Annotated in this window: 57 protein-coding genes, 3 tRNA genes and 1 riboswitch (2 of these 61 cut by a window edge); of the genes, 22 read left to right on the top strand and 38 right to left on the bottom strand. The window is 73.8% G+C overall.

Features of this window, described 5'->3' with window-relative positions:
* The 4 genes from rpmG to OG218_RS18070 form a co-directional block, all read right to left on the bottom strand.
* Positions 1–108, bottom strand: partial view of a 50S ribosomal protein L33 gene (rpmG, locus tag OG218_RS18085; protein WP_012085006.1) — the 5' portion only. 60 nt of this gene lie to the left of the window's left edge; 108 of the gene's 168 nt are visible here — the first part of the coding sequence; its start codon is at positions 106–108; its stop codon lies beyond the left edge, outside the window.
* A gap of 175 nt (positions 109–283) precedes the next feature.
* Positions 284–356, bottom strand: a tRNA-Met gene (locus OG218_RS18080).
* Between the two features lie 29 nt (positions 357–385).
* Positions 386–457: transfer RNA gene (locus OG218_RS18075), tRNA-Thr, on the bottom strand.
* Positions 458–551: 94 nt separating this feature from the next.
* Positions 552–633: transfer RNA gene (locus OG218_RS18070), tRNA-Tyr, on the bottom strand.
* 94 nt (positions 634–727) lie between these two features.
* On the opposite strand from OG218_RS18070, the gene OG218_RS18065 reads away from it, so the two are divergent.
* Positions 728–1,219 carry a YajQ family cyclic di-GMP-binding protein gene (locus tag OG218_RS18065; protein WP_328294619.1) on the top strand — a complete coding sequence of 164 codons (492 nt, stop codon included), beginning with the start codon at positions 728–730 and terminating at the stop codon, positions 1,217–1,219.
* A 1-nt stretch (position 1,220) separates the two neighbouring features.
* A complete protein-coding gene (locus OG218_RS18060; protein ID WP_328294618.1) occupies positions 1,221–2,180 on the top strand; it encodes an alpha/beta hydrolase family protein in 960 nt (319 codons plus the stop codon).
* A 26-nt stretch (positions 2,181–2,206) separates the two neighbouring features.
* Here OG218_RS18060 and htpX read toward each other — a convergent pair whose 3' ends face one another.
* Both htpX and OG218_RS18050 read right to left on the bottom strand, forming a co-directional pair.
* The gene (htpX, locus tag OG218_RS18055) at positions 2,207–3,091 is read right to left on the bottom strand and encodes a zinc metalloprotease HtpX (RefSeq protein ID WP_328294617.1); all 885 of its coding nucleotides are present in this window, start codon (positions 3,089–3,091) and stop codon (positions 2,207–2,209) included.
* Between the two features lie 64 nt (positions 3,092–3,155).
* Complete coding sequence (locus tag OG218_RS18050; RefSeq protein ID WP_328294616.1) at positions 3,156–3,791, bottom strand: LysE family translocator; 636 nt, start codon at positions 3,789–3,791, stop codon at positions 3,156–3,158.
* Between the two features lie 145 nt (positions 3,792–3,936).
* Here OG218_RS18050 and OG218_RS18045 point away from each other — a divergent pair, with 145 nt between their 5' ends.
* On the top strand, positions 3,937–5,202 hold the full coding sequence (locus OG218_RS18045; protein WP_328294615.1) for a PP2C family protein-serine/threonine phosphatase: 1,266 nt from the start codon (positions 3,937–3,939) through the stop codon (positions 5,200–5,202).
* A 47-nt stretch (positions 5,203–5,249) separates the two neighbouring features.
* Here OG218_RS18045 and OG218_RS18040 read toward each other — a convergent pair whose 3' ends face one another.
* From OG218_RS18040 to OG218_RS18030, 3 genes are all read right to left on the bottom strand, one after another.
* Complete coding sequence (locus OG218_RS18040) at positions 5,250–6,815, bottom strand: methyl-accepting chemotaxis protein (RefSeq protein WP_328294614.1); 1,566 nt, start codon at positions 6,813–6,815, stop codon at positions 5,250–5,252.
* Positions 6,816–6,884: 69 nt separating this feature from the next.
* The gene (locus OG218_RS18035; RefSeq protein WP_328294613.1) at positions 6,885–8,246 is read right to left on the bottom strand and encodes an LLM class flavin-dependent oxidoreductase; all 1,362 of its coding nucleotides are present in this window, start codon (positions 8,244–8,246) and stop codon (positions 6,885–6,887) included.
* Positions 8,243–9,571, bottom strand: coding sequence for an MFS transporter (locus OG218_RS18030; RefSeq protein WP_328294612.1), 1,329 nt, complete (start codon positions 9,569–9,571; stop codon positions 8,243–8,245). Before OG218_RS18030 ends, OG218_RS18035 begins: the two co-directional genes overlap by 4 nt.
* A gap of 9 nt (positions 9,572–9,580) precedes the next feature.
* Positions 9,581–9,669, bottom strand: a riboswitch (SAM riboswitch).
* Between the two features lie 85 nt (positions 9,670–9,754).
* On the opposite strand from OG218_RS18030, the gene OG218_RS18025 reads away from it, so the two are divergent.
* Both OG218_RS18025 and OG218_RS18020 read left to right on the top strand, forming a co-directional pair.
* On the top strand, positions 9,755–10,546 hold the full coding sequence (locus OG218_RS18025; RefSeq protein ID WP_328294611.1) for an SGNH/GDSL hydrolase family protein: 792 nt from the start codon (positions 9,755–9,757) through the stop codon (positions 10,544–10,546).
* Positions 10,547–10,625: 79 nt separating this feature from the next.
* Positions 10,626–11,732 carry an alpha/beta hydrolase gene (locus tag OG218_RS18020; RefSeq protein WP_328294610.1) on the top strand — a complete coding sequence of 369 codons (1,107 nt, stop codon included), beginning with the start codon at positions 10,626–10,628 and terminating at the stop codon, positions 11,730–11,732.
* Positions 11,733–11,745: 13 nt separating this feature from the next.
* Here OG218_RS18020 and OG218_RS18015 read toward each other — a convergent pair whose 3' ends face one another.
* Genes OG218_RS18015 through OG218_RS18005 form a run of 3 tightly spaced genes read right to left on the bottom strand, consistent with a single transcriptional unit; the run spans position 11,746 to position 14,904 of the window.
* A complete protein-coding gene (locus OG218_RS18015) occupies positions 11,746–12,717 on the bottom strand; it encodes an electron transfer flavoprotein subunit alpha/FixB family protein (protein WP_328294609.1) in 972 nt (323 codons plus the stop codon).
* Entirely contained in the window at positions 12,714–13,517 is an 804-nt protein-coding gene (locus OG218_RS18010) for an electron transfer flavoprotein subunit beta/FixA family protein (RefSeq protein WP_328294608.1), read from the bottom strand. Before OG218_RS18010 ends, OG218_RS18015 begins: the two co-directional genes overlap by 4 nt.
* Position 13,518: 1 nt before the next feature.
* Positions 13,519–14,904 (bottom strand): FAD-dependent oxidoreductase, encoded by a 1,386-nt coding sequence (locus OG218_RS18005; protein WP_328294607.1) that lies wholly within the window; start codon positions 14,902–14,904, stop codon positions 13,519–13,521.
* 102 nt (positions 14,905–15,006) lie between these two features.
* On the opposite strand from OG218_RS18005, the gene rarD reads away from it, so the two are divergent.
* From rarD to OG218_RS17990, 3 genes are read left to right on the top strand one after another with little or no spacing between them, the layout of a single operon-like run.
* Complete coding sequence (rarD, locus tag OG218_RS18000) at positions 15,007–15,966, top strand: EamA family transporter RarD (protein WP_328294606.1); 960 nt, start codon at positions 15,007–15,009, stop codon at positions 15,964–15,966.
* A 57-nt stretch (positions 15,967–16,023) separates the two neighbouring features.
* Positions 16,024–17,745: a bifunctional lysylphosphatidylglycerol flippase/synthetase MprF gene (locus tag OG218_RS17995; protein WP_328294605.1), complete on the top strand. Its 1,722-nt coding sequence runs from the start codon at positions 16,024–16,026 to the stop codon at positions 17,743–17,745.
* Positions 17,742–18,539: a hypothetical protein gene (locus OG218_RS17990; protein ID WP_328294604.1), complete on the top strand. Its 798-nt coding sequence runs from the start codon at positions 17,742–17,744 to the stop codon at positions 18,537–18,539. Before OG218_RS17995 ends, OG218_RS17990 begins: the two co-directional genes overlap by 4 nt.
* An 87-nt stretch (positions 18,540–18,626) precedes the next feature.
* Here OG218_RS17990 and OG218_RS17985 read toward each other — a convergent pair whose 3' ends face one another.
* The 4 genes from OG218_RS17985 to OG218_RS17970 are packed head-to-tail and all read right to left on the bottom strand — an operon-like array spanning position 18,627 to position 21,800.
* On the bottom strand, positions 18,627–19,406 hold the full coding sequence (locus OG218_RS17985; RefSeq protein WP_328294603.1) for a hypothetical protein: 780 nt from the start codon (positions 19,404–19,406) through the stop codon (positions 18,627–18,629).
* On the bottom strand, positions 19,406–19,918 hold the full coding sequence (locus tag OG218_RS17980; protein WP_328294602.1) for a SigE family RNA polymerase sigma factor: 513 nt from the start codon (positions 19,916–19,918) through the stop codon (positions 19,406–19,408). The genes OG218_RS17985 and OG218_RS17980 overlap by 1 nt, the downstream gene beginning before the upstream one ends.
* Complete coding sequence (locus tag OG218_RS17975; RefSeq protein ID WP_328294601.1) at positions 19,915–20,553, bottom strand: DUF998 domain-containing protein; 639 nt, start codon at positions 20,551–20,553, stop codon at positions 19,915–19,917. The genes OG218_RS17980 and OG218_RS17975 overlap by 4 nt, the downstream gene beginning before the upstream one ends.
* Positions 20,550–21,800, bottom strand: a complete 1,251-nt coding sequence (locus OG218_RS17970) for a four-carbon acid sugar kinase family protein (RefSeq protein ID WP_328294600.1) — start codon at positions 21,798–21,800, stop codon at positions 20,550–20,552. The genes OG218_RS17975 and OG218_RS17970 overlap by 4 nt, the downstream gene beginning before the upstream one ends.
* Positions 21,801–21,867: 67 nt before the next feature.
* Between OG218_RS17970 and OG218_RS17965 the strand changes: the two genes are divergently transcribed.
* The 3 genes from OG218_RS17965 (at position 21,868) to OG218_RS17955 (ending at position 25,818) form a co-directional block, all read left to right on the top strand.
* Complete coding sequence (locus OG218_RS17965) at positions 21,868–22,917, top strand: ATP-dependent DNA ligase (protein ID WP_328296260.1); 1,050 nt, start codon at positions 21,868–21,870, stop codon at positions 22,915–22,917.
* Positions 22,914–23,957 carry a DNA polymerase domain-containing protein gene (locus OG218_RS17960; RefSeq protein WP_328294599.1) on the top strand — a complete coding sequence of 348 codons (1,044 nt, stop codon included), beginning with the start codon at positions 22,914–22,916 and terminating at the stop codon, positions 23,955–23,957. The genes OG218_RS17965 and OG218_RS17960 overlap by 4 nt, the downstream gene beginning before the upstream one ends.
* Before the next feature lie 250 nt (positions 23,958–24,207).
* Positions 24,208–25,818 carry a methyl-accepting chemotaxis protein gene (locus OG218_RS17955; protein WP_328294598.1) on the top strand — a complete coding sequence of 537 codons (1,611 nt, stop codon included), beginning with the start codon at positions 24,208–24,210 and terminating at the stop codon, positions 25,816–25,818.
* A 68-nt stretch (positions 25,819–25,886) separates the two neighbouring features.
* Here the strand turns inward: OG218_RS17955 and OG218_RS17950 are convergent, their stop codons facing one another.
* Positions 25,887–27,125, bottom strand: coding sequence for a prolyl oligopeptidase family serine peptidase (locus OG218_RS17950; RefSeq protein ID WP_328294597.1), 1,239 nt, complete (start codon positions 27,123–27,125; stop codon positions 25,887–25,889).
* Positions 27,126–27,218: 93 nt separating this feature from the next.
* Here OG218_RS17950 and OG218_RS17945 point away from each other — a divergent pair, with 93 nt between their 5' ends.
* Positions 27,219–27,389, top strand: coding sequence for a hypothetical protein (locus OG218_RS17945; RefSeq protein WP_328294596.1), 171 nt, complete (start codon positions 27,219–27,221; stop codon positions 27,387–27,389).
* Here OG218_RS17945 and OG218_RS17940 read toward each other — a convergent pair.
* Positions 27,358–27,666, bottom strand: a complete 309-nt coding sequence (locus OG218_RS17940; RefSeq protein ID WP_328294595.1) for a hypothetical protein — start codon at positions 27,664–27,666, stop codon at positions 27,358–27,360. The two genes, OG218_RS17945 and OG218_RS17940, sit on opposite strands and share 32 nt — an antisense overlap.
* A 190-nt stretch (positions 27,667–27,856) precedes the next feature.
* On the opposite strand from OG218_RS17940, the gene OG218_RS17935 reads away from it, so the two are divergent.
* Positions 27,857–28,657: an SDR family NAD(P)-dependent oxidoreductase gene (locus tag OG218_RS17935; RefSeq protein ID WP_328294594.1), complete on the top strand. Its 801-nt coding sequence runs from the start codon at positions 27,857–27,859 to the stop codon at positions 28,655–28,657.
* A gap of 4 nt (positions 28,658–28,661) precedes the next feature.
* Here OG218_RS17935 and OG218_RS17930 read toward each other — a convergent pair whose 3' ends face one another.
* The 3 genes from OG218_RS17930 to OG218_RS17920 all read right to left on the bottom strand — a co-directional run bounded on the left by OG218_RS17930 (position 28,662) and on the right by OG218_RS17920 (position 31,840).
* A complete protein-coding gene (locus OG218_RS17930) occupies positions 28,662–29,729 on the bottom strand; it encodes a polyprenyl synthetase family protein (RefSeq protein ID WP_328294593.1) in 1,068 nt (355 codons plus the stop codon).
* Positions 29,726–31,012, bottom strand: a complete 1,287-nt coding sequence (locus tag OG218_RS17925) for a geranylgeranyl reductase family protein (RefSeq protein ID WP_442906403.1) — start codon at positions 31,010–31,012, stop codon at positions 29,726–29,728. The genes OG218_RS17930 and OG218_RS17925 overlap by 4 nt, the downstream gene beginning before the upstream one ends.
* A gap of 93 nt (positions 31,013–31,105) precedes the next feature.
* Positions 31,106–31,840 (bottom strand): demethylmenaquinone methyltransferase, encoded by a 735-nt coding sequence (locus OG218_RS17920; protein ID WP_328294591.1) that lies wholly within the window; start codon positions 31,838–31,840, stop codon positions 31,106–31,108.
* 66 nt (positions 31,841–31,906) lie between these two features.
* Between OG218_RS17920 and OG218_RS17915 the strand changes: the two genes are divergently transcribed.
* Together OG218_RS17915 and OG218_RS17910 are read left to right on the top strand one after the other, a co-directional pair.
* Positions 31,907–32,233 carry a putative quinol monooxygenase gene (locus OG218_RS17915; RefSeq protein ID WP_328294590.1) on the top strand — a complete coding sequence of 109 codons (327 nt, stop codon included), beginning with the start codon at positions 31,907–31,909 and terminating at the stop codon, positions 32,231–32,233.
* The gene (locus tag OG218_RS17910; RefSeq protein WP_328294589.1) at positions 32,230–32,538 is read left to right on the top strand and encodes a hypothetical protein; all 309 of its coding nucleotides are present in this window, start codon (positions 32,230–32,232) and stop codon (positions 32,536–32,538) included. The genes OG218_RS17915 and OG218_RS17910 overlap by 4 nt, the downstream gene beginning before the upstream one ends.
* Here the strand turns inward: OG218_RS17910 and menD are convergent.
* Positions 32,535–34,202, bottom strand: a complete 1,668-nt coding sequence (menD, locus tag OG218_RS17905) for a 2-succinyl-5-enolpyruvyl-6-hydroxy-3-cyclohexene-1-carboxylic-acid synthase (protein WP_328294588.1) — start codon at positions 34,200–34,202, stop codon at positions 32,535–32,537. The genes OG218_RS17910 and menD overlap by 4 nt on opposite strands.
* Positions 34,203–34,265: 63 nt before the next feature.
* Here menD and OG218_RS17900 point away from each other — a divergent pair, with 63 nt between their 5' ends.
* On the top strand, positions 34,266–34,664 hold the full coding sequence (locus OG218_RS17900) for a hotdog fold thioesterase (RefSeq protein WP_380162242.1): 399 nt from the start codon (positions 34,266–34,268) through the stop codon (positions 34,662–34,664).
* Here the strand turns inward: OG218_RS17900 and OG218_RS17895 are convergent.
* The 7 genes from OG218_RS17895 to OG218_RS17865 all read right to left on the bottom strand — a co-directional run bounded on the left by OG218_RS17895 (position 34,661) and on the right by OG218_RS17865 (position 41,180).
* Positions 34,661–35,740, bottom strand: a complete 1,080-nt coding sequence (locus OG218_RS17895; RefSeq protein WP_328294586.1) for a DUF1648 domain-containing protein — start codon at positions 35,738–35,740, stop codon at positions 34,661–34,663. The two genes, OG218_RS17900 and OG218_RS17895, sit on opposite strands and share 4 nt — an antisense overlap.
* Complete coding sequence (locus tag OG218_RS17890) at positions 35,737–36,135, bottom strand: GntR family transcriptional regulator (RefSeq protein WP_328294585.1); 399 nt, start codon at positions 36,133–36,135, stop codon at positions 35,737–35,739. Before OG218_RS17890 ends, OG218_RS17895 begins: the two co-directional genes overlap by 4 nt.
* Positions 36,136–36,184: 49 nt before the next feature.
* Positions 36,185–37,189: an o-succinylbenzoate synthase gene (locus tag OG218_RS17885; RefSeq protein ID WP_328294584.1), complete on the bottom strand. Its 1,005-nt coding sequence runs from the start codon at positions 37,187–37,189 to the stop codon at positions 36,185–36,187.
* Complete coding sequence (locus OG218_RS17880) at positions 37,186–37,413, bottom strand: hypothetical protein (protein WP_328294583.1); 228 nt, start codon at positions 37,411–37,413, stop codon at positions 37,186–37,188. The genes OG218_RS17885 and OG218_RS17880 overlap by 4 nt, the downstream gene beginning before the upstream one ends.
* 1 nt (position 37,414) lies before the next feature.
* A complete protein-coding gene (locus OG218_RS17875; protein ID WP_328294582.1) occupies positions 37,415–39,181 on the bottom strand; it encodes a phosphatidylglycerol lysyltransferase domain-containing protein in 1,767 nt (588 codons plus the stop codon).
* Between the two features lie 206 nt (positions 39,182–39,387).
* Complete coding sequence (locus tag OG218_RS17870) at positions 39,388–40,533, bottom strand: sensor histidine kinase (RefSeq protein ID WP_328294581.1); 1,146 nt, start codon at positions 40,531–40,533, stop codon at positions 39,388–39,390.
* A complete protein-coding gene (locus OG218_RS17865; RefSeq protein ID WP_442906524.1) occupies positions 40,530–41,180 on the bottom strand; it encodes a response regulator in 651 nt (216 codons plus the stop codon). Before OG218_RS17865 ends, OG218_RS17870 begins: the two co-directional genes overlap by 4 nt.
* A 151-nt stretch (positions 41,181–41,331) precedes the next feature.
* Between OG218_RS17865 and OG218_RS17860 the strand changes: the two genes are divergently transcribed.
* Positions 41,332–42,273, top strand: a complete 942-nt coding sequence (locus OG218_RS17860) for a 1,4-dihydroxy-2-naphthoyl-CoA synthase (RefSeq protein WP_328294579.1) — start codon at positions 41,332–41,334, stop codon at positions 42,271–42,273.
* Positions 42,274–42,295: 22 nt separating this feature from the next.
* Here OG218_RS17860 and OG218_RS17855 read toward each other — a convergent pair whose 3' ends face one another.
* Positions 42,296–43,807: a putative bifunctional diguanylate cyclase/phosphodiesterase gene (locus OG218_RS17855; protein WP_328294578.1), complete on the bottom strand. Its 1,512-nt coding sequence runs from the start codon at positions 43,805–43,807 to the stop codon at positions 42,296–42,298.
* Positions 43,808–43,922: 115 nt separating this feature from the next.
* Positions 43,923–46,328 carry a putative bifunctional diguanylate cyclase/phosphodiesterase gene (locus OG218_RS17850; RefSeq protein WP_328294577.1) on the bottom strand — a complete coding sequence of 802 codons (2,406 nt, stop codon included), beginning with the start codon at positions 46,326–46,328 and terminating at the stop codon, positions 43,923–43,925.
* Positions 46,329–46,534: 206 nt separating this feature from the next.
* Between OG218_RS17850 and menE the strand changes: the two genes are divergently transcribed.
* The 5 genes from menE to OG218_RS17825 are packed head-to-tail and all read left to right on the top strand — an operon-like array spanning position 46,535 to position 50,419.
* On the top strand, positions 46,535–47,698 hold the full coding sequence (gene menE / locus OG218_RS17845; protein ID WP_328294576.1) for an o-succinylbenzoate--CoA ligase: 1,164 nt from the start codon (positions 46,535–46,537) through the stop codon (positions 47,696–47,698).
* Between the two features lie 48 nt (positions 47,699–47,746).
* On the top strand, positions 47,747–47,998 hold the full coding sequence (locus tag OG218_RS17840; RefSeq protein WP_328294575.1) for a PLD nuclease N-terminal domain-containing protein: 252 nt from the start codon (positions 47,747–47,749) through the stop codon (positions 47,996–47,998).
* Positions 47,999–48,056: 58 nt separating this feature from the next.
* Positions 48,057–48,977 carry a 1,4-dihydroxy-2-naphthoate polyprenyltransferase gene (locus OG218_RS17835; protein ID WP_328294574.1) on the top strand — a complete coding sequence of 307 codons (921 nt, stop codon included), beginning with the start codon at positions 48,057–48,059 and terminating at the stop codon, positions 48,975–48,977.
* A gap of 24 nt (positions 48,978–49,001) precedes the next feature.
* The gene (locus tag OG218_RS17830) at positions 49,002–49,307 is read left to right on the top strand and encodes a hypothetical protein (protein ID WP_328294573.1); all 306 of its coding nucleotides are present in this window, start codon (positions 49,002–49,004) and stop codon (positions 49,305–49,307) included.
* Between the two features lie 5 nt (positions 49,308–49,312).
* Complete coding sequence (locus tag OG218_RS17825; RefSeq protein ID WP_328294572.1) at positions 49,313–50,419, top strand: alcohol dehydrogenase catalytic domain-containing protein; 1,107 nt, start codon at positions 49,313–49,315, stop codon at positions 50,417–50,419.
* Between the two features lie 66 nt (positions 50,420–50,485).
* On the opposite strand, the gene OG218_RS17820 is transcribed toward OG218_RS17825, so the two are convergent.
* The 7 genes in view from OG218_RS17820 to hemL are tightly spaced (at most 3 nt apart) and all read right to left on the bottom strand, a layout consistent with a single transcriptional unit that may run on beyond the window.
* Positions 50,486–50,767 (bottom strand): DUF4229 domain-containing protein, encoded by a 282-nt coding sequence (locus OG218_RS17820; protein ID WP_328294571.1) that lies wholly within the window; start codon positions 50,765–50,767, stop codon positions 50,486–50,488.
* 3 nt (positions 50,768–50,770) lie between these two features.
* Positions 50,771–51,772 carry a c-type cytochrome biogenesis protein CcsB gene (gene ccsB / locus OG218_RS17815; protein ID WP_328294570.1) on the bottom strand — a complete coding sequence of 334 codons (1,002 nt, stop codon included), beginning with the start codon at positions 51,770–51,772 and terminating at the stop codon, positions 50,771–50,773.
* A complete protein-coding gene (gene resB, locus OG218_RS17810; protein WP_328294569.1) occupies positions 51,769–53,508 on the bottom strand; it encodes a cytochrome c biogenesis protein ResB in 1,740 nt (579 codons plus the stop codon). Before resB ends, ccsB begins: the two co-directional genes overlap by 4 nt.
* Positions 53,508–54,251, bottom strand: a complete 744-nt coding sequence (locus OG218_RS17805) for a cytochrome c biogenesis CcdA family protein (RefSeq protein ID WP_328294568.1) — start codon at positions 54,249–54,251, stop codon at positions 53,508–53,510. The genes resB and OG218_RS17805 overlap by 1 nt, the downstream gene beginning before the upstream one ends.
* Positions 54,248–54,868 carry a TlpA family protein disulfide reductase gene (locus OG218_RS17800; protein ID WP_328296259.1) on the bottom strand — a complete coding sequence of 207 codons (621 nt, stop codon included), beginning with the start codon at positions 54,866–54,868 and terminating at the stop codon, positions 54,248–54,250. The genes OG218_RS17805 and OG218_RS17800 overlap by 4 nt, the downstream gene beginning before the upstream one ends.
* A complete protein-coding gene (locus OG218_RS17795) occupies positions 54,868–55,518 on the bottom strand; it encodes a histidine phosphatase family protein (RefSeq protein ID WP_328294567.1) in 651 nt (216 codons plus the stop codon). The genes OG218_RS17800 and OG218_RS17795 overlap by 1 nt, the downstream gene beginning before the upstream one ends.
* Positions 55,515–56,582, bottom strand: the 3' portion of a protein-coding gene (gene hemL, locus OG218_RS17790; RefSeq protein WP_328294566.1) for a glutamate-1-semialdehyde 2,1-aminomutase. It continues 279 nt past the right edge of the window; the window shows 1,068 of its 1,347 coding nt (coding positions 280–1,347); its start codon lies beyond the right edge, outside the window — the gene reads right to left on this strand; its stop codon occupies positions 55,515–55,517. Before hemL ends, OG218_RS17795 begins: the two co-directional genes overlap by 4 nt.

The raw sequence follows: 56,582 nt of genomic DNA, 5'->3' as shown, positions 1-56,582 counted from the left end.
CAGGCGGTCCGGGTCGTTGCGGCGGTTCTTCTTGGTGATGTAGTTCCGCTCCTTGCACTCGGTGCAAGCCATGGTGATCTTCGGGCGGACGTCGGTGGTCTTGGCCACGGCGGGTGCCTCTTCCTCAGGATTCGTCGTACGACAAGGTTCGTCGCACTGCGGACGTACGGGCGGGCGCGCGCTCCGCCGATCCCCACCAGGGTACGCGACGTGCGGCAAGCGCCCGAACGCGCGACGAGCGGCCGCCCACGGAGGGCGGCCGCTCGGTACGTGTCGTGCGCTGTAGCGAGGGCCGGACTTGAACCGGCGACACAGCGATTATGAGCCGCTTGCTCTACCAACTGAGCTACCCCGCCGCGTCCGGCGGGCCCAGCCGCCGGTTGCGAGCCCCGATCGAGGATTGAACTCGAGACCTCTTCCTTACCAAGGAAGTGCTCTACCACTGAGCTACCGGGGCCAAACTGGTTGTGCTGCCGCGTGTACGGCCGGTGACGACCCTACATGACGCGACCCGGTGCCGGAGACCGGCACCGGGTCGCGGACTCGCGACGTGGCGGGTGATGGATTCGAACCAACGTAGGCTACGCCGGCGGATTTACAATCCGCTCCCTTTGGCCACTCGGGCAACCCGCCAGTGCCACCAGCGAGCTGGCGACGGTGAGACGATAGCAAGACATGAGCGGTGCTCGGAAACCGAGCCCCCCACGAACCCCAGGAGGAACCCCGCGTGGCCAGCGAGTCGTCGTTCGACGTCGTCAGCAAGATCGACCGCCAGGAGGTCGACAACGCCCTCAACCAGGCCGCCAAGGAGATCGCCCAGCGCTACGACTTCAAGGGTGTCGGCGCCGACGTCCGGTGGAGCGGGGAGTCGATCCTCATGGTCGCCAACTCCGAGGACCGCGTGAACGCCGTCCTGGACGTGCTGCAGACCAAGCTCATCAAGCGCGGCGTGTCGCTGAAGGCGCTGGACACCTCCGACCCGGTCCCGTCGGGCAAGGAGTACCGGATCACCGCCGAGCTCAAGGAGGGCCTCGCCCAGGACGTCGCCAAGAAGATCGGCAAGATCATCCGCGACGAGGGCCCCAAGGGCGTGAAGTCGCAGATCACCGGCGACGAGATGCGGGTCAGCTCCAAGGACCGCGACGACCTGCAGGCGGTCATCGCGCTGCTCAAGGGTTCCGACCTCGACGTCGCCCTCCAGTTCGTCAACTACCGCTGAGGTGGGTCCGCTGCGCCGCCGGGCAGTGATCGGCCTCGCGCTGAGCGGGGGCGCGCTGGGCGCGTGCAGCGACGACTCCCCCACCACCCCGGCGAGCGCCACCACGGCCACCCCCACGGAGACCGCCACGCCCACGGACACGGGTACGCCGGACGCGGAGACGGACGCCGGTTTCGTCCCGCCCGGGCTCGACGTCTCCCAGCGCAGCGAGTACCGCTACGGCGACCACCCCCGCCAGGTCAGCGACCTGTGGCTGCCGCCGGGCGAGCACCGCGACGCGATCGTCGTCGTCGTGCACGGGGGTGGCTGGGACGCCACCACCGACCGCCGCGACCTGAACGACCTGGTGGCGGACCTCGTCGGCGGCGGCTGGCCGGTGCTCAACACCGACTACCGCGGCAACGGCGACGGCGGCGGCTGGACGGGCACGTTCAGCGACGTCGCCACGGCCGTCGACATGGCCGCCGAGGCCGCCGCCCAGCACTCGCTGCCGACCGGGCGAGTGTGCTTCGTCGGGCACTCCGCGGGCGGTCACCTGGCGATGTGGGCGGCCGCCCGGGCCGGTCTGCCCGCCGACGCCCCGGGTGCCTCACCGCGGGTCGTGCCCGCGTTCGCGGCGTCGATGTCCGGGGTGCTGCACCCCACCGCGCTCGGTGGCGACGGTGGCGACGTCAACGTGCGGACGCTGTTCGGGGGAACCCCGGACGAGGTCGACGACCGCTACGCGATCGGCGACCCGACGCGGCGGGTGCCCTTCGGCTTCCCGCTGTTCGTCGCGCACGGGACGGGCGACCAGACGGTCCCGTACTCCCAGGCCCAGGAGTTCGACGCCGCCGCGAGCGCCGCCGGGGACGCGGTGGAGCTGCACCTGCTCGACGGCGTCTCGCACACCGACCCGCAGGACCCGGACGGGCAGGTCTTCCCGCTGTTCCGGACCTGGCTGGAGGCCCGCCTCGGCTGATCCCGGCCGGCTCGGTGACGGGCAGGTCAGCGGCGGTAGCCGGCGAGGGCCTCGAGGCGGGCGATCCGCTCGGCCATCGGCGGGTGCGTCGAGAACAGCTTCGCGACGCCCTGCGCGCGGAAGGGGTTCGCGATCATCATGTGGCTGGCGTTGACGAGCTCCCGCTCGGGCGGCAGCGGCAACTGACGCGTACCCAGCTCCAGCTTGCGCAGGGCCGAGGCGAGCGCCAGCGGGTCGCCGGTGAGCTTGGCCCCGTCCTCGTCGGCGTCGTACTCGCGGGTCCGTGAGATGGCGAGCTGGACGACGGTGGCCGCGAGCGGCGCCATCAGCGACAGCAGCAGCAGCGCCAACGGGTTCGCGCGGCTCTCGTCGTCGCGTCCGCCCCCGAACACCGACCCGAAGAACACCCCGAACTGCGCGATCGAGGTGATGACGCCCGCGAGCGCCCCCGCCACGGAGGAGGTGAGGATGTCGCGGTTGTAGACGTGCATGAGCTCGTGGCCGAGGACGCCGCGGAGTTCGCGCTCGTCCAGGAGCTGCAGGATGCCCTCGGTGCAGCAGACGGCGGCGTTCTGGGGGTTGCGGCCGGTCGCGAAGGCGTTGGGCGCCATGGTGGGCGAGACGTACAGCTGCGGCATCGGCTGGCGCGCGGCGGTGGAGAGCTCGCGCACGATCCGGTACATCCCGGGTTGTTCGGCCTCGGAGACGGGGCGGGCGCGCATCGAGCGCAGGGCCAGGTTCGCGGAGTTCCAGTAGCCGTAGGCCGAGGTCCCCAGCCCGATGAGGACGAAGACGACGAGGATGCCGGAGCTGCGGAACGAGGTCGCGAGGAACCCGCCGATGAGCAGCAGGACCGCCCAGATCACCCCGAACAGGACGGCGGTCTTCAGCCCGTTGTGGTGCCGGTGCATCCTGTCCTCTCCCCGCGCTCTCCTACCTGCCCCGCACAACGCGCACCGGTCGCGCGACGTTCCGTCAGCGGTGCCAGCCGGTGACGGCGGTGAGGACGCCCAGTCCGATCATCGAGGCTCCTCCGACGCGGGTCACCGTCCGCAGCCGCTGCGGGCGTCCGACGAAGGCCGTCCGCACGCGGGACGCGACCAGACCCCAGGTGCTGTCGCAGACCAGGCCGATGCCGATGGGGACCAGACTGAGCAGGACCATCTGACCGGTGAGCGACCCGGCGGAGCGGTCCACGAACTGGGGCAGGATCGCCGCGAACACCACGAACACCTTGGGGTTGCTGAGGCCGACGACCAGCCCGGCCCGGACCTCGCGCCCGCGGGTCCGCGCTGAACCGACGACCGTGTCCTGTCCGACGTGACCGGCTCCGCGCAGCGCCTGGACCCCCAGCCACACCAGGTACGCGGCCCCGGCGAGCTTCACGACCTCCAGCGCGGTGTCCCAGCGCTGCAGCACCGGACCCAGTCCGACGGCGATCACGAGGGCCGCGACGAGACTGCCCAGGGAGTTGCCCAGGACGCCGGCCAGGGCCGTCACCCGCCCGTGCGCGAGGGCGCGGCCGACGATGAAGAGGACGCTCGGGCCGGGGACGGCGATGACGACGAGGCTCGTCGCGGCGAGGGCGAGCACCTGCTCGGTGGTGACCACGCGCGCAGCGTAGGGCTCGGGCTCACGCGCTGGGCGCCGGCTGGACGACCGGTGGTTGCGTGACGGGGGTCGACTGTGAGTGACTGCCAGGGACGGTGGGGTCGCGGAGGCCACCACGGGCGCACGGCGGACGGCGGAGGTGCGTGTGGGCCTGACCACGTCCGAGACCCCCGTCCGCGAGGACCGGGGATCCGGCACGTTGCTGAGCCTGGCGAGCGCCCTGGCCCGCACCGACAGCGTCGAGGACGTCGCCCTCGCGGTGCGCGACGTCATGCACGCGGACCTCGGGGCGAGCTTCGTGTCCGTGTCGTTGGTCGACGGGCCCTGGCTGCTGACGCCGGCCCTCGGCCAGCTCGACGACGACACCGAGCAGCGCTGGCTGCGGCTCCCCCTCGACCTGGACACCCCCGCGCACCGCGTCGCCCGCGCCGGTCGCCGACTGGTCTTCGACTCCCTGGCGAGCCTCGTCGCCATGTTCCCGCACGGGCGCGACGCGTTCGAGCGCGCCCGGCTGCGCTCCGGGGCCGTGCTGCCCATGACCATCTCCGACGGGTACCGCATCGGCTCGGTGACCTTCGCGTGGGACGTCGACCGCACCCTCACCGAGGACGAGGTGGTCCTGGTGACGGCCGTGACCGACGCGACCGCGCAGGCGGCCCGGCGGGCCCAGCTGTACCGGGAGCGCCGCGACGTCGCGCACACCCTGCAGGCGGCGATGCTGCCGGAACTGCCCGCGCTGCCGGGCCTCGCGGTGGCGAGCCGCTACCTGCCCTGGTCCACGACCGACGAGCAGGTCGGGGGTGACTGGTACGACGCGATCGCCCCGCCGGACGACGGGGTCCTGCTGGTCATCGGCGACGTCGCGGGCCACGACACCGAGGCGGCGGCCCGGATGGGACGGGTGCGGTCGATGTTCCGGGCCCTGGCGGTGGACCGGCCGGAGGAACCGCCGGCCGCGCTGGTCAGCCGCCTCGACCACGTCCTGTCCGCGCTCGGGGACGAGACCCTGGCGACGTTGATCGTCGCCCGCCTCGACCCACCCGGCCCGACGCGGCGGCTGTGGTGGACGACGGCCGGTCACCCGCCGCCCGTCCTGGTCGACGCGGCCGGGCGCAGCACGGTCCTGGTCGCGGAACCCGACCTCCCGCTGGGGGTGGCCCCCGGCCGGCCCCGTCACGACCACGACATCCCCTGGCCGCCCGGGGCGACGCTGGTCCTCTACACCGACGGCCTCGTGGAACGCCGCGGTCGGGACGTCGGCGACGGCATCGTCGTGCTGCGCGCCGCTCTGGAGCGGACCCACACCGAGGACGTCGAGACGCTGCTCGGGGAACTGGTCACCGAGCACGTCGCCAACAGCGAGGACGACTGCGCGGTCCTCGCCGTGCGCGACGTCTCCGCCACCCGCTGACCCGCGGTCCCGCGGCGATCCCCGACAGGACCACGGGCGGGTCGGCGTCAGAAGCGGAAGGCGCCCACCAGGTCGTTCAGCTCGGCGGCGGCACGGGAGAGCTCGCCGGCGGTGTCGGCGGTCTGGGTCGCCCCGGCCGTCGTCTCGTCGGCGGAGGCGGCGATGCCGGAGATGTTCGAGGCGATCTCCTGCGAGCCGGACGAGACCTCGGTGACGTTGCGGACCATCTCCGAGGTCGTCGCGGACTGCTCCTCGACGGCGGCGGCGATGGTCGACTGCAACCCGTCGATGCGGGCGATGACGTCGGTGATCTGGCTGATCGCGGCGGCCGCGGCCGAGGCGTCGGCCTGCGTGGAGCCGACCTTGGCCACGATCTCCTCGGTGGCCCGCGCGGTCTGCTGGGCCAGTTCCTTCACCTCACCGGCGACGACGGCGAAGCCCTTGCCCATCTCCCCGGCACGGGCGGCCTCGATGGTGGCGTTCAGCGCCAGCAGGTTCGTCTGCTCCGCGATGGAGGTGATGAGCTTGACGACCTCGCCGATCTCCCGGCTGGAGACCGAGAGGCGTTCGAGGGTCTCCCCCGCGACGCCCGCGGCCGAGACGGCGTCCGCGGCGGTGGAGCTGGCCTCGGCGGTGCTGGTGGCGATCTCGCGGATGGCCGCGGTCATCTCCTCGCCGGCGGCGGCGACCGTGCCGATGTTGGCCGAGATCTCCTCGGTCGCGGCCGAGACGACCTGCGTCTGCACGGCGGCCTCCTCGGCCCCGGCGGAGAGACGGGTCGCGACGGCGTCGAGCTGCTCGGAGGAGCTCGCGAGGACGGAGGCGTTCGCGCTGATCCGGCGCATGGAGTCGGCGAGGCGGTCCATGGTGGTGTCGAGCGCACCGGCGACGCGGCCGACCTCGTCGCGGCTGACGATGCCGACGCGCTGGTCGAGGCGGCCCTCGGCCATGCCCTGCACGACCACGAGGGTGCGGGCCAGGGGCCGGGCGACCGAGCGGGAGACCACGACGGCGACGACGACCGCGACGGCGATCGCGACGGCGCCGAGGGCCAGCAGCAGCGCGACGGCCGTGCGGTAGGCGGACGCGCCGGCGGCGGCCATGTCCACCGCGGCCTGCTGCTCGCTGGCGGTCATGGTCTTCAGCTCGTCGGTGATCTGCTTCGCGACCGGGCTGATGCTGGCGGTGCGGTAGGCGATGTACCCGGCCCGGTCGTCACCCTTGGCCAGGGCGACGAGCTGCACGCGGGCGTCGCGGTACTGCTTGAGGCTGGCGGCGAAGGCGTCCCGGTCGGCGGCCTTCGCAGCCGGGCCGGAGGCGAGGTAGGTGGCCCAGGCAGCGTCCAGCGCCGTGTCGTCGGCGGTCACGGCGTCCAGCGCGCTCTGCTTGGCCGCGGCGTCGGAGGTGAGGGCCACGTTGGTCACGTCCATGCGCGCCTGCAGGAACTCCACCTGCACGGTGAGGATCGACTGCACCGAGGCGAGACCCGACGACGACATCGTCGTGAGGTTCCCCTGCGAGGAGCTGAGCTTCGCCCAGCCCACCCCCACCACGGTGGCGAGCAGCAGGCAGACGACGCCGAAGCCGGCGAACAGCTTGGAAGCGACGTTCAAGTCACGTAGACGGGTCACGGTGGTCCATCGGCCACCGTTCGGGCACCCTGACCCGATTTCTAGTAGGACCTAGCGACGGAAACCGGCGCCCACGTGGGTGCCCGGCAGCCGGGCCCCGCCGCCGAGTCGTTCCCGCAGGGTCGTCCCGGGGGCCGGTTTCGGGGCGGTGCGACCGCGCCGGTCGAGTTCGGGGACGAGGTGGTCGACGACGTCGACGAAGGTCCCGGGCATCGTGGCGTACATCAGGTTGAACCCGTCGACGTCGGCCTCCGCCGCGAACTCCTCGAGGTGGTCGGCGACCGTCTGCGGGGAACCCGCGAGGACCGGACCCCGACCCCCCACGGAGACGAACTGCGCGAGGTCGTCGATCGTCCACTCCCGGTCGGGGTCGTTCGTGAAGCTCGCCAGGGCGGACCGGTTCGCGTCGGTGGTCACGTGCTGCAGGGTCTCGTCGGCGGCGCGACCGGCGAGGTCGACGCCCGTCCACCCCCCGAACAACGCGAGGGCGGCCTCGCGGCTGGCGTGTTCGCGGTAGTCGGCGAGCAGCGCGTGCGCCTCCTCGTCGCTGCTGCGGACGACCGTGGTGAGGCCGGCGAGGACCTGCACCGACCGCGGGTCGCGACCGGCGCGTTCGACCTGCTCGCGCAGGGAGTCGACGGACCTGCGGGCGATCTTCGCGGTCGGCGCGATGATGAACACGCACTCCGCGTGCCTGGCCGCGAACTCCTGCCCGCGGGGCGAAGAACCCGCCTGGAAGATCACCGGTGTCCGTTGCGGTGAGGGTTCGCAGAGGAACGCCCCGGGGACGTCGAAGTACTTCCCGTGGTGGTCGATGTCGTGGACCTTGGCCGGGTCGGCGTAGATCCCGCGCCCGGCGTCGCGGACGACGGCGTCGTCCTCCCAGGAACCCTCCCAGAGCTTGTAGCAGACCTCCAGGTACTCCTCGGCGACCTCGTAGCGCTCGTCGTGGGCGACCTGGGCGGTGAGACCGAGGTTCTTCGCGGCCGAGTCGAGGTAGCCCGTCACGACGTTCCACGCGACGCGGCCGCCGGTGAGGTGGTCCAGCGTCGTGAGCCGGCGGGCCAGGGAGTACGGCTGCTCGTACGTCGTCGTCACCGTGAGACCGAAACCCAGGTTCTCCGTGACCGCGGCCATCGCCGACACCGCGGCGAGCGGGTCGTTGACGGGGACCTGCACGGCGGCGCGGACCGCCGCGTCGCGCGATCCCCCGTGGACGTCGTAGGTGCCGAGGACGTCGGCGAGGAACAGCGCGTCGAAACCCCCGCGCTCGAGGAGTCGGGCGAGGTTCGTCCAGTGCGCGAGGGTCCGGTAGTCCGCGCTGCGGTCCTCCGGTCGCGACCACAGCCCCGCGGCCTGGTGGCCGACGCAGGCCATGGCGAAGGCGTTGAGGCGCAACGGTTCAGAACTCAACGGGACAGTCCCTCCAGAGGTCGGTGCGCGGTCTCGCGGGTGAGCGCCGCCGAGATGGTGGTGAGGACGGCGAGGAAGCTCAGGTACCCCGCGACGATCCAGGGCGAACCGTTCCCCGCGGCCAGCAGCGACGCGGCGATGAGCGGGGTCAGACCGCCGCCGAGGACCGCGCCGATGGAGTACCCGAGGGACGCACCGCTGTAGCGGGTGCGGCTGTCGAACTGCTCGGCGAAGAACGCGCCCTGCGCGCCGTACTGGCTGTCGTGACCGAGGTTGATCGCGATGACCATCGCGCCCACGATCAGGACGGTGGAGCCGGTGTCGAGCAGCAGGAACGCGGGCACCGTGAACACCGCGGTGAGGACCGACCCGAACAGGTAGACGGGTTTGCGACCCACCCGGTCCGAGAGCAGACCCCACAACGGGGTGGCGGCGAGGCTCACGACGGAGGCGACGAGGACGGCGAGCAGCCCGACGTCGGCCCCGTCCTCGCGGACGTGGTTGGTCAGGTAGTTCAGCGCGAACACCGTGTAGAGGACGTAGGCGCCGTTCTGGCCCAACCGCATGCCGGTCGTCAGGAGCACCCCGCGCTTGTTCGTCGCCAGCACCTCGGCGACCGGTCGGCGCGACGTCGCGTCGGCCTCGCGCAGCGCGGTGAACGCCGGGGAGTCGGTGACCTTGAGCCGGATGACCAACCCGATGACGACGAGCACGGCGCTGGCCAGGAACGGGATCCGCCACCCCCAGGCGAGGAAGTTCTCGCTCGAGGTCAGGGTGCGGGTGAGCCAGAAACCCCCGCTGGCCAGGACCATGCCGGCCGCGGAACCCATCTGCGGGATCGCGCCGAACAGACCGCGCCGGCCGGTGGGGGCGTGCTCGACGGCGAGCAGGACGGCCCCGCCCCACTCACCCCCGGCCGAGAAACCCTGCAGCAGTCGCGCCGCGACCAGCAGGACCGGGGCCCACACCCCGATCCGGTCGTGGGTGGGGAGCAGACCGATGGCCGCCGTGGAGATCCCCATGACCAGCAACGAGGCCACGAGGACCGCCTTGCGGCCCACCCGGTCGCCGATGTGACCGGCCACCGCACCGCCGAGGGGGCGGGCGGCGAAACCCACGGCGTAGGTGGCGAACGCGGCGATCACGCCGACCGCGCCACCGACGTTCGGGAAGAACAGCGGGCCGAGGACGATCGCCGCGGCCGTGCCGTAGAGGTAGTAGTCGTACCACTCGATGGTGGTGCCGACGAAGCTCCCCAGCGCCGCCCGGCGGCGGACGAGGGGTTCGCTGGGCGTCGCGAGGACGGTGTCGTGCAGGGTGCTCACAGAACGGTTCTCCCATCGGTCCTGGCGGTAGCACCTTCCCCGCGGGGTGGTTGCTGCGACGTCGACGAGCCAGGTCTCTCGGTCGCTCTGGATGGCTGGGGCGAACCTACGACGGGGGCGCGCACCAGGCAAACCGGGACCCGGTCCCGAGCGCGGGGCGCGAGCCGGTGCCACAGTGGGCGGGTGAGCTTCCCGCGGGCCCGCTCCCCGCGCACCTCCCGGACCGTCGCCCTCCTGCTGGCCGTCTGCGCGGCCGCCTGCGCCGGTCCCGACGACGCCGCCTCGTCCTCCGCCCCCCTGCGCCTGCTGTCCCTGGGCGACTCCGTGCCGGCGGGGGACGTCTGCGGCTGCACCGCGTTCCCGGACCTGGTCGCCGACGGCCTCGCGCCCGAGGGCGAGGCCGACGTGGTGCAGCGGGCCAGCGGCGGCGCGACCTCGACCGACGTCGACTCCGTCCTGCAGCAGCTCTCGGCGGACGAGGGACCCCGGCTCGGTGCGCCGGACGTCGTGCTCCTGCAGGCCGGGGCCAACGACCTCGTGCAACAGGTCGACCTCGCGACCTCCACCGCGGGAGCCGTCGACACCGACGCGACGATCGAGCGGGTGGTGGCGACGCTGGCGGGAACCGTCGACGAGCTCAGGGCCACCGGGGCCCGGGTCGTGGTCCTCGACTACTGGGCCGTCGGCCTGGACGGCGAGGTCGCCGAGCAGGAGTACACCCCGGCCGAGCTGCACGACCAGGTCGCCCTGACCGACGCCTTCGACGACCGCCTCGCTGCCGCGGTGGGGAGCAAGGCGCTCTTCGTGGACCTGCGTCCGGTGTTCCACGGCGTCGACGGGACCGGCGACCCCACGACGCTGCTCGCCGCGGACGGCGACCACCCCGACGCCGCCGGGCACCGGGCCATCGCGGACGCCGTGCTGGACGTGCTCGCCGGCTCGGAGGGTGCTGCCGGTTCGCCGGGAGATCGCTGAGAAAGGGCACTCCTCCGCCTGTGGTGACCGATGGTGGTCCCGGCGCACCACGCGCCGGTTCTGGCACGGGGGGTGTGGGGTGGGTCTCGACGATCCGCTGACGAGGTGGATCGCCATCGGCGTCGCAGTGGTGGCCACGGTGGCGCTGGTCGTCTGCTGGCGGGGGCTGGCCCGGCGGGGGTTCCTCGCCGTCCTGGGACGCTCGGTGGCCCTGCTCGGGGTCAACGTGAGCGTCCTCATGGCCGTCTTCCTCGTCGTCAACGCCCAGTTCGGCCTGTTCTCGGACTGGGCGGACCTCCTCGGGACCCAGCAGGTCGTCACGACCACGCAGGCCAGCGGGTCGGCCAGCGGGTCGGCCACCGCCCAGGCGTCCGAGGCCGCCCCCGTCCGTCTCGACGGCTACGACGGGAGGGTCTGGCGGGCCCAGGTCCCCGGTCCCCGCTCCGGCACCACGGCCGAAGCCCTGGTGGTCCTGCCCACCGGGTACGGCACCACCCCCGCCCCGGCCGGGGGGTACCCCGTCATCGAGGCCTTCCACGGCTACCCGGGGACCCCGGAGCAGTGGCTCGACGCGATGCACCTGCTGCCCTCGCTGGACGCCGCGGTCACCGCGCACCAGCTGGCCGCGTCCGTGGTGGTCATCCCGACGCTGGAGGTGCCCGCCGGGCGCGACACGGAGTGCGTCGACGGTGGGGACGGGCAGCCGAAGCTGGAGACCTGGCTGTCGCAGGACGTCCCGGACTACGTCGAACAGCACTACACGGTGAGCAGGCAGGCGAGGTCGTGGGCCACCATCGGACTGTCCATGGGTGGGTGGTGCGCCAACGAGATGGCCATGCTGCACCCCGACCGCTTCAGCGCAGCGATCGCCTTCGGCGGCTACTCACGCCTCGACCTGGGGTCCTGGAAGCCGTTCTCCGCGGACAGCCCCCCGGCGAAGCGCTACGACCTCGTCGCCCTCGCGAAGCAGAACCCGCCGGCCGTGCGGTTGTGGGCGCTGGCGTCGAAGGAGGACGGGCTGTCCTGGCCGAGCACCCAGGCGCTCGCGAGCGCGGTGCACGGGCCCACCACGATGACCCTCGTCACCCAGCAGCAGGGCGGTCACCGGACCAGCATCTGGGCGGGCATCGTCCCGCAGGCGCTGACCTGGCTGGGGTCGGCGCCGGGGTTCGCGCCGGCGACCTGACGCCGCCCCGCGGTCAGGGGCGGCGGGCCCGCAGCTCCGCCACGAGCGCGGGGACGACCTCGCCGAGGTCGCCGACGATCCCGTAGTCGGCGAACTCGAAGATCGGGGCGTCGGGGTCGTTGTTGACGGCGACGACCGTGCCGGCCGCGTCCATCCCCCCGCGGTGGTGGACGGCGCCGGAGACGCCGAGGCCGATGTAGAGGCGGGGCGAGATGGTCACGCCGGTCTGCCCGACCTGGGCCTCGTGCCCGATCCAGCCCTCGTCGGTGGCGACGCGGGTCGCGCCGACGGCCGCGCCGAGGACGTCGGCGAGCTCCTCGACCCCGGAGAAGTCCCCGTCGACACCGCGGCCGCCGACCACGACGACCTCGGCCTCGGCCAGCGCCGGCCGGTCGCCGGTGGGCCGCTTCGTGCGGGAGACGACGGTGACCGCCCGGGCCGCCGGGGAGGCCGCGACGGTGTGCTCGACGAGAGTCGTGTCGGCGGGGACGGCGAGCGGCGCGGCCGGCACGACGTTCGGGGCCAGCGCGACGACGGCGAGCCGGCCCGTCGCGGCGCAGGCGGTGTCCCAGGACCCGGCGAGGACGCTCTTGCGGGCGACCCACCGCCCGTCCTCGACGGCGACCGAGGCGGCCCCGGTGACGACCCCGGCGCCGGCGCGGACGGCGAGCCGGGCCGCGACCTCCTTGCCCTCGAACGTCGAGGCGACGAGCAGCAGCGACGGTTCGACGGCGGTGATCACCGTCTGCAGGGCGTCGACGACGGAGGCCGTCAGCTGGGCGTCGGCGCCGTCGACGTGGACCTGGTGGAGCGTCGCGGCGCCGTGCGCGGCGAGGAGCTCCGTCTGCGGCGACTCCCCCACCCAGACCGCGTGCACGACGACACCACCGGAAGCGCTCGTGAGGTCGCGCGCGAGCGTCAGCAGTTCCAGCGCGGTGGGGCGGACGGCGCCGTCGGCGTGGTCCACGAGAACCAGGACGTTCACTGGAAACCCTTCTGCGACAGGTAGTCCACCAGGGCGGGAACGGTCTCCGCGTCCCCGGTCACGACGATCCGGTCGGGTCGTTCGGGGCGCGGCTGCGCGTGCACGAGCGTCGTGGCGGAGCCGGCGGACCCGACCGTGGCCGGGTCGAGAGCGAGGTCGGCGAGCGTCCACGACGTCACCGGTGCCTTGCGGGCGGCCATGATCCCCTTGAAGTTCGGGAAGCGGGCGCGGAAGGCCTGGTCGGTGACCGAGAGCACCGCGGGCGCCGCGGCGGTGAGGACCTCGACGTCGGTGGACGTCTCGCGCTGCACCCGCACCACACCCTCGCTGAGGGTGATCTCGTCGGCCAGGGTCAGCTGCGGCCACCCGAGCAGTTCCGCGAGCGCCGCGGGGACCAGGGACGTGAGCCCGTCGAGCGCGGCCATCCCGGCGACCACCAGGTCGACGGGGTCCTCGGCGTGCAGCTTGGCGATCGCCGCGGCGAGGACCCGGGCGGTGGCGATGGCGTCGGAGCCGGCGACGGCCTCGTCGCTGACGTGCACGGCGGTGGACGCGCCCATCGCGAGCCCGCGGCGCAGCGCCTCGACCGCGGGCGCCGGGCCGAGAGTCAGGACGGTGACGTCGTGGCCCTCACCGGGGAAGCCGGCGGCCTCGGCCGTGCGCAGCCCGGCCTCGAGGGCGTCCTCGTCGAGCTCGTTGAGGGTGTCGTCGTCCCCGCCGCGGACGAGGCGCCCGTCGTCGCCGAGGGAGCGGGGCGACTGGATGTCGGGGACGTGCTTGACGCAGACGACGACGCGCACGTCAGACCGTCCCGCGGGAGTGCTTGATCATGTCCTCGCGGGACACGACCTTGACACGTTGGCGGCCGTGGGGTTCGCCGAGCGAGCGTTCGTGGGCGTCGAGGACCTCCCAGTCCGACCAGGTCAGGACGTCGACGCCCTTGCCCCGCAGGAAGTCCAGGATCGCCTGCGGGTCGGGCTCCTCGGCGCGCTGGAGCGCGGCCGCGTCGGCCAGGAGGTGCTTGACCGTCTCGGAGGCGTCGGACTTGGTGTGCCCGATGAGCCCGACGGGGCCGCGCTTGATCCAGCCGGTGCAGTAGACGCCCTCGACGGTCTCACCCCCGGGGGCCAGGACGCGGCCCTCGTGGTTGGAGATGACGCCCTTCAGCTCGTCGAAGGGGACGCCCTCCAGCGGGGAGCCGAAGTAGCCGACGGCGCGGTAGACGGCCTGGACGTCCCACTCGTGGAAGTCGCCGGTCCCCTCGACGGAGGTGTCGCCGGTGAGGCGGGTCCGTTCGGTCCGCAGCCCCCGGACGTGCCCGTCCTCGGTGGTGAGGACCTCGACCGGGGCGTGCAGGAAGTGCAGGTGCAGCCGGCGCGAGGCGCTCGACTCCCCCTCCTTCAGCGTCCAGTCGGTGAGCGTCTTCACGACCTGCTTGGTCTGGTTGGACTTCGCGATCGCCTCCATCGAGCCCTCGTCGAACTCGAAGTCCTCGGGGTCGACGATGACGTCGACGTCGGGCACGTGCCCGAGTTCGCGCAGCTCCAGCGGCGAGAACTTCGCCTGCGCGGGACCGCGGCGGGCGAAGACGTGCACGTCCTTGACCTTGGAGGACTTCAGCCCCTCGTAGACGTTGGCCGGGATCTCCGTCGGCAGCAGGTCGTCGGCGTGCTTGGCCAGCACGCGGGCCACGTCGAGGGCGACGTTGCCGGCGCCGAGGACGGCGACGGTCTCGGCCTCCAGCGGCCACTCGCGCGGGTAGTCGGGGTGCCCGTCGTACCAGGAGACGAAGTCGGCCGCGCCGTAGCTCTCCGGGGCCTCGACCCCGGGGATCGCGAGCGTCGCGTCCTTGATCGAGCCGGTGGAGAAGACGACGGCGTCGTAGTGGTGGCGCAGCTCCTCGAGGGTGACGTCGGTACCGAAGTCGACGTTGGTCAGCAACCGGACGTCACCGCGGCCGAGGACCTTCTCCAGCGCGACGATGATCTGCTTGATGCGCGGGTGGTCGGGGGCGACGCCGTAGCGGACCAGACCGAACGGCGCGGGGAGGCGCTCGAAGAGGTCGATGCCGACCCCGTCGAAACCGGTGGCCGTGAGGTCGGCCTTGGAGAGGATGTCCGAGGCGTAGATCCCGGCCGGTCCGGCTCCGACGACGGCGACGCGCAGCGGACGGTTCGAATCGGTCACAGCTCTCGGTGTCCCTCTCGTAGGTGGTGACGTGCTGGGTGGCGCGCTGGGATGACGTGGAAGGCAAGCCTAACGCGGCCCGCTGGAGCGGCCGACGCCACGATGACCCCCGTGGACCAGCGCGCAGCAGAGCACACCGAGTCTCCCTCGGCCGAGCACAGGACGCGCACCGGAGTCCTCGCCGGCCTCGCCTGCTACTGCGTCTGGGGCCTCTTCCCGTTCTTCTTCCACGCCCTCGCCCCGACCGGCGCGGTGGAGCTGCTGGCCTGGCGGGTGCTCTGGTCGCTGGCGCTGTCGGTGCTGGTGGTGACCGGGTTGCGCCGCTGGCCCGCGGTCCTGGCCGTGCTGCGCTCGCCGCGGCAACGGGGCCTGCTGGCGGTCGCGGCCGTCGCGATCGCGGTGAACTGGGGCGTCTACGGCCTCGCCGTGGTCACCGGTCACGTCCTCGAGGCCTCGCTGGGCTACTTCGTGAACCCGTTGCTGACCGTCCTGCTCGGGGTGGTGGTGCTGCGGGAACGGCTGCGCCGCACCCAGTGGATCGCCGTCGGGATCGGGCTGGCCGCGGTCGCCGTCATCACCGCGGACCTGGGGCGGCTGCCGTGGATGGCGCTGACGCTGGCCGTCTCCTTCGGCAGCTACGGCCTGCTGAAGAACCGCCTCGCCCGGCACGGCTCGGGGGTGGACCCGCTGACGGGGTTGAGCGTCGAGACCGGGTTCCTGGCCCTGCCCGCGGCCGCCGCGCTGCTCGTCCTCGGGGACCGGCTGACCTTCACCGGCTTCGGCGCCTGGCACACCGTGCTGCTGGTGCTGTCCGGTCCGCTGACCCTCGGCCCGTTGCTGCTGTTCGCGGTGGCCGCCGGCCGGGTGCCGCTGAGCGTCATCGGGATGCTGCAGTACCTGACCCCGGTGCTGCAGTTCGTCGCGGCGCTGGTGCTGGGCGAGACGATGCCGGCGTCGCGCTGGGTCGGGTTCGGGCTGGTCTGGGTGGCGCTGGCGGTGCTCACGACGGACGCGGTGCGCCGCCGGGGACGGCCCCGGGTCTGGGAGTCCACCGGGAGTTGACCGCGAGGGCACCCGTGACCGTGCGTCAGCTGTGCCGGAGGCAGCAGACTGCTCTGCGTGCTCCCTCCTCTGCTGGCCGGCCGCGCGCGACGAGGGCGGATCCGCCGCATCGGCGCCGTCGCGGTCGCCTTCCTCGGTCTCGTCGGTGTCGTCTCCGCCATCACCCCGCCCTTCCGCGAACGGTTCGCCCCGCTGCTGGACGTGCTGCCGCTCGCGGTCCCGTTGGGGGCGAAGACGGTCCTGGTGCCGGTATCGATCGCCCTGCTGCTGCTGGCCCGGGGCCTGCGCCGCGGTCAGCGGCTCGCCTGGGGCACGACGATCGGCCTGCTGGCCGCGTCGGCCGGTCTGCACGTGCTGAAGGGCATCGACGTCGAGGAGGCCGTGCTCGACGTCGTCGCCCTGGTCTGGCTGGCGGTGAACGCGCGGTCGTTCCCGGTGCTGCCGAGCGCGGCCCGGGCCCGGCGGGTCGGGTGGGTGCTGGCGATCGGGGCCCTGGTCTCGCTGGTCGTCTCGGCCGCGCTGGTGGTGGCCGTCGGGGCCGAGCGGCACCCGGGCGAGACGATCGAGGCGGTCGTCCAGCGCCTCGTCGGTGACCAGCGCACGCCGTTCCCGAAGCTGCGCGGGGACGGGGGCCACGCCTTCCTGCCGCTGCTGAACCCGTCGCTGCTCGCCCTCGGGCTGACGTTGCTGGTGGTCCTCGGCTGGATCCTCTTCTCCCCGCACCGCCCGGACGTGCTCAGCGGTGAACAGCGCCGCGCCGAACGGGAACGCGCCCGTGAGGTCGTCCTGCGCTGGGGCGGGGAGACCCTCGACTACTTCGCCCTGCGCGACGACAAGGACTTCTTCTTCGCCTCCTTCGAGGAAGGCACCGGCGTCGTCGCGCACAGCGTCCGGAACGGGGTCTGCCTCGTCTCCCCGGACCCGATCGGGCCACCGCAACGTCGCGGCGCCCTCCTCGTGGAGTTCCTCGACCACGTCGAACGCAACGGCTGGTCGGTCGCCGTCGTCGGGGCCCGCGCCGACTGGCTGCCCTCCTACGAGGCGGTCGGGTTGCGCCCGGTGTACCTGGGCGACGAGGCCGTCCTGGACTGCTCGCAGTTCTCGCTGAAGGGCTCGAGCATGAAGAGCCTCCGGGGTTCGGTGAACCGGGTCGCGAAGGCCGGGATCACCGTGGAGTTCCACGACGGACCCACGCTGCCGGAAGCGGTGAAGGAGGAGCTGCTCGCGATCTCCGGGGAGTCGCGCCACGGAGAGGCCGAACGCGGCTACTCCATGACGTTGTCCCGGTTGTTCGACCCCGCCGACACCGGCGTCCTGGTGAGCATCGCCCGGTTCGCCGACGGCCGGGCCGCGGGCTTCATCCAGTGGACCCCGGCCGCCCTGGTGCAGGGGTACTCCCTCGACGTCATGCGCCGCTCCACCGCCGAGGACGTGCCGAACGGGTTGACCGACGCCCTCATCGTGGCGACGGCCCAACACCTCGTGGAGAACGGGCTGCGCGGGCTGGGCCTCAACTTCGCCGTGCTGCGCGAGATCGTGTCGGGCGAACGCGAGGGGACCTTCGCCGACCTGGGGCGCCGGGCGCTGCACGCGTTGTCGAGCAGCGCGCAGATCGAGTCGCTGTGGAAGTTCAACGCCAAGTACGACCCGGACTGGCGACCCCGCTACGTCGTCCTGGACTCCGTGGAGTTCTCCGCGGCGCAGGGGTTCACGATCGCCGACGCCGAGGGGGTCGCGGAACTCCCCGTCGTCGGGCGGTTCCTCGGCCGGCGTCCGTGACGCTGGCCCTCGTCACCGCCGTCCTCGCGGCGCTGGGCTACGCGGCGGGCTCGGTGCTGCAGGCCGTGGGCGTGCGCCGCTCCGGGCTGCGCTCCCCGCTGTACCTGAGCGGGCTCGGGGTCGACGGGCTGGCCTGGTTGCTGTCGCTGGTCGCGCTGCGGCGGTTGCCGACGTTCGCCGTCCAGTCGCTGCTGGCGGGGTCGCTGGCACTGACCGTGCTGCTGGCCCGGGTGTTCCTGGGCTCGCGCCTGCGCGGTCGGGACACCACGGCCGTGCTGCTGCTCGTCGCCGCCCTCGGGGTCGTCGGCGGTTCGGGGACGGAACAACCCTCGCCCCCGACCGGTTCCGCCGTGGACTACGGGCTGTGCGCCGCCGCGGTCCTGCTGCTCGTGGCCGTCCTGGCGCTGCGCCGCAGCGGCTCCGCGACGCAGGCCGTCCTCGCGGGGCTCGGGTACTCCGTCGCCGCCCTCGGCGCGCGGGCGGTGACGATCCCCGAGCAGTGGTGGCGGGTCGCCCTCGAACCCGTCGGCTGGGCCGTGCTCGTGTCCGGGGTCGCCGGGACCCTCGGCTACGCGGCGGCCCTGCAACGCGGGGCGGTCGGGCCCGCGACGGCGCTGCTGTGGTCGGTGGAGGTCGTGGTGCCCGCCGTCGCGGGTTTCGCGCTCCTCGGCGACTCGGTGCGGGCGGGGTGGTGGCCGGCGGCGGTCGTCGCGCTCGTCGTGGTGGTGGCGTGCTCGGTGGTGCTCGCCGGGTCGCCGGCGATCCCGGAGGAGCACTCCCAGTCCACGGCGTGAACCAGCGCTGCACCCACCGTGGGAAACGCCGGGTGATCCACGATCCCGACCGGTGTGTCGCGCGATGGGTGCAGCGCTGGTTGGCCGTCAGGGCAGCGGGACCTCCGCGAGCCGTGGGTCAGTGACGAGGGCCGCGAGCGCCGAGGGGGTCACCGGGGACCCGAGCGGCCAGATGTCCCCGGCCCGCAGCGGACGGTCGGGGGTGCTCACGACGCGGCCCTCGGCCTGCACGAACCGGCCGTCGGGGAGGATCGCGCGGGCCACCGGCGAGGACACGACGACCGCGTCGTCCGGACCGGTGTGGACGGCCTGCCGCCAGCTCGCCCACGTCGTCCCGGCGTCGTCACCGCCCGCGAAGCAGTCGCCCACGACGTCGCCACTGCACCCGTCCACGGGTGGGTTCGGGGAACGGGAGTCCTCGACGGTGATCGTCAGCAGCACCGCGGGGTCGCTGCCCGTCAGCGTGAGGTCGGCCTCCCACCCGAAGGTCCTCGACACCCCGGGCGTCGGTTCCCAGCTGACCGGGCCCACCTCCGCGGCGGGTGCGCCCGGTAGGTGGGCCGCCAGGGCCGCGACGAAGGCCTCCTGGGCGACGCGCACCTCGTCGGCGTCGACGCTGTCCCGCGGGGGCGCGGTGGGCCGGGCCGTGACCTGACCGGCCGGCACGGCCCGTCCGAGTCCGGAGACCACGTCGGGACCCACCGTCACGGTCAGGACCGAGGCCATCACCAGCGCGCCGGCGGCGAACCCGGCGGCCCTGGTCCGGACGCGTCGCCGTCGCCGCAGGACGGCGTGCACGGGATGGAGTTCCACCGGGCGGGTGCGGGCCGCCGTGGCGAGCAGCTCCTTGACGTCGAGGTCGTCCATCACCGGGCTCCGTTCACGATCGAAGTGCTCTCGCGCAACGCCTTCAGCGCACGGGAGGTACGGCTCTTCACGGTGCCGAGGGAGCAGTCCAGGGCGTCGGCGGTCTGCTGCTCGGAGAGGTCCAGCCAGAACCGGAGCACGAGGACGAGACGCTGCGGGGTCGGCAGCGCGGCGAGCATCCGCCGGGCGTCGAGGGCGGCCTCGACGTCGCCGCCGGTGTCCGCCCGTTCCGGCAGTTCCCCGGTCGGGGTCTCCCCCCGCCACCGCCGGCGACCGGCCTTCGCGGCGGCCCGGGTCATCGCGACGCGGGCGTAGGCCTCGGGGTGGCCGTCGGGGTGCAGGCGACGCCAGGCCCGCAGCACGGCGAGCAACCCGGTCTGGGCGAGGTCCTCGCCGAGGTGGGTGTCGCCGGTCAGCAGGGTGCCGAGCCGCACCAGGTCCGGATAGCGGGCCGTGGCGAACTCGGCGAAGCCCGGCGGCCCCTGGCCGGCGTTGCGATCCTTCGTGGTCACACCGGTGGAGGGACCTGGGCCTCCCGGGAGGTTCCCCGCTCGCGCCACTGGCTGACGACCTCCAGCAGGACCCACGCCGACACCGCGAGGACCTGGTAGCGCTGGGAGTCCCCACCGCCGCCGTTGCCGCCCTGCAGGAACGTCACGACCTCGTAGACCCCGGCGCCGCCGGAGACCGCCGCGGAGAGCACCGCGAGGGGTTTCAACGCCCACCCCCGCGCGCGCCAGGCGAGTTCCAGGACACCGAGGACGGCCCCGAGGGTGCCGATGACGCTGACCCCGTCGTGCAGGAGTTCGGGCCCCGCCGACGACGCCGGGCACACCCCGAGGGAGGGCGCGCAGGTCAGCGGGACGATCGCCGAGACCAGCGTCGTCAGCCCGAACGCGGTCAGGCAGCTCGCGCGGAAGCGGGCGTGGCGCAACCCGCTGCGCCAGACCGGGAGCGCGAGCACCGCGCACAGCAACCCGGCGCTGCCGTCACCGAGGCGGAACCACACCGACCCCGGTTCGCCGGGGACGGACAGCTCGCTGATGACGCCGGTGGTGAGGTCGATGCGGGCCCCGACGAGCGGGGCCAGCAGGAAGTTCGCGTTCGCGAGGCCCGCGAGGGCCGCCAGCGCGATCCGCCCCTTCACCGGGCGGTGACACCGAGGGCGGCGACCGCGTCGGCGATGGCGTCCGGGCCGCCCACGTTGCCGGGCACGACGACCTGGCGGACCTCGCGGCCGTCCCGGGTCCGCATCACCCACACCGAGATCCCGGCCGCGACCTGGCCCTCGACGAACGCGCTGGTCGCGCCGATCCCGGTGCGGGCGACCTCCGCCGCGGTGATCCCGCCCTTGCTGACGACGGCGTCGACGTGCGGCAGCAGGTCGGCGACGGCGGTGGTCAGCGCGGTCATCACGGCCTCGCCGTGGGCGAGGGTGCCGTGGTCGGACATCCGGACCCGCTCGCTGGCGATGGCGACGAGCCCCTGGCGCGCCAGCACCCGTCCCGCGCGCTCTCCGAGCTCCCGACCCGCCCAGACGGGGTCGTCCAGCGCGTCGCCGGTCGCGACCGGCTCGAAGGCACCCCACTCCTGCCCGAGCACGTCCAGCTGGGCCTGCGCCCCCGCCGTGTGCGACCCGCAGACGACGAGGACCCGCGGCCGGTCCGCGACCAGCGGCCGCGGCAGGTACCCGGCGCTCACGACCCCCGCGAGCTCGGCGGCCAGCGGTGCCGCGCACCGCACGACGATCCCGCGCGCGGCCCCCCGCACGGCGTCGGCGAGGGCGCTCACGTCCCGGTCCGTCTCGACGTCGGGGACCAGCACCGAACCCACCGGGGCCTGCGCGAACCGCTGCGCCAACCGCGCGGGGTCGCGGACGACGTCGAGCGGGACCCCGACGCCGGTGCGGGGGGACTTCTCGGCGACGTAGTCGACCAGCGCGGAGCTGCGGAAGCCGAAGACGGGGTCGCCCGCGTACTCCGTCTCCCCCGCGGGCACGTCACCGTCCGCGGTGCGGACGAGGTGCACCCCGCCGATCGTGGTCCGTCCCCCCGCCGGGAAGGCCGGGACGAAGAGGACGACGTCCTCGGCGCCCGCGAACACCCCGGTCTCGGCGAAGACGTGCCCGCGCAGCGTGGAGTCCCCGCGGAGCACGAACCGCACCTCGACCCCCAGCCGGGCGCCGGCCTCGAGGGCGTCGGCCCGGATCCGGGCGACCAGCGCGACGGCGGACGCCTCGTCGAGGGCACGGGAGTTGGTCTGCACGTAGACGCCGTCCGCGTCGCGCAGGGCCGCCTCGAGGCGGTCGGCGTCGGACTCCAGCAGGACCTGCACCCCCGTCGCGGACTGGGTCCCGGTGGGGTCGTCGTCGAGGACGACGGTCTTCACGCTCACCCGCCGAAGTACACCAGACCCCGCCGGAGGGTCGTGGCGGGCGTCACGCTGCGGCAGAGTGAGCGCCATGGACCTGCCGCTGAACCCGCCCGTCGAGCCGATGCTCGCCAAGGCGGCGAAGAGCGTCCCGCGCCAGCCCGACGGTGCCCCGGCCTGGCTCTACGAGCCGAAGTGGGACGGGTTCCGTTGCATCGTCTTCCGCGACGGCGACGAGGTCGAGCTGCAGTCGCGCGGGGAGAAGTCGCTGTCCCGCTACTTCCCCGAGGTCGTCGCCGCGGTGCTCGCGGAACTGCCCCCGCGCTGCGTCGTCGACGGCGAACTGTTCGTCCCCCGCCCCGGTGGCGGTCGCCTGGCCTGGGAACTGCTGTCCCAGCGCATCCACCCCGCCGCGAGCCGGATCGCCAAGCTCGCCGAGGAGACCCCCGCGCAGTTCGTCGCCTTCGACCTGCTGGCCCTCGACGACGAGGACCTCACCCCCCAGCCCACGTCGGTGCGCCGGGAACGACTCGTGGCGGCGCTCGCCGACTGCGGTCCGAGCACCCACGTGACGACGGCGACGTTCGACGCCGACCTCGCGGTCCGGTGGTTCACGAGGTTCGAGGGCGCGGGGCTGGACGGGGTCGTCGCGAAACCGCTGGACGCCCCGTACCAGCAGAAGGAACGGGTGATGACGAAGGTGAAGCACCGGCGCACCGCCGAGTGCGTCGTCGTCGGCTACCGCCCGCACAAGAGCCTCCCGGGGATCGGGTCGATGCTGCTCGGGTTGCACACCGACGACGGGATGGCCTTCGTCGGCGGCGCGGCGGCGTTCACGACGGCCCGGCGGGCGGAACTCCTGGAGCAGTTGTCGCAGCTGCGCACCGGCGAGGAGAACGTCCAGGGCGAGAAGAACCGGTGGAACGCGCGGGTGGACGACTCCTGGGTCCCGGTCCGCCAGGCACTCGTCTGCGAGGTCGAGTACGACCAGCTCGAGGGGTACCGGTTCCGGCACAACCCGCGGTTCCTGCGGTGGCGGCCGGACAAGGCCCCCGAGGACTGCCGCCTGGACCAGCTCGAGACGCCGACCGACTACGACCTCGCGGACGTGCTGTCGGGAGCGTCCGGGAGCAGGTCGTGAGCCCGAAACCGCCCGCGGAGGAGATCGACGTCGACGGCATCCCCGTGCGGCTCACCTCCCCCGACAAGACGTACTACCCGGAACTGGGCGAGCAGGGGTCCAAACGTGCCGTCGTCGAGCACTACCGGCTCGTGGCCCCCGCCCTGCTGGACGCGCTGCGCGAACGCCCGACCTACCTGCAGCGCTTCCCGGACGGGATCGAGGGCGAGGAGGTCTACCAGAAGCGGGTGCCGAAGTTCGCGCCCGACTACGTCGACACCGTGCACGTGACGTTCCCCTCGGGCCGTTCCGCGGACGCGATCCGGCCGACCAACACCGCGACGGTGGTCTGGGGCGCGCAACAGGCGGCGATCACGTTCCACCCCTGGCACTGCACCGCCCCCGACGTGGACCACCCCGACGAGTTCCGCGTCGACCTCGACCCCCAACCCGGGACGGGTTTCACGCAGGCGAAGCGGGTGGCCCGCGACGTGCTGCACCCGTTGCTGACGGAACTCGGGTACGAGGGTTTCGTCAAGACCTCCGGCGGACGGGGCGTGCACGTGTTCGTGACGATCGAACCCCGGTGGACGTTCACCGAGGTCCGTCGCGCGGTGATCGCCCTGGCCCGCGAGGTCGAGCGTCGCGCCGGGGGCCTCGTGTCGTCCGCGTGGTGGAAGGAGGAACGCGGCGAGACGGTGTTCGTGGACTACAACCAGAACGCCCGTGACCGCACGATGGCCAGCGCCTACTCGCTGCGTCGCACCCCCCGCGCGACGGTCTCGACGCCGTTGACCTGGGCCGAGCTGGGGACGGACGTGGACCCGGACGACTTCACCCTGGCGACGTTCCCGGAACGCTTCGCCGCCGTCGGGGACCTGTGGGCCGAGCGCCGCTCGACCCTGCACTCCCTGGAACCGCTGCTCGCGCTCGCCGACCGCGACGAGGGGAACGGTCTCGGCGACCTCCCCTACCCCCCGAGCTACCCCAAGATGCCGGGGGAGCCCAAGCGCGTCCAGCCCTCCCGCGCCCGCAAGGACCCCACCCCGCCCGACCCGTGATCCCGCCGGCAGACCCCAGCGGAATCACGGTGCGGTGGGGTGGGACGAGGAGCGCGGTGGGCAGGGCCCGATCCTGACCCGGACCGCCGACCCCCTGCTCCGTCGTCCACGATCTTGCTGGGTTTCCCTGCACGATCACGGCGGGTGGGACGAAGGAGTGGGAGACGTTCAAGGAACGGCGCGTTCCGGACGAAGGACACGGGGAAGGACCCGGCGGGTGCCGGGCCACAGTCGTTCCGAAGGGTTCCCGATGTCGAGCACCGCGGCTCCACGCACCACCCGCGTCTTCGCCGACCGCAGCGTGCGCACCAAGGTGCTCAGCGCGCTCGGTGCGCTGGCCCTGGTGACCGTCGGGGTCAGCGGCGGGGCCCTCTGGGCGCTGGACGGCGGCAGCCAGCGCGCCGACGACCTCTACACGGACAGCGTCGTGGGCCTCACCGCCCTGGGGCGCGTGCACCAGGAGGAGCTCAAGACGCGCATGCTCGTCGCGACGCACGCCGCGACGCCGGACGCCGAGGGCAAGGCGAAGGTCGTCGAGAAGATCGCCGCCAGCGACGCGGAGCTCGACGACTGGGCCGCGAAGTACTCCGCCTCGCCGCTGGCCGACGCGGCCGACTGGAAGGTCTTCACCGACACCTGGGCCCAGTGGCGCCAGGCGCGCGACGCGCAGCTGATCCCGCTGTCGAACTCCGGCGACCTGGCCGGCTGGGCGAGCGCGAACGCCGACGTGACGCAGCCGCTGGTGAGCAAGGCGGCCGACGCGCTGGACGCCATCGAGGCCGCCGAGGACGCGGCCGCCAAGGACTACGCGGTGACGACCCAGCGGGACGCCGACGACTCCCGCAACGCCATCGTCATCGGCCTGGTGGTGGGCCTCGGGCTGGCCACCGCCCTGGGTCTGGCCGTCGTCCGCTCCATCGTCCGGCCGCTGCACGCGGTGTCGGCCTCGCTCGACGCGATGGCCGCCGGGGACCTGACCGTCGAGGCGCGCGTCGACTCGACCGACGAGGTCGGCCAGATGGCCGCCTCCCTGGAGCGGGCCCGCGCCAGCGTCCGCGGGACCGTCGCGGCGATCGCGACGTCGTCGGCGTCGCTGTCCCTGGCCTCCACCCAGCTCGCCGCCGACAGCGAGCGCATCGGCGTCACCGCGGGCGAGACCGCGGCCGTCGCCGCCGGCGCGGCCGACACCGCGGCCATCGTCTCCGCGAGCGTCGCGACCGTCGCGATGGGGGCGACCGAGATGCAGGCCGCCATCCGCGACATCGCCTCCGGCGCCTCCGAGGCCACCGCCGTCGCCGCCCGGGCCAACGACCTCGCCGGTCGCGCCGGGGAGACCGTCGCCCGCCTGGGCGTGAGCTCCACCCAGATCGGTGACGTCGTGAAGGCGATCACCGCGATCGCCGAGCAGACGAACCTGCTGGCCCTCAACGCGACCATCGAGGCCGCCCGGGCCGGTGAGGCGGGCAAGGGCTTCGCCGTCGTCGCCGGTGAGGTCAAGGAACTGTCCGCGCAGACCGCCCGCGCCACCGAGGACATCGCCTCCCGCGTCGGCTCCATCCAGACCGACACCGCCGAGGCGGTCCGGGCCATCGAGAGCATCGCCGAGGTCATCGGCGAGATCAGCAACCACCAGACGACGATCGCCTCGGCCGTCGAGGAGCAGTACGCGACGACCGCGGAGATGAGCCGCAGCGTCGGCGAGGCCGCCGCGGGTTCGGGCTCGATCGCCGACGGGATCCGCGGGATCACGGGGTCGGCGGAGACCACCGCCGCCGTCGTCTCCGGTACCCGCGCCGCGACCGACGACCTGCACCGCATGGCCGGCGAGCTCAGCGAACTGGTGCACCGCTTCCGCGTCTGACCCTCCCCGCAGCGAGCGGCCCCGCACCACGAGGTGCGGGCCGCTCGTCCTGCGGGAGGAACCGGGCGTCAGAGGCTCTGGGCGGCCATCCACTGCCAGATGTGCGTGCCGTCCGCCGTCGCGGGGTCGTTGCGGCCGACGTAGACCCACGACCAGTGCCCGTCGTACGTGATGCCGTCGTACGTGACGTCCGGGTAGGCGCTCAGCAGCGCGCCGTCGACGTGCTCGGCGATGTACTTCCCGTTGGGCTCGAACGGCACGGTCTCGTCGTTCTCGGCGTGGACGACCCACGTCGGCGTGCCGCTCATCGCGGCGAGCTCGGCGTCGGTGAGCACGAGCTTCTCGCCGTACTGCCGGACGGCGGCGATGGGGACGTCCGCGGCGAAGAAGCCGGGGTTGTCGGCGACGAGCTGCGCCGTCATGTACCCGCCGTTCGACGCCCCGACGACGTAGATGCGGTCGGTGTCGACGCGGTGCGAGGCGACCACCTCGTCGATGAGGCCCTTGAGCTGCGCGGAGTAACCGCGGGCGTCGTCGTTGAGCCAGAAGTCGGGGGCCTGCGGCGCGAGGACGTACGCCCCGCCGAAGGCCTTCTGCGCCTCCTTCGTCGCGAAGCCGAGGGCGCCGCGGTTGGCCTGCAGCACGAGGTCGTTGCCGTAGGAGCCTTCCCGGCCGCCCTCACCGCCGCCGTGCAGCCACACGACGAGCGGGCGCTTGCCGCGCTCGCGCGGGGAGAAGAGGCGGTAGGCGAGCCCGTTCGCCTCCCCGGGTGCGAAGGCCTCGACCTCCTCGTCGACCACCCGGGTCTGCTCGAGGGCGGCGAAGCGGAAGTCGGTGACGCCGCGAGCGGTGAGGGGCTTGACCTGCGTGACGGTGTACTCCAGGTCGAGCTCGACGTTGCGGCCGGCGCCCAGGGAGTAGCCGAGCGTGCTGGCGCCCGGTGTGCCGAAGCCGTCCTCGAGGTCGATGACGAGCTTGCCGCCACGTTCCAGCCGGACGTCGGCGACCGGGCGCTCGACGTCCTCGAAGGTGCCGAGGACCGGGCCCGGGACGGAGGGGTCGGGGCTGGTGCCGCTCGCCCGGACGCTGAAGGCGTCGTCGGACAGACTCCTCGGGTTGATGCCGAGCCCCCGCGCGTCGATCGTCAGGGACACCACCTGCTGGCCGCCGTCCTGCACCTCGGCGTCCAGGGTGAAGGCGGCCCTCGTGGGGTCGGCCGGCTTCAGCGTCTGCGCCTGGGCGGGGACCGCGGTCGCGGTGAGCACGAGCGGCGCTGCCGCGAGCGCCAGTGCGGTGAAACGTCTCATCGTTGAGTTCCTCGGGGCCGTCGTCCATCGCGCACGGCCACCTCGCCGTCCGCGGCACGTCGCTCCTGCGACAGCCCGCACACCTTCGCACTGGTGATCCACAGAAGTCGACAAGAAACCTCACATTTCTGTGACTCGATCCGCGGGATCACGGGTTCGGCGGAGACCACCGCCGCCGTCGTCTCCGGCACCCGCGCCGCGACCGACGACCTGCACCGCATGGCCGGCGAGCTCAGCGAACTGGTGCACCGCTTCCGCGTCTGAGGTCCGCCGCGCGCCGCCCGAGGACGAGTCCCGCCACGGCGAGGACGAGTCCGAGGGCCGCCACGGTGATGGCGGCGACGCGCACCCCCTGGACGCTGAGCACCACCGCCACGACGCTGCCCACGAGGGCGAGCGCGAGACAGATCCGTTCCGCCGGCCGGGGGCCGCCGAGGCGGGCCCGCCCCGGGCTCCGGTGCCGGCCGGAGCGGGGTCGGGGGATCGGGGTCGCCCTGTCCTCGAGCGAGGACGTCGGGGGCAGCGGGGAGCCGTCGATCACGGGGAGATCCTGTCGGAGTCCCACGGTCTTGCGGAACCGCCCGGCGGGACATCACCGGTACGGTCCCGCGGAACTCACCGTCGGTGAATCACCGCTCTCGCAACGTGTTCAGCGTCCTGTCGATCGCGTGCGCGGGGGTTCCGGGGACGGCGCCGGCCCGCCCCCGGGTCGGTGGGTGCATGATCGCGCGGTGGACGCGACGCAGAGCTACGCAGGACGCACGGCCCTGGTGACGGGGGCGTCGTCGGGGATCGGCGAGGGGCTGGCGGAGGCGCTGGCCGCCCGGGGCGCCGACCTCGTCCTGGTGGCCCGCCGGGCCGAGGCCCTGCACACCCTCGCGGACCGGGTCCGCAGCACGCACGGACGCCGGGTCGACGTCCTGCCCGCCGACCTCGGCCTCCCCGGCGCCGGCGCGGACCTGCAGGCACGGGTGGCGGAGCTCGGGCTGCGGATCGACGTGCTCGTCAACAACGCCGGGTTCGCGGTGTCCGGCCCGGTCGCGAGCGCTGACCCCGAGCGACTGCTGGCCCAGGTGCCGCTGAACTGCGGCGCCGTCGTCGACCTCACGTCCAGGTTCCTGCCCGCGATGGTGCAACGCCGCTCCGGGGTGATCCTCAACGTCGCGAGCGTCGCTGCGCTGCAACCGGTTCCGGGGCTGGCGGTCTACGCGGCCACGAAGGCCTTCGTGCTCAGCTTCACCGAGGCGCTGTGGGCGGAGCAGCGCGGTAGCGGGGTCCGGGTCCTCGCCGTCTGCCCCGGGCCCACGGACACCCCGTTCTTCGAGGTCGCCGGTGAGGACTCCGACACCGGGCTGCCCCGGCGCACGGTGGACCACGTCGTGGCGACGACGATGCGGGCGCTGGAGGGCGACGGGCCCTCCGTCGTCGACGGCCCGCTCTACAAGGTGCTGGGCGCGGCCACGAGGCTGCTGCCCCGGCGGGCCCTCGCCTCCCTGGCCGGCGTGGTCGCGAAACCCCGTCCGGGCCGGTGAGGACTCAGGCCACGCGGTCGGCGACGGTGGCCGCGTAGGTCTCCAGCGCCCTGCGGGCGGGTGAGTCCGCCAGCGCGGTCAGGTGGCTCGTGGCCCGCTGCGCCCACTCCCGCGCGGTGGCCCGCGCGGCGTCGGTGCCGGGGTGCGCGCGCAACGCGGCGACGGCCTCGGCCAGCACGTCGTCGTCGTCGAGGTGGCCGGAGTCGAGGAGCGCGACGATCCGGGCCGCGGCCAGGTCGCCGTCGGCCGCGGCGCGCCGCACGAGCAGCACCGGCAGGGTCGGGACCCCCTCGCGCAGGTCCGTGCCGGGACGCTTGCCGGACTCGTCGGTGTCGCTGGTCAGGTCGAGGACGTCGTCGGCGAGCTGGAAGGCGACCCCGACGGCCTCGCCGTAGCGGATCATCGCCGTGACGACCTCGCCCGACCCACCGCCGAACAGCGCGCCGAAGCGACCGGCCGTGGCGATGAGCGACGCCGTCTTGTCGCTGAGGACGTCGAGGTAGTGCGCCACGGCGTCCTCGCCGGCGCGCGGGCCGACGGTCTCGTGCAGCTGCCCCAGGCAGAGCCGCTCGAAGGTCTCGGCCTGCACCCGGACGGCCTCCGGCCCGAGGCCGGCGACGACGTTGGAGGCGCGGGCGAAGAGCAGGTCGCCGGTCAGGATCGCGACGTTGTTGTTCCACTGGTGTTGCGCCGCAGGCACTCCGCGCCGCGTGGGGGCCTCGTCCATGACGTCGTCGTGGTACAGCGAGGCCAGGTGGGTGAGCTCGCAGACGATCGCCGCGTCGACGACCTCGCCGGGCAGTTCCGCGCGTTCCGGCTCGGCCAGGTGCGCGCCGAGGACGGTGAGCATCGGCCGGACGCGCTTGCCACCGGCCTCGACGAGGTGGCGCGAGGCCGCGTCGGCGATCGGGTCGGCGTTGCCGACGGCGAGTCGCAGCCGGTCCTCGACGACGTCGAGCGCCTCGCGCAGGGCGTTCTCCAGCGCGGGGTCGGTCGTGGGGAGCCCGTTCGCGGGGGTGGCCGTGGGGGTGGCCGTGGGGGTGGCCGTGGGGGTGTTCAGCGAGGTGTTCACGCGGCAGGGGCCAATCGCTTCAGCGCCACGACCACGCGGTCGGCGGCGTCCTTCGACGTGGGATCGGCCAGGTTGGCCAGGAGCTTCACGACGAGCTTCATCAACCCCGGGCGCGGCAGGCCGAAGCGCGTCGCGATGCGCATGACCTCGGGGTGGCCGATGAGGGAGACGAACACACGACCCAGGGTGTAGTACCCACCCAGGTCCGCGCGAACCGCAGCCGGGTAGGCCTGCAGCGCCCGCTCGCGCGCCCGCGGATCGCCCGCCGACAGGGCGTCGTCGACGGCGTGGGCGGCGAAGCGCGCCGACTGCATCGCGTAGGCGATGCCCTCGCCGTTGAACGGGTTGACCATGCCGCCCGCGTCGCCGACCACGACGAGGCCACGGGTGTAGTGCGGGGTGCGGTTGAAGGCCATCGGCAGCGCGGCACCGCGGATCGGGCCGACCTGGTCCTCCTCCCGGAAGCGCCACTCCGGCGGCATCGCGGCCGTCCAGCGGCGCAGCAGATCGCGGTAGTCGATCGCCCCGGACCCGGGGTCCAGCACGCCCAGCCCGACGTTGGAGGTGCCGTCGCCGACCCCGAAGACCCAGCCGTAGCCGGGCAGCAGCGGACCGGTGGAGCTGTCGCTCTCGCGCAGCTCCATCCACGCCTCCATCCAGTCGTCGTCGTGACGGGGACTGGTGAAGTAGGTGCGGACGGCGATGCCCAGCGGACGGTCGTCGCGCTTGGCCAGACCCATCGCGAGCGCGAGGCGACCGCCGACGCCGTCGGCCGCGACCACCACCGGCGCGCGGTAGGTGCTCTCCTCGCCCGCCTTGCGGCCCTTCTCGTCGACGGGTCGCGCGGTGACGCCGACGACGTGACCGGTGCGCTCGTCGAGGACGGGGCCGGTCACCGAGGTGCGTTCGAGGATCGTGGCGCCGCCCGCGCGCGCGTGCTCGGCCAGCGTCTGGTCGAAGCGCGAGCGGGTCGCCACCAGCCCGTAGCCGGGGAAGTCGGAGATCTCGGGCCACGGCACCTGCAGGCGCACCCCACCACCGAGCAGGCGCAGGCCCTTGTTCTGCCGCCAGCCGTCCTCGGCGGGGGTCTTCACGCCGAGCAGGTCCAGCTCGTGCACGGCGCGGGGGGTGAGTCCGTCGCCGCAGACCTTCTCGCGCGGGAACGACGACTTCTCCAGCACCAGGACGCGGCGTCCCGCGGTCGCCAGGTGGCGGGCCAGCGTCGAACCGGCCGGGCCGGCCCCGACGACCAGCACGTCGGCGTCCTGCGTGTCCACGGTCACCCCTGATCCCCGGCTCGTGAAAGTTTTCACGAGGCTACGTCCAGTGTAGTTCTCCCCCGGCCCCTCCGGCCCGGTCAGCGGCCCCGGTGTGGGTCAGGTCACGACGCCGGCCGAGCGGACCGCGCGGTGCATCGCGACCACCCCGAAGGAGAGGTCGCGCCAGGCCACCTGCTCCCAGCCCGCGGCGGCGATCCTGCGCGAGAGCCCGGCCTGGTCCGGCCACGCGTCGATGGAGTCCACGAGGTAGCCGTAGGCGTCCGCGTGCGAACTGACGAGCTTGGCCACCCGCGGCAGCCCGTGGTGCAGGTAGGTGTCGTAGGCCTTGCGCAGCAACGGGTTCGGCATCGTCGAGAACTCGCACACGACGAGGCGGCCACCGGGGCGGACGACCCGGGCCATCTCGCGCAGGCCCGCGTCGGGGTCGACGACGTTGCGCAGACCGAAGGAGATCGTCGCCGCGTCGAAGACCCCGTCGGCGAAGGGCAGCCGCGTGGCGTCACCGACGACGAAGCCGAGGTCGGGCCGGCGGCGCTTGCCGGTGCGGACCATGCCGGTGGAGAAGTCGCACGGGACGGTGAGGACACCGCGGTCGGCGAAGGGTTCGCTGGATCGCCCGGTGCCGGCGGCGAGGTCGAGGACCTTCTCCCCCGGCCGGGCGTCGATGGCCCGCAGCACGGCACGCCGCCACAGCCGGTCCTGACCCACCGAGAGGATGTCGTTGGTGCGGTCGTACTTCTCGGCGACGTCGTCGAACATGGCCGAGACCTGCCGCGGCCGCTTGCTCAGGTCGGCCAGCTCGCGCTGGTTGGTGACGTCCGGGGTGCCCACGCTCCCATCCTCGCAGCCCGGCCACGACCGGGTGCCACGAGGCGTGGCCGCCACTAGCCTCGCCCCGTGATCGTCATCAACGTGAAGTGGCCCGTGAAGCCCGAACTGGCCGACGCCTGGCCCGAGCTGGTCGCGGAGTTCACGGCCGCGGTGCGCGCGGAACCCGGCAACGTCTCCTTCGACTGGTCGCGCTCGGCCGAGGACCCCGACACCTGGTTCCTGCTCGAGTGCTTCCGCGACGCCGAGGCCGGCGCCGCGCACGTGGCCTCGGACCACTTCCGGAAGGCCATCTCGGAGATGCCCGACCGGGTCAGCGCCCAGCCGCAGATCATCTTCGTGGAGGCCCCCGACGTGGCCGGCTGGGGTCCGATGGGCGAGGTCCGGCCGCGGTGACGACCGCACGGGCCCGGACGCTGCTGGTCGGCGCCGTCGTCGTCCTGGCCGGGGTGCTGCTGCTCTTCCTGCCGCACTCCACGACGATCCAGGGCGCACGCCTGAGCTGCGGCTCCGCCGCCGCCCCGGCCGACCTCCCGACGACGTTCTGCGGCACCGACGGCCTGCGCTTCGCCGCGGTCGCCACGATGTCGGGTGGCGCGTCGATCGCTCTGGTCGCCGGCCTCTGGCCGGCCCTGCGCCCCGCGCCGGCTCCGGCCGGGCGCCCCGACCAGCACGCGGGCCGGGGCGCTCGCCGGTCCTAGGAGACGGCGGCGCGCACCGCGGCGGTGATCGCCTCGAGGCGCGGGCGGACCCCGGCACGGTCGACGACGACCTCGACCACCCGCAGACCCCGCGGTGCGGTCCCGATCTCCGCGCGGGCCCCGGCGAGGCTCGTGGGGCGCGAGTGCGGGACCCCGAAGGCGGCGCAGAGGGCCGCGAGGTCGGCCCCGTGCGGGGTCGCGACGACCCGCTCGAAGGTGGCCCGCTCGACCACGGCGGCGTGCTCCAGGGTCTCGAAGATCCCCCCACCGTCGTCGTTGACCACGACGACGGTCAGGTCCGGGCGGGGTTCGCCGGGCACCGGCAGCAACGCGTTGGCGTCGTGCAGGAAGGCCAGGTCGCCCAGCAGCAAGCGGGTCGGTCCGCTCGCGAGCGCGACCCCCTCGGCCGTCGCGACGGTGCCGTCGATCCCGGCCAACCCGCGGTTGGAGACGGTGCGGACCCCCAGCGGGCGGCCCGCGAGGTCGACGTCGCGGATCGAGTTGCTGGCCGCCACGACGAGCGTCGAACCGTCTGCAGCACAGGCGTTCACGACCTCCCGCGCCACCCACGGCCCACTGGGGCCGGTCTCGGCGTCGAGGGTCGCGTGCACGGTGTCGGCGGCGAGCTTGCCCGCCCGGTCCCAGCGGGCGGCGAACTCCTGCTCCGCGGCCCCGGCCGGTCCCTCGACGGCGGCGGCGGCGACCACCCGGGCGGCGCGGAACCCCGCGTCCGACCAGGTCCCGGCGGCGCTGACGACGACGAGTTCGACGTCGTCGCGGGCCAGCAGCCGGGTCACGGGCCGCGACAGCGTCGGGTGGCCGAAGAGCACGACGCGGTCGACGTCGCCGAGCGGCCCCTCCTCGTCGACGGCGTCGAGCAGCAGCCGGTAGGGACCGACGGCACGTTCGCCGCCGCGGGCCCCGGAGCTGGGTTCCGCCAGCAGCGGCCAGCCGGCGGCCTCGGCGAGCTCACGCGCGGCGAGCCCCGTCGCCGGGTCGGGGGCGTCGCCCGCCAGCACCAGCGTGCGCGGGCCCCGCTCCAGGACGACGGGTCGCGCCGCCGGGACGGCGTGCACCTCGGTCAGTCCCGGACCGGTCGGGACCTCGCCCGCCGAAGGGGTCAGCGGGTCCGCGAACCCGACGTTCAGGTGCACCGGACCGGGACCGTCCCCGCGCAGACCGCGCGCGAACGCGACGGCGCGCGAGAGCACCGAGCGCCAGGCCGGTGCCTGCCGCTCGGGATCGACGGGGGCGGGCAGGTCGGCGCTGTAGCGGACGGAGGGCAGGAACATCCGGGCCTGCGCGTCGGCGGTCTGGCTCGCGCCGGACCCGCGGAGCTCGTGCGGACGGTCGGCGGAGAGGACCACCAGCGGGACCCCGGCGTGGTGGGCCTCGAGGACGGCCGGGTGCAGGTTCGCGACCGCGGTGCCGCTCGTGGTGACGACGGCGACGAGCTCACCGGCGCGGGCGAGTCCGAGCGCGAGGAACCCGGCGCTGCGCTCGTCGATGCGCACGTGCAACGTCAACCGGCCCTCGTCGGCGGCGCGGGCGGCCGCGTAGGCCAGCGGGGCGCTGCGCGATCCGGGGCTGAGCACGAGGTGGCGCAGCCCGAGCCGGACGAGGGAGTCGACGAGGACCGTCGCGAAGGCGGTCGAGGGGTTCACCCCTCCATGGTGCGCCAGGTCGGCTGTGGCAGCCTGCCGCGGGTGACCCAGCCGCTCCCCCCGATGGACGAGATCCTCGCCACCTTCAGCGCCGACTCCCTGGTGGACCGGATGGGCATCCGGTTCCTCGAGATGGCCCCCGACCGCGTCGTCGCGACGATGCCCGTCGCGGGCAACACCCAGGTCGCGGGGTTCCTGCACGGCGGCGCCAGCTGCGTGCTCGCCGAGACCCTGGGTTCCGTCGGCGCGTTCCTGCACGTGTGGCCGGGCGGCCTCGCCCTCGGCACCGACATCAACGCGACCCACCACCGCTCGACCCGCTCCGGGATCGTCACCGGGGTCGCGACGGCGATCTCGCTGGGCCGGACGCTGACCAGCCACGAGGTGGTGATCTCCGACGAGGAGGGCCGCCGGTTGTGCACGGCGCGGATCACGAACTACGTGCGGGCGGCGGAGGCCTAGGTCGTCAGCAGCGGGAGGGCGATCGCGGCGAGCACCAGGACCAGGACGCCGATCGAGATCGCCCGGCCCGCCGGGTGGCCGGCGTTGATCGTGTACCCGACGCCGACGCGCTTGGGGACGAACAACGACGGGTCGTCCCGGTTCACGTAGAGCATCCCGCCGCGCCAGTGCCGGTCGTCGTCGACGGCATCGGTGGCGGCCGCTTCCCGCGGTCCGCGCGCGCCCACGGTGGTCACCACGGTCGCGACGACGAGACCCGCGCCGAACACCACCAGGGCGGGGACGAGGAGTTCGAGGCGGGCGGGGTGCAGCCAGCCGTCGACGCACAGCGTGCAGACCAGGGCGGTCACCAGGAACGCGGTGACGGCGAGCAGGTCCTGCACCGTCCGTCCGGCGGCCACCGCCCGGGCGAGGGGTTGCGCCTCGTCCGCGCGGAGGCGGACCGGGGCGAGGTGGACGAGCCGGGTCAGGACCCCCAGGAGGGCCAGGAGCCCGATGGCGACGACCAGCGGACCGAACACGCTCCAGAAGCCCTTCGCGGCGAACGCGTCGGGTTCGCCGGCGCCACCCCAGTGGGTCGGGAACGGGTCGGGGAGGTCGGGGTAGCGCAGCACGCCGAAACCCGCGGTGGCGACGAGTAGGGCGGCCGCGACGGCGTACCAGACGATCGGGACGGGGGCCCGGGGGACGTCGTCCGGCGAGGCCGGCGCCGCCCACCGGACCGGCACGTCGCGGTACCAGTCGCCGTGCGTCTTTGCCTCACGGATCTCCTTGCGGCACAAGACGAACGCCACGATCCCGCCGACCAGCAGCAAGTACGTGGGGACCGTGACGACACCCGGTCCGGCACTCACCGAGCCGGCCGCGGCGGCACCCACCAGGGCGAGCGCGGACAGGACCGCGACGGCCCCGCGGTACCGGCGCACCGCCCGGTGGACGGCCGGGTCCCCGACCCGCGCCCGCGGCACCGACACCCCCAGCGGCAGCGTCGGCGCCGACAGCACCGGCACCAGGAACAGGACGACCGCGACCAGCAGACAGCTCGCCAGCCCGACCCCCACCTCGAAACCGTTCACGATCCCTCCCGCACTCGAGCGAAACCTTCGACGACCTCCCGGCACTGTGCCAGGACGACCTCGTCCGGAACTCCCTGGGCCCGCGCCTCGGCGAGCACCGTCGACATCCGTTCGCGCCACTGCACGAGCACCGCGTCGGCGGGGGGACCGCTGGCCGGCCCCCGGGCGATCACCGAACCGGACTTGCTCGTCGTGCGCAGCAGCCCTTCGCGACGGAGCAGGTCGTAGGCCTTCTGCACCGTCGCGACGTTGATGCCGAACGACCCCGCGAGCGCCCGCACCGAGGAGACCTGCTGCCCGACGACGAGTTCACCGCGGGCGATCGCCTCGACGAGGCGGTCGTGGATCTGCTGGTAGATCGCCACGTCGGACGTCGGGTCGATCTCGAGGATCACGGCCGCCTCCCATCTGTGTCACCAACACTAGTACAGATGGGACAGTTCGTCACCCCCGGAGAACCCCGTGGGCGCTCGTCAGGCGCTCGCGCCACCAGGTCTCCCGCTCGGCCGGCGCGCGGTGGCGTTCCAGCAGTTCCGGGGACACCCGGACCGGGCCGACCGGCAGCGACCCGCCGACGGGCAGCAGCGGATCGCTCGTCACGTCGGCCGCGAGGAGGGCCGCGGTGCCGAGCCCGCAGGCGTGCGGGAGCTCCGGCAGCGCGGCCGCGAGCGCCGTCCCGGCCGCCAGTCCGACGCTGGTGTCCAGGGCGGAGGAGACGACGACGGGCAGACCGCAGGCCTGCGCCACGGCCAGCGCCGTCCGGACCCCGGACAGCGGGGCGACCTTGAGGACGACGATGTCGGCCGCCTCGAGGCCGGCGACGCGCAACGGGTCCTCGGCCTTGCGGACGCTCTCGTCGGCGGCCAGCAGCACGGGGGTCCCGGCGGCGGCCAGGCGCCGGCGCAGCAGGGCCATCTCCTCCAGCGTCGCGCAGGGCTGCTCGGCGTACTCCAGGTCGAACTCGCCCAGCGCGGTCAGCGCCTCGTACGCCTCCTCGACGCTCCACCCGGTGTTCGCGTCGACGCGGACCTCTCCGGTGGGCCCCAGCGCCTCCCGCACGGCGGCGACCCGGGCGACGTCCTCGGCGAGGCGGTGCGCGAAGGGCGCCCCGGACTCGGCGACCTTGACCTTGGCCGTGCGGCACCCGGGGAACCCCGCGAGGACCGCGGGCACGTCGTCGGCCTCGACGGCGGGCACGGTGGCGTTGACCTCGACGCGCTCGCGGCGCGGGGCGGGGAACCCCTGCCAGGCCGCCTCGATCCCCGCCTCCAGCCAGCGCGACGCCTCGCCCGGCCCGTACTCCAGGAACGGCGAGAACTCCCCCCACCCCGCAGGGCCCTCGAAGAGCACCGCCTCGCGGAGGAGGATCCCGCGGAACCGCCGGCGCAGCGGCAGCCGGACGACGTGGGCGGCGTCGAGGAGGTCGGCGAGCGGGGGCAGGTCGGTCACTCCCCCAGCATCCCGGACCCGCCCACCTCCGCACGGTGCACCCGCGCCCGCGCCCGCAGGGAGGAGGCGCCCAGTAGGGCGGCCACGAACCACCCCCACGCGGTGAGGAACACCGTCGACGGGCTCGCCCCGCCCACGACCAGGACGCCCACGACGAGCAGCGACACCGCCGCGGCGGCGAGCACGAGGAGGACCGGGACGACCCGGGTCCGGGACCGAGGCACGTCAGCCCCGCCGCTGGGGCAGGAACTGCTCGACCCGGGCCACGGCCAGACCGATCCACGGCAGGTCGGCGGTCCGCTCGAAGCAGACGAAGCGCGGGACCCAGAGCGGCTGGTACTTGGCGTTGCTGCGGTAGAGCTGCTCCAGCTGCCACAGCCGGGAGAACACCACCAGGACGCGGTACCCGAGCCGCAGCACAGGCCCGGCCCCCAACCGCGACCCGCGGTCGAAGACGGAGCGGAAGACCGCGAAGTTGAGCGAGATGCGGCGCAGCGCGTTCCGGCGGGCGAAGTCGACCACATCGGTCACCACGAGTTCCACCGTTCCGTTCACCGCCTCCCGGTCACGGCGCATGAGGTCCAGGGAGACCCCCCGGGAGCCCCACGGCACGAAGGTCAGCACCGCCGCGAGGGCACCGTCCGCGGTCCGTGCCGTCGCGACCAGCAGGTCCGGGTCGCACGGGTCGCCGAGTCGCCCCAGCGCCATCGAGAAACCCCGCTCCCGCCCGTCGCGCCACTCCTGCGCAGCGGCCGCCAGCTCGGCGAGCTCGCTCGCGGGGACCTCCCGCTGGCGACGGATCGAGACCTCGGTCCCGGCGCGACGGGCCCGGTTCACCGCCTGGCGCAGACCCCGCACCGCCCGCCCCTCGAGGCTGAACGCCTCGACGTCGAGGACCGCCTCGTCACCGACCTCGAGCACCTGCAGCCCTGCCTTGTGGTAGACCGCGGCCGCCGACTCGGAGGCCCCCACGACCGCCGGCACCCAGGCGTGCTCGGCGAGCTGGGCCCGCCAGGCCGCCACCGCCGCGGGCCACGAGGTCTCGTTGCCCACCGGGTCCCCGCTGACGACGCTGACGCCCCCGACGACGCGGTGCACGACGGCCGCACGACCGTTCGGGGCGAAGACGGCGGTCTTGTCGCGCCGCAGGTTGAAGTAGCCGAGGGCGTCGCCCTCGCCCTCGGTGGCCAGCAACGACCGGAGCCGTTCCTCGTCGGCGCCGAGAGCGGCCGGGTCCGCGGCCGGCTGGAACAGGAACCACGTCACGAGCAGCACGAGCACCGTGCCGGCCGAGTTCAGCGTCACGTCGACCCACGCCGGGACGAGCACCCCGTCGGGGAAGATCACGAAGCTGTCGACCGAGAACAGCGTGCCCGCGGCGGCGTACCAGATCCGCGACAGGAGGGCACCCGACGTCTCCTGGGTGGCGAGCACCAGCGCGGTGCCCACGGCCAGCCACACGACGAGCGCACCACCGGCCCACGAGATCGCCCGGCGCACCCCGAGGCGCGAGGGCAGCACCCGGAACTGCGGGCGGGCCAGGACGAGCAGGGCCAGCACGACGCCCTGCTGGACGAGCAGACCCAGCGCCGGGACGCCGACCGCGCTCGCGTCCCAGACCAGGTTGAAGAGGGCGTTGAGGCCGGTCACCACGACCGCCGTCCACCACGCGGCCCGTTTGCGCCGCGCCAGGGAGCGGGCCAGCAGCAGCAGGACCGTCCCGTAGCCCAGGCTCGGCCAGCTCGTCGCGAAGACCAGGTCGACGACCAGCGGGGGAGCCGAGTACGCCCGGTCCGAGAGGGGCGCGTGCACCGCCATGGCCAGCGAGAGCAGACCCGAGACCAGGAAGACCCACGTCACCACCCGGGCCGCGATGCCCCGCACCCGCGCCCCGGCCCGGTTCCCGCCCCGGTTCCCGCCCTGGGTGCGGCGCGAGGTCTCCCCCGAGCGCACCACCGGTTCCCCGGCCCTGACCACCTGCACCGTGCTCACGTCGTCCTCCCCCTCACCAACAGCGTCGGATCGAGCGTGCCGCAACGGCTCCCGCGGGGGATCAGTCCGGAGTACGGGATCACGGGGTCCGTCGCCCCCTACCGACGGCGGGGGTCGATCATCCCCAGGTCGTACCGGGGTACGGCACAGGCCACTCCGGGCCACCCGTGCGAGACGGGTTCAGCGAGTCAGGGGGCTCAGGGGGGTCAGGGCGACTGCAGCGGGACGACGGCCCGCACCCGGAACCCGCCGTCGGGCACGGGGCCCGCCTCGAAGCGGCCGTCGAGGACCTCCACCCGTTCCCGCAGCCCCACCAGCCCGGTCCCGGAACCCGGCAGGGACAGCGCGGGCAACGTCGGCGGGCCGTTCTCGACCAGGACCGTCACGTGCACGTCGTCGTGCTGCACGCACACGCGCGTGCGCGCACCGGGGCTGTGCTTGCGCACGTTGGTCAGCGCCTCCTGCACGACCCGGTAGACGGCCCGCTGGGGGGGCAGGCCGATGCGGTCCGCGGGCGGCAGGTCGGCCTCGAGGACGACCTCGATCTCGCTGTCGCGCACCAGGTCCCGCAGGTCGGCCAGGGTCGGGGACGGGGTCAGACCGAGGTCCTCGTTCCCCGACAGCCGCAGCACCGTGACCATCGTGCGCAGCTCCTCCAGGGTGCGGACCCCGAGGCGCCGCACCACCCCGGCCGCCTGCCGGACATCCTCCTCGCGAGCGGTCGCCTCCCACCCACCGGCGTGCACCACGATCAGGGTCACCTGGTGCGAGACCACGTCGTGCATCTCGCGGGCCAGCCGGGTCCGCTCCCGGGCCAGGACCTTCTCCGCGTACAGCTGCTGCTGGTGGGCGGTGACCTGCTCGATCTCCACCAGCCGGCGGGCGAGCTCGCGCTGGGCCTGGACCAGCTGGCCCAGCAGGACGGGTGCCGCGGCCGTGGCCGCCGCGTAGGCGAAGAGGACGAGGGAGACGGCGTCGTCGCTCCAGGACGACCGCCCGCCCTCCCAGGGCACGCTCGCCAGGACCGCCCAGGTCAGCACGCAGCCGGTGAGGATCCGCCGGTCGCGGGTCCGCTCGGCGAGGACGTACAGCACGACGACCCCGGCCACCAGCACCCCGCTCACCGGCACGGCGGGCAGGGTGAGCAGGAAGGCGGGCAGCGGCCACCGTCGGCGCAGCAGCAACCCGACGAAACCCAGGACGGTGCAGCCCACGACCAGCGGACCCCACCCGGGCCAGGTGAACCAGGCGTCGGCCGCGGCCAGGACGACGACCACCACGTCGGTGACGCGAGGGTGCCTGCGGAACCACTGCACCGGCGAGGTCACCACGGCGGGGACGGCGGGGCTCACGTCGCCTCCTCCACCGGCGTCCGGTGGGCCAGCAGGGCCGCCTGCGTGCGGCTGCGCACCCCCAGCTTGGCCAGGATCGAGCTGACGTGGTCCTTCACCGTCCCCACCCCCAGGTCGAGGCGGACCCCGATCTCGGCGTTGGGCAGACCGCCGGCCAGCAGGCCCAGGACCTGGCGCTCACGCGCCGTCAGCGAGGTCAGGCGGCCGATCTGCTCCCCCGACACCCCGCTCGCCTCGCCGTGCTCGGCCACCAGCTGCCGCGCCGCCCGCGGGGACAGGACGACCCCGCCCGCGGCGAGGGTCCGCACGGCCTGGACCAACTGCCGGGGGTCGGTGTCCTTGAGCAGGAAGCCGGCGGCCCCGGCCCGCATCGCCTGCGCCACGTGCTGGTCGCCGTCGAAGGTCGTCAGCATCGCCACCGCGGGGTGGGAGGGGCGGCACAGCAGGGCCGCGAGGACGCTGAGCCCGTCGACCTGGGGCATCCGGATGTCGAGCAGGACCACCTCCGGGGCCTGCCGGTCGACGAGGTCGACCGCCTCCGTCCCCGTGCACGCCCCCACGACCTCCACGTCTCCCCCGGCCTGGAGGATCATGGTGAGACCCGAACGCACCAGGGCCTCGTCGTCCACGACGACGACCCGGACCACCCGGCCGGCGGCGTCGGCGGCATCGGCGGCGTGCGGGCACGCGGGGGGCAGGTCGCTCACGCCCCCAGCATCCCCCTCCCCCACCCCCGATCCGTGATCTTGCGGGGATTCCCAGCGGGATCACGGGTGGGGTGGGCCTAGGGTGCGGAGGGTGTCGGCCCTGAACGGTGTGAGCGAGACCTTCGACCCCGCGTCCTGGGCGGAGGTGCCGGGGTTCGAGGACCTGCAGGACCTCACCTACCACCGCAGCGTGCTCGAGGGCCCGGCCCGCGGGACGGTCCGCATCGCCTTCGACCGCCCCGAGGTCCGCAACGCCTTCCGGCCGGGGACGGTCGACGAGCTCGCCCGCACCCTCGACCACGCCCGCCGCACCCCCGACGTCGGCTGCGTCCTGCTCACCGGCAACGGGCCCAGCCCGAAGGACGGCGGCTGGGCGTTCTGCTCCGGCGGGGACCAGCGCATCCGCGGCCGGTCCGGCTACCAGTACGCCGAGGGCGACACCGCGGAGAGCGTCGACACCGTGCGGGCCCGGGCCGAGGGCGGCCGGTTGCACATCCTCGAGGTGCAGCGGCTCATCCGGTTCATGCCGAAGGTCGTCGTCGCCGTGGTCCCCGGGTGGGCCGCCGGTGGCGGGCACAGCCTGCACGTGGTCGCCGACCTGACCCTGGCCAGCGCCGAGCACGCCCGGTTCAAGCAGACCGACGCCGACGTGGGGTCCTTCGACGGCGGCTACGGGTCGGCGTACCTGGCCCGCCAGGTCGGGCAGAAGTTCGCCCGCGAGATCTTCTTCCTCGGCCGTCCCTACACCGCCCAGCAGGCCCACGACATGGGCATGGTCAACGCCGTCGTCCCCCACGCCGACCTCGAGGCGACGGCGCTGCAGTGGTCCGCGGAGATCAACGGGAAGTCGCCGACGGCGCAGCGGATGCTGAAGTTCGCGTTCAACGCCCTCGACGACGGGATGGTCGGGCAGCAGGTGTTCGCCGGTGAGGCGACCCGGCTGGCGTACATGACCGACGAGGCCGTCGAGGGCCGCGACGCCTTCCTCGGCAAGCGCGAACCGGACTGGTCGCCCTTCCCCTGGTACTTCTGAGCCGGTCCGGCGACGGGAACGGTCAGGACTCGACGCGGGGGGACACGGCGGGTCGGACGGGCTCGTCGTACTCGTCCCCCGAGCGGTGCAACCGTTCGCCCAGCTCGCGGATGCACGGCAGCACCTCCGCGAGGGGTGCGGGCCGGGCGTGCAGGAACCCCTGGTGGGTGGGGGCGCCCATCTCACGCAGCAGCTTCGCCTGGCCCGCCGTCTCCACGCCCTCGGCCACGAGGCCGAGGCCCATCGTCGCGGCGAGCAGCACGAGGCCCTCCACCAGCGCCCGGGTGCGGGGGTCGGACTCGATGTCCCGGACGTAGGAGCGGTCGATCTTGAACGCCGTGAACGGGCGACGGCGCAGGTAGGCCAGCGTGGCGTAGCCGGTGCCGAAGTCGTCGACGGTCAGGTGGGCCCCGGCGCCGACCAGGGCGTCGAGCGCGTCCTGGGTGCAGGCGTCCTCGGCGACCAGGACGCTCTCGGTCATCTCGAGCACGAGCGGGCGCGACCCGAGCCGGGTGACGGCCTCGGCCACCGCCGCGGGCAGGAGCGGGTCGGCGAGCTGCGGGGCGGAGACGTTGACGGCCACGACCAGGTCGCGCCCGGCGGCCTCGCACAGCTGCGGGGCGTCCTGCGCGCACCGGTCCAGGACGGCGCGGCCGAGGTCGGCGATGATCCCGTACCGCTCGGCGAGGCCGATGAAGTCGTCGGGCGGAACCAGGCGACCGTCGACGCGCCAGCGCACCAGGGCCTCGACCCCGCTCACCACGCGGGACTCGACGTCGACCACGGGCTGGTAGTGGACCTCGAGGGCGCCGTCGGCGGGCGAGCCGCCCGCGACCGCCCGCCGCAGGGACTCCGCCCGGGCCAGTTCCGCCCCCCGGGCCAGGGCCGTGGAGGGGTCCCAGACCCGCACGCACCCGCCGCCGGCGACCTTGGCCTCGGCGACGGCCTGTTCGGCGGCCCCCAGCAGGCCCTCCTCGTGGCCGCCGTGGCTGTGCGCGACCCCGATGCTGACCCCGAGCGAGACCCGGTTCCCGCCGACCTCGTGGGGGGCGGCGAGGACGGCCAGCAGCCGCACGGAGACGTCGAGCGCGGCGATCGGGTCGGCGAGGAGGACGGCGAACTCGTCGCCCCCGAGGCGCCCGATCTCGTCGCCGCCGCGGACGGCGCCGCGCAGGCGGTCGGCGACCTCGACGAGGACCGCGTCACCGGCGGCCCGGCCGTGGGCGGAGTTGAAGGCGCGGAACCCGTCGAGGCCCAGGTGCAGCAGGGCCCGGGGGTGTCCCCCGCGTCCGGCCTCGCGCTGGGCGGTGGCGACGCAGACGGCGAACCCGGCGCCGGTCAGCAGACCCGTCACGGGGTCGGTCTCGGGCGCGGCCACCTCGGAGCTCCGCTCCAGGACCCGCACACGGACCCGGAACCGTTGCAGCGCACGGCGTTGGCGCAGGCACACGAGGGCGAGGACGACGGCGGCGGTCACCGCGGCGATGACCACGAGCAGGGACAGCAGCAGGGCGAGGCTGAGGGAGGTGTCCACGTCGCCGCTCCCCTCGCCGTTCCGGTACCCGGTCCATCGTCCCCGAGGTGATCGACCGGCCGGATGCTGTCCTGGAGGAACTACCCCTGGACGGCGGAACCCACACCCGTGGGCGTCACGCGCTGAGCGGGCGGGCCACCGGACCGGCCAGCACGTCCTGGATGTCCTCCAGCGCCAGTGGCCGGCAGTACAGGTGACCCTGGGCGAGCTGGCAGCCCATCTCACGCAGGATCTCGGCCTGCTCCGCGTGCTCGACGCCCTCGGCCACGATCGTCAGACCCAGCGCCTGACCCATCTTGACCATGCCCTCGACCAGCGCGCGGGCGGTGGGCTCGGTCGCGATGTCCCGGACGAAGCTGCGGTCGATCTTGAACGAGGAGAACGGCCGGTGCCGCAGGTAGCCGAGCGAGGAGAAACCCGTCCCGAAGTCGTCGATGGTGAGCTGGGCGCCGGTCTCGGCGAGGTCGCGCAACCGGCCGACGGTGTCGTCGTCGATCATGACGCTCTCGGTCATCTCCAGGTGCAGCCGGCAGCCGCTGGACGCCGTCTGGCGCACCGCGGCGGCCACCCGCTCGGTGAAGTCGGGGTGACGCAGCTGCACGGGCGAGACGTTGACCATCAGGTCGAGACGACGCCCGGCGTGCTGCTGGATCGCCGCGGAGTCCCGGGCGACCTGGCGCAGCACCGAGTCGCCGATGGCCACGACGGTGCCGGAACGTTCGGCCAGGCCGATGAACTCGTCGGGGCCGACGAGGGGCTCGACCGCTCCACCCCGGTCGCGCCGCCAGCGGACGAGCGCCTCGAGCCCGACGATCCGGCTCGCGGGGTCGACGCTGTGCAGGTCCACGATCGGCTGGTAGTGCACGACGAAGGCCTCGGCCGGCGCCTGCTGGAGGTCCTCGATGACCTGCAGGCGGGCGATCTCCTCCTCCAGCAGCTCCGGGCGGAACTCCACCCAGCGGTTCTTGCCGGTGGCCTTCGCCCGGTACATGGCGGTGTCGGCGTTGCGCAGCAGGGTGCCGACGTCGTCGCCGGGACGGGCGCGGGAGAGGCCGATGCTGCCCTGGACGCGCAGGACGTGCCCGCGCATCCGGACCTCGACGCGCAGGGCCACGAGGACCCGGCGGCACAGTCCCTCGACGTCGAGGCAGTCCGGCAGCAGGACGGCGAACTCGTCGCCGCCGAGACGGGCGACGGTGCTGCCCCCGCGCAGGGTGTCGCGCAGGCGGGACCCGACCAGGCGGAGGAGTTCGTCGCCGGCGTCGTGGCCGAAGCGGTCGTTGACCCCCTTGAAGCCGTCGAGGTCGAGGTAGAGGACGACGAGCCGGTCGAGACGTTCGGCCGCCCGCGCGCGCTCGAGCTCCTGGGCGAGGCGTTCGGAGAACTGCAGCCGGTTCGGCAGGCCGGTGACGACGTCGCGGCGGGCGAGCCCGTGCATCTCCTCGCTGGCGCTGACGCGGAAGAACGCGGCCTCGCCGACGGAGGCCAGGGCCTCCAGCGCCTTCTCGTCGGAGGCGCGCTGGGTGGAGTCCCGGCGACGGGGGACGGTGATGTAGAGCACGACGCCGTCGCCGGCGACGACGGGGACACCGATCTCGTCCTCGCCGGGTCCGACCGAGCGCACCATCGCGGCGGGGGTGCCGGCGACCATCCGGGCGTGCTTCTGCAACGCGCGGGCGAGGTCGGCGCGCCGACCCTGGGTGTGCAGGGCGGTGGCGGCCTCGAAGAGCGCCTCGCTGCGCCGGGCGACGTCACGGGTCATGCGCATGGCGCGGGTCGCCACCATCGTCACGATCATCGGGATGACCAGCAGCACCGCCGCCCACGGCTCGAGCCGGGACTCGACGAGTCCGCCGAGGTAGCCGAGCCCACCGACGGCGACGCTGGTGCCGACGGCCAGCCAGGCCCCGGTGTGCAGCAGCTCGGCCTTGATCGAGGTCCGTTCCTGGATGGCGACCGACACGGCGGAGACGGCGACGTCGAGGGTGAAGACGGCGACGACGGCGGCCGCGACGGCGAGGAGTTCCGCGCCGGTCATGTCGAGCCGAATGGCCCGGGGCTCACCCGCATCGCTGCTGAGCCGGTTGGCCGCTCCACCGGCGTGGAGCAGGTGCAGGACGAGCAGGGCCGTCGGCAGGAAGAGGACGCCGATGCTCGCGTTGTAGACGCGGCTGACCCAGCTCTTCTTCTGCAGCAGGTTCGTGGGGATGACGCACAGGCACCAGGTGAGGGCCACGGTCGCGGGGTCGGCGAAGCAGAGCAGGAAGATCAGCACACCGACGTCGAACTGGACCTCGATGCCGGCGTGACGGGTGTTGATCTGGAACGGGAAGCGGGTCAGCAACTGCATCAGGGGCAGCCCGATGACCACGCAGAGGACGAGGTCCTTCCAGTCGGGCCCACCGCCCGCCTGCCCGAAGTGGACGGCCGCGACCACGGTCGTGACGAGCGCCGCCAGGGTGACGACGCCGTCGTAGACCACGCTGGCCACCGGGCGACGGTCACGCACGCCACTGCTCATCCGTCACCTCCTCCAGCTCGCCAGGACGGGCCACATCCTGACACTCCGAGACCGCTTGGTCACGCTCGAAGGAGAATCAGTAGATCGTTCCACCTGAACGGAGCAGCTCCACACCGCCCCCGACCTGCACAGACTTACACACAGCGAGGATTACGGTACGCCGAGTAGTTTCTCGTGAGCACCGACCCGGGCTCTACCCTGCGCTCGTGCGTGCGCTGCGTCCCCTGCCCGTCCCCACCGGGGACGCCGTCCTCGAGCTGCTGCCCCTGCTGGCCACCGCTCTCGCCGGCGAGCTCCCCGACGCCCTGCACCCGCACGCCGTCGGCACCGGTCCGCACCCCTCGCTGCGCACCGGGACCCCCCTGGCCCCCGGCGAGGACGACCCGGACGACCCCACGGCCGTCGTCGTCGCGACGTCCGGCTCCACCGGGACCCCCAAGGGCGCGCTGCTGCCGGCCGGTGCGCTGCGTGCCTCCGCCGCCGCCACCGCGCAGCGCCTCGCCCCCGGCGACGGTCGTCAGCAGTGGGTCCTGGCCCTGCCCGCCCACCACGTCGCCGGTCTGCAGGTCCTGCTCCGCTCCGTCCGGGCCGGCACCGAGCCCGTCGTGCTCGCCCCGGGCCCCTTCACGGCCGAGGCCTTCGTCGCCGCGACCACCGCGACCACCGGGACACACCTCCTCACCTCCCTCGTCCCCACCCAGCTCGTGCGCCTGCTCGACGCCGGTGAGGAGGCCCGCGCCGCCCTCGCCCGCTACCGCGCCGTCCTCGTCGGCTCGGCCGCCACCCCGACCGCGCTGCTCGAGCGGGCCCGGGCCGCGGGGATCCGGGTCGTGACGACGTACGGCTCCTCGGAGACCAGCGGCGGGTGCGTCTACGACGGCGTCCCGCTGCCCGGGGTCGTCCCCGCGCTCGAGGACGGCCGGCTCACCCTCACCGGGCCGGTGCTGGCCCGCGGGTACCGCGGGATGCCCGGGCACGCCGCCTTCGCCGGGGGCGCCTTCCGCACCGACGACACCGCCGTCCTCGAGGGCGGCCGGGTCCGCGTGCTCGGCCGGGTCGACGACCTCATCACCACCGGCGGGCTGAAGGTGGCCCCGGGCCTGGTCGAGGAGGCGCTCACCGGGCTGGCGGGGGTGGGCGAGGTCGTCGTCGTGGGCGTCCCCGACCCCGAGTGGGGTCAGCGGATCGTCGCGGTGATCGTGGCGAGCGGGACGGCACCGTCGCTGGAGCAGGTCCGGGCCCGGGTCAGTGCGGTCGTGGCCCGCCACGCCGCCCCCCGGCAACTGCTGCTGCTCGAGGAGCTCCCGCTGCGCGGGCCCGGCAAACCCGACCGCACCCGGCTGCGCGAACTCGCCGGCGGCGCCCCCTGACGAGAGCGCACCGACGAGCGTGGCTGGTCATCGGTGCGATCCTGTGGCATGCGCTCCGTCCTGCCGGCCCTCCTCGTCCTGGCGTTGACCGTCTACTGCGTCGTGAGCATCGTGCAGGCCCCGGACGGGGCGGTCCGCAACCTGCCGAAGTGGGGCTGGCTGCTGCTGGTGCTCTTCTTCCCCCTCGCGGGCGGACTGGCCTACCTCCTCGCCGGCCGGCCGATCGGCCCCGCCGGGTCCCGGCCCCGGCCGGCCCCGCGCGGCCCGGACGACGACGAGGACTTCCTGCGCAGGCTGTGACCGCACGCGGGTGACCCGGCGCGCCCCTCCACCGCCGCGCTTGGCACGATTGACCCTCGTGTCGGACCCCGCTGAACTGCCCCTCCCCTCCTCCCCCGTGACGCACCGACGCGCCACCCCCGCGCAGTGGGCCGCCGCGGCTCGTCCGCGCACGCTGCCCGCCGCCATCACCCCCGTGCTCGTCGGCACCGGGTCCGCCGCCGCCCTGGACGGGGTGGACTGGCTCACCGCCGTCCTGGCCCTGCTCGTCTCCCTCGCCCTGCAGGTCGGCGTCAACTACGCCAACGACTACTCCGACGGGATCCGCGGCACCGACACCGACCGGGTCGGCCCCTTCCGCCTCGTCGGGTCCGGGTCCGCCGAACCCCGCCACGTGCGGGACGCGGCCTTCCTCTGCTTCGCGCTCGCCGCGCTCGCCGGTCTCGTCGTCGTCGCCGTCTCCGGGCACTGGTGGCTGCTCCTCGTGGGGGCGGCCAGCGTCGCCGCCGCCTGGTACTACACCGGAGGCAAGCGCCCCTACGGCTACGCGGGCCTCGGCGAGGTCTTCGTCTTCGTCTTCTTCGGCCTCGTCGCCGTGATGGGCACGACCTACGTCCAGGCCGGCCGCGTCGACGGGACCTCCGTCGCGGGCGCGTTCTGCGTCGGCTTCCTGGCCTGCGCGATCCTCGTCGCCAACAACCTGCGCGACGTCCCGACCGACACCGTCGCCGGCAAGCACACCCTGGCCGTCCGGATCGGCGAGGCGAACTCCCGCCGCCTGTACGCGGCGCTCGTCGTCGGGGCGTTCGTGGCGGCCCTGCTGACCGTGCCCTGGCACCCGTGGGTCCTCCTCGTCCTGCTCGCCGGGGTCCTCGCCCAGCGTCCGCTGCGGACCGTCCTGGGCGGAGCGACCGGCCGCGACCTCATCCCCGTCCTCAAGGGCACCGGCCTGCTCGAACTGCTGACGGGGGCCCTGCTGGCCCTCGGACTGGCGCTCTGAGCCCGTTCGCGCGACAGTGCGCCCATGAGTGACAACCACGGCGTGATCGACGTCAGCGCCGACGGTGAGCACCGCTACGCCGCGGTCCTCACCACGGCGGCCGGGACCCGCACCGAGCACCTGGTGACCTCCGACACCGCCCTGCTCGAGAAGCTGCAGGCGACCAGCGCGGACGAGCCCTTCCTGGTCCGCCGCGTCCTCGAGGTGCTGCTGCAGGCCGAGGAGGCCGCCGAGGAGGCGGGCCACCTGCCGGCCCTGCCGACCGTCATCGACCTGACCGCGCTCGACGCGGAGCGGCCCGACCTGCTGGCGAGCATCCCGCTGCGCTGAGCGCCGTGAGGATCCGCGGGGCGGTGCTGGAGGAGATCGGGCGCGAGCGCCCCTACGCCACGAGCCGGCCGCTGACCATCAGCGAGCTGGAGCTGTCCGACCCCGGGCCCGGCGAAGTCCTGGTGCGGATGGAGGCGGCGGGGCTCTGCCACTCCGACCTCAGCGTCGTCGACGGCAACCGGGTCCGCCCGGTGCCGATGCTGCTGGGGCACGAGGCGGCCGGGCGGGTGCAGGCCCTCGGCCCGGGGGTGGCGGACCTGCGCGTCGGCCAGCGCGTCGTCATGGTCTTCCTGCCCCGCTGCGAGGAGTGCGCCGGCTGCGCCACCGACGGGCGGATGCCCTGCGCGCCGGGGACGGCGGCCAACAACGCCGGGGAACTGCTGGGCGGCGGCACCCGCCTGCACCGCGACGGGGAACCCGTCGCCCACCACCTGGGCGTCTCGGCCTTCGCCACCCACGCCGTCGTGGACCGCCGCTCGGTGGTCGCGGTGCCCGACGAGGTACCGCCCGAGGTCGCCGCCGTGCTCGGCTGCGCCGTCCTCACCGGCGGGGGCGCCGTCGTCAACGCCGGGGCGTGGGGGCCGGGGCAGACCCTCGCCGTGGTCGGTCTCGGCGGGGTCGGGATGGCCGCCCTGCTCACCGCGGTCGGGCTGGGCCACGGCCCCGTGATCGGCGTCGACGCGGTGCCGGCGAAGCTGGAGCGGGCGCTGGCGCTGGGGGCCGTGGCGGCGTGGTCACCGGCCGACGCGCTGGCGGCCGGGGTCAGCGCCGACGTCGTGGTGGAGGCCGCGGGGCACCCGACGGCCTTCGAGACCGCCGTGGAGCTGACCGCCCCGGGCGGGCGGACGGTGACGGTGGGCCTGCCCAGCCCCACCGCCCGCTCCTCGATCTCCCCGCTGGGGCTGGTCGCGCAGGCCCGCAGCATCGTCGGCAGCTACCTCGGCTCGGCCGTCCCCGCGCGCGACGTCCCCCGCTACGCGCAGCTCTACCTGGACGGGGCGCTGCCGGTCGAGGAGCTGGTGACGCGACGGATCGCCCTCGACGACGTCAACGAGGCCCTCGACGAGCTCGCCGAGGGGCGGGCCGTGCGGCAGGTGATCGTCTTCGACTAGACGCACGAGCGCCCCGCCGGGAGTCCCGGCGGGGCGCTCGGAGAGGCGGGCAGGCAGCCCCGCGGTTCAGTCCTCGGCGGCGTTGTCCTCGTCGAGGCCGCGGCGGAAGCGCGACGTCGTCCCGGTGCCGTTCTGCCGGGAGTCGATCCGGCCGTCGATGCGTCGCTGCAGCGCCTCGGCCATCTGCTCGCGCTGGCGGCGCAGCAGGAGCAGCGACAGCAGGACCGAGACGACGGCCGCGATGAGCAGCGCCAGCCACCCCACGGCCCCCACGGCGCGCGCCACGATGAGGCAGACGGCGAAGATGCCGAGCCGCAGGGCGGTGTAGCGCAGCGTCACCCCACCCACGGCTCAGACCCCCGCGTAGGAGTGCAGGCCGGGGAAGAAGATGTTCACCACGAGGTAGTTGAAGAGCATGCAGGCGAAGCCGAGGACCGAGAGCCAGGCGGCACGGCGGCCGTTCCAGCCCCGGGTCGCGCGGGCGTGCAGGTAGGTGGCGTAGACGACCCAGATGACGAACGTCCACACCTCCTTGGAGTCCCAGTTCCAGTAGCGGTTCCAGGCGACCTGGGCCCACACGGCACCGGCGATGAGGGTGAACGTCCACATCACGAACGCGACGGCGTTGAGGCGGAACGCGGTGCGCTCCAGCTCCACCGATCCGGGGAGGGCGTCCATGAAGGCCCCACCGGGACGCCCGCCCGCGGCCTTCACGCGGTCGCGCTTCTCCTGGACCAGCTGCAGCACCGTCGCGGAGAAGCCGAGGGTGGAGAGCGCGGTCGCCAGGATCGCGACGAAGACGTGGATGATCAGCCAGTAGCTGTCGAGCGCGGGGACGAGCTGGGCGGCCTGGACGTAGAACGAGCGCAACGCGATCCCGAGGGTCGCGAGGATCGGTCCGGTGACGAAGGTGCCCAGGTAGCGGGCGTCGCGGCCCCCGCCCAGGCCCGCGCGGTGCGCGCGCCCGACGGCGACGAGGTAGCCGAGGGCCACGATGAGGGTGCCGGTGAGGGCGAACTCGAACATGTTGCCCCAGGGCACCCGGTGCACCGAGACCCCGCGGGAGACGACCGCACCCAGGTGCAGCAGGGTCGCGACGGTGAACAGCGAGGTCCCCACCGCGGCCGCGCGACGACGCCGGGCCGTAACGGGCTTCTCCAGGGTGGTCGTGCCACCCCCGCCGGCCGTGGCGGCCGTGGCGGTGGCGGCGGTGCGCCGGGCCTCGCGCGCCTTGATGACCTGGCCGCCCTCGGCGAGGTCGGCGGCGTAGGCGATGAAGGAGAAGAGGTAGGCGCTCATCGCGCCGTAGAGCAGCACGTTGCTGATCTGGGCGACGTTCTCGTCGACGGTCACGGGGTCTCCTCGGGAGCGTGCACTGAAGGCTCATGGTCCCCCACCGGGGGGTCTGCTGGCGATTCGCCGGGAGGCTCGGGCTCACCGAGGACCTCGCGCAGGCGCGCCAGGACGCCGTCGACCTCCTCGGCCAGACCCGCGTCGTTGCCGCGGGCCAGACCACCGACGGTGACGACGGTGCCCGCCGCCCCTGACTCACCGCTGCGGACCGCTTTGACCCACACCCGACGCCGGGGCAGGAACAGCGACAGGATCAGCCCGAGCGTGGCGAGCAGCGCGAAGACGAGCGCCGCGCTCTGACCCGGGGTGGAGCGGACGTCGAGGGAGGCGAAGCGCTCGATGCCCTGGAACTCGACGGAGCCGAGCCCGTTCGGCAGCTGGACCGTCGTGCCTGGTCTCATCTGCAGCGCCACGGCCTGGCCGTCGTCGCCGACGACCTGGGTCATCGCGCTGGTGTCGAGGGTGTAGACGTTCTGCGCGACCCCGCTGTCGATCCCCAGGTCGCCGGTCCAGACCTTCGCGATGAGGACCGGGTTGACGGTGTCCGGGAACTTCGAGACCGGCGTGCCGGCCGCGTCGGTGGTGGCCGTCGGCAGGAACACGCCCTGGACCGCCAGCTGCACCGGGGCCCCGTTCGCGTCGACGGCGTCCGGCACCTTCACGACGCCGGTCGAGTCGTAGTTCGCGGTCTGCGGCAGGAACGGCGTCGGGCCGTCGGCGACGACGTCGCCCTTCCCGTCGCGGACGACGATGACCGGGGCGTAGCCGTTGCCGGACAGCGAGATCTGGGTCTGCCCGACCTTCGCCGGGTGGTTGACCTTGATCGTCTCCTGCTTCGGCGTCGCCCCCGGTTCGTCGGTCAGCGTGACGTTCGCCGCGAACGTCCGGGGTTCACCGATCTGCGACGTCTGCTGCGCCTCGAAGGACACGTCCATGGAGTCCAGCGACAGCGTGAACGGCGGGACGTCGTCCTCGCTCGTCCCGACCCCGCCGCTGAAGCTGTCGAACGTGGTGCCGACCATCGTGCCGCCGACGGTGACCAGGCGCTGGCCGGAGTAGGAGAACAACGAGCTCGACGCGACCGAGAGCAGCAGGCCGACCAGGGACAGGTGGAAGAGCAGGTTCCCGCTCTCGCGGTGGTGGCCCTTCTCGGCCGCGACCGACCCCTCGCGGCGGTCGACGCGGAAGTGCCGCTTCGCCAGCACCGTCCGGGCAGCGTCGAGGACCTCCTCGGGGGTGGAGCCCACCGTCGAACCGCGGTGCTCGGGCAGGCGTTCCAGCCGCGACGGGGTCCGCGGCGGCCGGGACCGCAGCGCCTTGAGGTGCACACCCGCCCGCGGCAGCACGCATCCGACGAGGGAGATGAACAGCAGCAGGTAGACCGCGGAGAACCAGACCGAGGAGTAGACGTGGAAGCCCTGCAGCCGCTCCACCCACGGGTAGGCCGTGGGGTGGTCGACCTCCCACTGCGCCACGGCGGTGGGGTTGTTGTTCTGCTGCGGGAACGTCGAGCCGGGGACGGCCGCGACGGCCAGCAGCATGAGCAGGAACAGCGCCGTGCGCATGCTCGTCAGCTGCCGCCAGCAGTAGCGCAGGAACTCCAGCGGCTTCAGCTCCGAGGCGAGCTGCGGTTCCTTGCGCTTGCGGCGCCGGGGTGGGGTGACGCCCTCGGCGGTGTCGTTGTCGCGGTACGCGTCGCGGAGGTCGTCGAGGTGGGTCTCGTCGGTACGGGGCATCAGATCACCGGCTGGAAGTTGGAGACGAGGTGGAACTGCACCCAGCTGACCAGCGGCTGGAACTGCTGGGTGACCAGCAGCACCCCGATGGCGATGAGCAGCAACGCCCCGAAGCGGTCGAGGGCGACGCGGTGGCGGCGCAGGACACCGAGGACGCGCATCCCGCGCCCGTAGGCCAGGGCCACGAGGATGAAGGGGATGCCGAGGCCCAGGCAGTAGACGAGTCCGAGGCCCGTGGCGCGGGTGCCGTTCCCCGTGGTGAACGCCATCGCGGAGATCGCCGCGAAGATCGGGCCGATGCAGGGCGTCCAGCCGATCCCGAACAGGAAACCCAGCACGGGGGCGCCGAGGAGTCCCGCCCGTGGCCGCCAGCGGACCTTGACCTCGCGCTGGGCCCACAACGGCGTGAACAGCAGCAGCAGACCGCCGAGCAGGACCACCGCACCGAGCACGCGCTGCAGGCCCCGCTGGTACTCGACCAGGAGGTCTCCCACGGCACCCGCCGTGAAGCTGATGAGGACGAATACGACGGAGAACCCGAGCACGAACAGCAGGGCCCCGAGGAACATCCGCCCGCGGCGCTGCTTCTCGAGGTCTCCCCCGGACAGCCCGGTCACGTAGGCGAGGAACCCCGGTACGAGCGGCAGGACGCACGGGGACAGGAACGACACCAGTCCCGCCAGCGCCGCCAACGGGACCGCCAGCAGCAGCGGCCCGGTCTGCACGTACTCGGGAAGGGTCACGCAGGGGCCCCCGTCGCCGTGGGCGTCGTCCCGTCCGTGGAGGCGGGGGTCGCGCCGGCGTCGTCGAGCATCCCGGTCAGCGTCGACGTCGACACGATCCCCGAGACCCGGGACGCGACGCGACCCTCGGGGTCGAGCACGAGCGTCGTGGGCGTCGCCTGCGGCGAGTACGTCCGCAGCGCGAGCATCGCCGCGCCGGACTTCGCGTCCAGGATCGAGGGGAACGTGATCGAGTGCGACCGCTGGAACGAGGCGGCGACGTCGGCGGTGTCGTAGGTGTTGATGCCGAGGAACTGCACGTCGCGGCCCGAGTACTGCTGCCAGACCGCCTCGAGGTCGGGTGCCTCGGAGCGGCAGGGCGCGCACCCGGCGAACCAGGTGTTCAGGACGACGACCTTGCCGCGGTAGTCCGCGAGGTCGACGGTGTCGCCGTCGACCGTCGTCCCGCTGAACTCGACGGGCTCCTTGCGCTCGTCGGCCTTCCAGTGCACGTAGGAGCCGTCGCCCTCGATGAAGTTCGACCCCTCGGACTTCGGCAGGCCGTCACCGCCCGAGCACGCGGCCAGGCCCAGCGTCGACAACGCCGCCATCCCGAACGCCCTGCGCGAGAGAGTCATCACGCCCCCGGGATCGGGTCGGCGCCGAGCAGCAGGTCGGCGGCGGGTTCGGTGTAGGCGACCGAGACGAGCGTGCGACCGGAGAACTCCAGCGACGTCACCGAGGCCAGGTTGCACTGCCGCTTGCGCGGGTCGTGGAACAGCGGACGCTGCTCGGCCCGCAGCCGCGTCACCCACACCGGCAGCTGGTGGCTGACCAGCACGGACTCCCGGCCCGGGAAGGCGTCCCGGACATCGCGCACGACGGCGCTCATCCGCGCGACCTGCTGCTCGTACGGTTCACCCCAGCTGGGCTGGAACGGGTTCCACAGCCGCGGCCACACCCGCGGGTCGCGGATCGACCCGCGCCCGTCGGTGACGCGGTGGCCCTCGAAGGAGTTCCCGGCCTCGATGAGCCGGGCGTCGGTACCGAGCGCGAGGCCGTGGCGCTGCGCCGTCGGCGTCGCGGTCTCCTGGGCCCGCTGCAACGGCGAGGCCGTCACCGAGGCGACGTCGTGGTCGGCGAAGAACTCCCCCAGCCGCGTCGCCATCGCCTGACCGCGGTCGGAGAGGCGGAAGTGCGGCAACCGGCCGTAGAGGACGCGGTCGGGGTTGTAGACCTCGCCGTGGCGGACGAGGTGGACGGTCGTCCTGCCCTGCGTGCCGGTCACAGCGAACCCGCCCCCTCCGCCGCGGCGCGCGCCGCCGCCGGCAACGCCTCGACGATCCGCCCGAGGGCGGTCTCGTCGTGGCTCGCCGAGAGGAACCACGCCTCGAAGGCGCTCGGCGGCAGGTGGACGCCCTGGTCGAGCATCGAGTGGAAGAAGCCGCGGAAGGCCCCCAGGTCCTGCTGACGGGCCTCGTCGTAGTTCGTGACCGACTCCCGCTCGGTGAAGAAGACGCTGAACATCGACCCCGCCGTGTTCACCAGGTGCGGGACGCCCGCGGCGGACAGGGCGGCGCTCGCGGCCTCGCGGACCGTCGTCGCGTTCGCCTCGACCGCGGCGTAGACCGCGGGGGTGCACGCGCTCAGCGTGGCGAGACCGGCGGCGGTCGCGACGGGGTTCCCGGACAACGTGCCCGCCTGGTAGACGGGACCGGCGGGCGCGAGGTGCGCCATGACGTCGGCGCGGCCACCGAACGCGGCGGCGGGGAAGCCACCGCCCATGACCTTGCCGAAGGTCAGCAGGTCCGGGGCGTGCTCGAGGCCGAGGCCCTCGAAGCCGTACCAGCCCGCCGCGCTGACGCGGAAGCCCGTCATGACCTCGTCGGAGACGAGCAGCGCGCCGTGCTCACGGGTGATCCGGCGCAGCTCGGCCGTGAAGCCGGGCTGCGGGCGGACGACGCCCATGTTCCCGGCGGCGGCCTCGGTGATGACGCACGCGATGCGGTCCCCGTGCTGCCGGAACACCTCCGCGAGCGCCTCGGGGTCGTTGTAGGGCACCACGATCGTGTCCCCGGCGGCGGTCCCCGTCACCCCCGGGGTGTCGGGCAGCGCGAAGGTCGCCAGCCCCGACCCGGCCGAGGCCAGCAGGGCGTCGACGTGACCGTGGTAGTGCCCGGCGAACTTCACGATCACCGGGCGTCCGGTGAACCCGCGGGCGAGGCGGATCGCGCTCATCGTGGCCTCGGTGCCGGAGCTGACCAGGCGCACCTGCTCGACGGGCTCGACGCGGGCGACGATCGCCTCGGCGAGCATCACCTCGCGCTCGGTCGGGGTCCCGAAGGAGAACCC

It is taken from the genome of Kineococcus sp. NBC_00420, assembly GCF_036021035.1.
Taxonomy (GTDB): domain Bacteria; phylum Actinomycetota; class Actinomycetes; order Actinomycetales; family Kineococcaceae; genus Kineococcus.
This window is presented reverse-complemented; position numbering and strand designations above follow the sequence as displayed.

Coding starts and splice junctions, on each gene's coding strand:
- OG218_RS17900 (WP_380162242.1), top strand. CDS start 34,266: ATGGACGAGATCCTCGCCACCTTCAGCGCCGACTCCCTGGTGGACCGG.
- OG218_RS17955 (WP_328294598.1), top strand. CDS start 24,208: ATGTCGAGCACCGCGGCTCCACGCACCACCCGCGTCTTCGCCGACCGC.
- OG218_RS17850 (WP_328294577.1), bottom strand. CDS start 46,328: ATGAGCAGTGGCGTGCGTGACCGTCGCCCGGTGGCCAGCGTGGTCTAC.
- rarD (WP_328294606.1), top strand. CDS start 15,007: ATGACCCCCGTGGACCAGCGCGCAGCAGAGCACACCGAGTCTCCCTCG.
- resB (WP_328294569.1), bottom strand. CDS start 53,508: ATGCCCCGTACCGACGAGACCCACCTCGACGACCTCCGCGACGCGTAC.
- OG218_RS17830 (WP_328294573.1), top strand. CDS start 49,002: ATGAGTGACAACCACGGCGTGATCGACGTCAGCGCCGACGGTGAGCAC.
- htpX (WP_328294617.1), bottom strand. CDS start 3,091: ATGCACCGGCACCACAACGGGCTGAAGACCGCCGTCCTGTTCGGGGTG.
- OG218_RS17950 (WP_328294597.1), bottom strand. CDS start 27,125: ATGAGACGTTTCACCGCACTGGCGCTCGCGGCAGCGCCGCTCGTGCTC.
- OG218_RS17840 (WP_328294575.1), top strand. CDS start 47,747: ATGCGCTCCGTCCTGCCGGCCCTCCTCGTCCTGGCGTTGACCGTCTAC.
- OG218_RS17965 (WP_328296260.1), top strand. CDS start 21,868: ATGGACCTGCCGCTGAACCCGCCCGTCGAGCCGATGCTCGCCAAGGCG.
- OG218_RS17800 (WP_328296259.1), bottom strand. CDS start 54,868: ATGACTCTCTCGCGCAGGGCGTTCGGGATGGCGGCGTTGTCGACGCTG.
- OG218_RS17985 (WP_328294603.1), bottom strand. CDS start 19,406: ATGGACGACCTCGACGTCAAGGAGCTGCTCGCCACGGCGGCCCGCACC.